Source organism: Trinickia sp. Z7, assembly GCF_056498045.1.
This window is the reverse complement of the sequence record NZ_JAUEQW010000006.1, coordinates 114,322-171,992: the sequence shown is the minus strand read 5'-3', so window position 1 is coordinate 171,992 and position 57,671 is coordinate 114,322. Positions and strand designations below refer to the sequence as shown.

General features: G+C 63.7%; 49 protein-coding genes, 2 tRNA genes and 1 pseudogene (2 of these 52 only partly in view). 20 read left to right on the top strand and 32 right to left on the bottom strand.

Going from position 1 to position 57,671, the window contains the following annotated elements:
• From QQS38_RS13195 to QQS38_RS13175, 5 genes are all read right to left on the bottom strand, one after another.
• On the bottom strand, nucleotides 1-591 hold the beginning of the coding sequence (locus tag QQS38_RS13195) for a RelA/SpoT family protein (protein WP_479645820.1). It extends 1,644 nt beyond the left edge of the window; only the first 591 of its 2,235 coding nucleotides appear in the window; it begins with the start codon at nucleotides 589-591; the stop codon falls past the left edge of the window.
• A 65-nt stretch (nucleotides 592-656) separates the two neighbouring features.
• On the bottom strand, nucleotides 657-1,010 hold the full coding sequence (locus tag QQS38_RS13190; RefSeq protein ID WP_479645819.1) for a RidA family protein: 354 nt from the start codon (nucleotides 1,008-1,010) through the stop codon (nucleotides 657-659).
• Between the two features lie 69 nt (nucleotides 1,011-1,079).
• Nucleotides 1,080-1,970, bottom strand: coding sequence for an alpha/beta fold hydrolase (locus QQS38_RS13185; protein ID WP_479645818.1), 891 nt, complete (start codon nucleotides 1,968-1,970; stop codon nucleotides 1,080-1,082).
• A 77-nt stretch (nucleotides 1,971-2,047) separates the two neighbouring features.
• Complete coding sequence (locus QQS38_RS13180; RefSeq protein WP_479645817.1) at nucleotides 2,048-2,689, bottom strand: CoA transferase subunit B; 642 nt, start codon at nucleotides 2,687-2,689, stop codon at nucleotides 2,048-2,050.
• A gap of 1 nt (nucleotide 2,690) precedes the next feature.
• The gene (locus QQS38_RS13175) at nucleotides 2,691-3,395 is read right to left on the bottom strand and encodes a CoA transferase subunit A (RefSeq protein WP_479645816.1); all 705 of its coding nucleotides are present in this window, start codon (nucleotides 3,393-3,395) and stop codon (nucleotides 2,691-2,693) included.
• 227 nt (nucleotides 3,396-3,622) lie between these two features.
• Here QQS38_RS13175 and QQS38_RS13170 point away from each other — a divergent pair, with 227 nt between their 5' ends.
• Nucleotides 3,623-4,168, top strand: a complete 546-nt coding sequence (locus QQS38_RS13170; protein ID WP_479645815.1) for a LuxR C-terminal-related transcriptional regulator — start codon at nucleotides 3,623-3,625, stop codon at nucleotides 4,166-4,168.
• Nucleotides 4,169-4,227: 59 nt separating this feature from the next.
• Here the strand turns inward: QQS38_RS13170 and QQS38_RS13165 are convergent, their stop codons facing one another.
• Nucleotides 4,228-4,632: an acyl-CoA thioesterase gene (locus QQS38_RS13165; protein WP_479645972.1), complete on the bottom strand. Its 405-nt coding sequence runs from the start codon at nucleotides 4,630-4,632 to the stop codon at nucleotides 4,228-4,230.
• A gap of 105 nt (nucleotides 4,633-4,737) precedes the next feature.
• The gene (locus tag QQS38_RS13160; protein ID WP_479645814.1) at nucleotides 4,738-5,517 is read right to left on the bottom strand and encodes an SDR family oxidoreductase; all 780 of its coding nucleotides are present in this window, start codon (nucleotides 5,515-5,517) and stop codon (nucleotides 4,738-4,740) included.
• 205 nt (nucleotides 5,518-5,722) lie between these two features.
• Here QQS38_RS13160 and QQS38_RS13155 point away from each other — a divergent pair, with 205 nt between their 5' ends.
• Nucleotides 5,723-7,396, top strand: a complete 1,674-nt coding sequence (locus QQS38_RS13155; protein WP_479645813.1) for an electron transfer flavoprotein-ubiquinone oxidoreductase — start codon at nucleotides 5,723-5,725, stop codon at nucleotides 7,394-7,396.
• Nucleotides 7,397-7,675: 279 nt separating this feature from the next.
• On the opposite strand, the gene aroC is transcribed toward QQS38_RS13155, so the two are convergent.
• From aroC to QQS38_RS13140, 3 genes are all read right to left on the bottom strand, one after another.
• Nucleotides 7,676-8,776, bottom strand: coding sequence for a chorismate synthase (gene aroC / locus QQS38_RS13150; protein WP_479645812.1), 1,101 nt, complete (start codon nucleotides 8,774-8,776; stop codon nucleotides 7,676-7,678).
• A 113-nt stretch (nucleotides 8,777-8,889) separates the two neighbouring features.
• Entirely contained in the window at nucleotides 8,890-10,827 is a 1,938-nt protein-coding gene (locus QQS38_RS13145; RefSeq protein ID WP_479645811.1) for an MFS transporter, read from the bottom strand.
• Nucleotides 10,828-10,850: 23 nt separating this feature from the next.
• The gene (locus tag QQS38_RS13140) at nucleotides 10,851-11,309 is read right to left on the bottom strand and encodes a CBS domain-containing protein (RefSeq protein ID WP_479645810.1); all 459 of its coding nucleotides are present in this window, start codon (nucleotides 11,307-11,309) and stop codon (nucleotides 10,851-10,853) included.
• Between the two features lie 181 nt (nucleotides 11,310-11,490).
• Here QQS38_RS13140 and QQS38_RS13135 point away from each other — a divergent pair, with 181 nt between their 5' ends.
• From QQS38_RS13135 to QQS38_RS13125, 3 genes are all read left to right on the top strand, one after another.
• Nucleotides 11,491-12,810 (top strand): O-acetylhomoserine aminocarboxypropyltransferase, encoded by a 1,320-nt coding sequence (locus QQS38_RS13135; RefSeq protein ID WP_479645971.1) that lies wholly within the window; start codon nucleotides 11,491-11,493, stop codon nucleotides 12,808-12,810.
• Nucleotides 12,807-13,643: an alpha/beta fold hydrolase gene (locus QQS38_RS13130; RefSeq protein WP_479645809.1), complete on the top strand. Its 837-nt coding sequence runs from the start codon at nucleotides 12,807-12,809 to the stop codon at nucleotides 13,641-13,643. The genes QQS38_RS13135 and QQS38_RS13130 overlap by 4 nt, the downstream gene beginning before the upstream one ends.
• 184 nt (nucleotides 13,644-13,827) lie before the next feature.
• On the top strand, nucleotides 13,828-14,148 hold the full coding sequence (locus tag QQS38_RS13125; protein WP_479645808.1) for an Mpo1-like protein: 321 nt from the start codon (nucleotides 13,828-13,830) through the stop codon (nucleotides 14,146-14,148).
• Nucleotides 14,149-14,270: 122 nt separating this feature from the next.
• Here the strand turns inward: QQS38_RS13125 and QQS38_RS13120 are convergent, their stop codons facing one another.
• Nucleotides 14,271-15,572 (bottom strand): YihY family inner membrane protein, encoded by a 1,302-nt coding sequence (locus QQS38_RS13120; RefSeq protein WP_479645807.1) that lies wholly within the window; start codon nucleotides 15,570-15,572, stop codon nucleotides 14,271-14,273.
• An 88-nt stretch (nucleotides 15,573-15,660) separates the two neighbouring features.
• On the opposite strand from QQS38_RS13120, the gene wrbA reads away from it, so the two are divergent.
• From wrbA to QQS38_RS13095, 5 genes and pseudogenes are all read left to right on the top strand, one after another.
• Complete coding sequence (gene wrbA / locus QQS38_RS13115) at nucleotides 15,661-16,263, top strand: NAD(P)H:quinone oxidoreductase (protein WP_479645806.1); 603 nt, start codon at nucleotides 15,661-15,663, stop codon at nucleotides 16,261-16,263.
• Nucleotides 16,260-16,685: a DUF2069 domain-containing protein gene (locus QQS38_RS13110; RefSeq protein ID WP_479645805.1), complete on the top strand. Its 426-nt coding sequence runs from the start codon at nucleotides 16,260-16,262 to the stop codon at nucleotides 16,683-16,685. Before wrbA ends, QQS38_RS13110 begins: the two co-directional genes overlap by 4 nt.
• 108 nt (nucleotides 16,686-16,793) lie before the next feature.
• On the top strand, nucleotides 16,794-18,230 hold the full coding sequence (locus QQS38_RS13105; RefSeq protein ID WP_479645804.1) for an FAD-binding oxidoreductase: 1,437 nt from the start codon (nucleotides 16,794-16,796) through the stop codon (nucleotides 18,228-18,230).
• A gap of 88 nt (nucleotides 18,231-18,318) precedes the next feature.
• Nucleotides 18,319-19,167, top strand: coding sequence for a metallophosphoesterase (locus QQS38_RS13100; RefSeq protein WP_479645803.1), 849 nt, complete (start codon nucleotides 18,319-18,321; stop codon nucleotides 19,165-19,167).
• A gap of 1,402 nt (nucleotides 19,168-20,569) precedes the next feature.
• Nucleotides 20,570-20,845: pseudogene (locus QQS38_RS13095) on the top strand (lysozyme inhibitor LprI family protein); the annotation flags it as partial.
• Nucleotides 20,846-21,252: 407 nt separating this feature from the next.
• Here the strand turns inward: QQS38_RS13095 and QQS38_RS13090 are convergent.
• Nucleotides 21,253-21,329, bottom strand: a tRNA-Pro gene (locus tag QQS38_RS13090).
• 170 nt (nucleotides 21,330-21,499) lie between these two features.
• Between QQS38_RS13090 and QQS38_RS13085 the strand changes: the two genes are divergently transcribed.
• Nucleotides 21,500-21,958: a SixA phosphatase family protein gene (locus QQS38_RS13085; protein ID WP_479645802.1), complete on the top strand. Its 459-nt coding sequence runs from the start codon at nucleotides 21,500-21,502 to the stop codon at nucleotides 21,956-21,958.
• Between the two features lie 137 nt (nucleotides 21,959-22,095).
• The gene (locus QQS38_RS13080; protein WP_479645801.1) at nucleotides 22,096-22,899 is read left to right on the top strand and encodes a GNAT family N-acetyltransferase; all 804 of its coding nucleotides are present in this window, start codon (nucleotides 22,096-22,098) and stop codon (nucleotides 22,897-22,899) included.
• 130 nt (nucleotides 22,900-23,029) lie between these two features.
• On the opposite strand, the gene ppx is transcribed toward QQS38_RS13080, so the two are convergent.
• Nucleotides 23,030-24,541, bottom strand: a complete 1,512-nt coding sequence (gene ppx, locus QQS38_RS13075) for an exopolyphosphatase (RefSeq protein WP_479645800.1) — start codon at nucleotides 24,539-24,541, stop codon at nucleotides 23,030-23,032.
• A gap of 344 nt (nucleotides 24,542-24,885) precedes the next feature.
• Here ppx and ppk1 point away from each other — a divergent pair, with 344 nt between their 5' ends.
• Nucleotides 24,886-26,949, top strand: a complete 2,064-nt coding sequence (ppk1, locus tag QQS38_RS13070; RefSeq protein WP_479645970.1) for a polyphosphate kinase 1 — start codon at nucleotides 24,886-24,888, stop codon at nucleotides 26,947-26,949.
• An 81-nt stretch (nucleotides 26,950-27,030) separates the two neighbouring features.
• Here the strand turns inward: ppk1 and phoR are convergent, their stop codons facing one another.
• From phoR to QQS38_RS13015, 11 genes are all read right to left on the bottom strand, one after another.
• On the bottom strand, nucleotides 27,031-28,350 hold the full coding sequence (gene phoR, locus QQS38_RS13065; RefSeq protein WP_479645799.1) for a phosphate regulon sensor histidine kinase PhoR: 1,320 nt from the start codon (nucleotides 28,348-28,350) through the stop codon (nucleotides 27,031-27,033).
• A 69-nt stretch (nucleotides 28,351-28,419) separates the two neighbouring features.
• On the bottom strand, nucleotides 28,420-29,121 hold the full coding sequence (gene phoB, locus QQS38_RS13060) for a phosphate regulon transcriptional regulator PhoB (RefSeq protein ID WP_440541944.1): 702 nt from the start codon (nucleotides 29,119-29,121) through the stop codon (nucleotides 28,420-28,422).
• Nucleotides 29,122-29,133: 12 nt separating this feature from the next.
• On the bottom strand, nucleotides 29,134-29,838 hold the full coding sequence (gene phoU / locus QQS38_RS13055; protein ID WP_479645798.1) for a phosphate signaling complex protein PhoU: 705 nt from the start codon (nucleotides 29,836-29,838) through the stop codon (nucleotides 29,134-29,136).
• Nucleotides 29,839-29,848: 10 nt separating this feature from the next.
• Complete coding sequence (gene pstB / locus QQS38_RS13050) at nucleotides 29,849-30,697, bottom strand: phosphate ABC transporter ATP-binding protein PstB (protein WP_479645797.1); 849 nt, start codon at nucleotides 30,695-30,697, stop codon at nucleotides 29,849-29,851.
• A gap of 16 nt (nucleotides 30,698-30,713) precedes the next feature.
• A complete protein-coding gene (pstA, locus tag QQS38_RS13045; protein ID WP_479645796.1) occupies nucleotides 30,714-31,610 on the bottom strand; it encodes a phosphate ABC transporter permease PstA in 897 nt (298 codons plus the stop codon).
• The gene (gene pstC / locus QQS38_RS13040) at nucleotides 31,607-32,572 is read right to left on the bottom strand and encodes a phosphate ABC transporter permease PstC (protein WP_479645969.1); all 966 of its coding nucleotides are present in this window, start codon (nucleotides 32,570-32,572) and stop codon (nucleotides 31,607-31,609) included. Before pstC ends, pstA begins: the two co-directional genes overlap by 4 nt.
• A gap of 171 nt (nucleotides 32,573-32,743) precedes the next feature.
• Nucleotides 32,744-33,775: a phosphate ABC transporter substrate-binding protein PstS gene (gene pstS, locus QQS38_RS13035; RefSeq protein ID WP_479645795.1), complete on the bottom strand. Its 1,032-nt coding sequence runs from the start codon at nucleotides 33,773-33,775 to the stop codon at nucleotides 32,744-32,746.
• 248 nt (nucleotides 33,776-34,023) lie between these two features.
• Complete coding sequence (glmM, locus tag QQS38_RS13030) at nucleotides 34,024-35,382, bottom strand: phosphoglucosamine mutase (RefSeq protein ID WP_479645794.1); 1,359 nt, start codon at nucleotides 35,380-35,382, stop codon at nucleotides 34,024-34,026.
• A 51-nt stretch (nucleotides 35,383-35,433) separates the two neighbouring features.
• Nucleotides 35,434-36,408, bottom strand: coding sequence for a dihydropteroate synthase (gene folP / locus QQS38_RS13025; RefSeq protein WP_479645793.1), 975 nt, complete (start codon nucleotides 36,406-36,408; stop codon nucleotides 35,434-35,436).
• 166 nt (nucleotides 36,409-36,574) lie between these two features.
• Nucleotides 36,575-38,464, bottom strand: a complete 1,890-nt coding sequence (gene ftsH / locus QQS38_RS13020) for an ATP-dependent zinc metalloprotease FtsH (protein WP_479645792.1) — start codon at nucleotides 38,462-38,464, stop codon at nucleotides 36,575-36,577.
• 180 nt (nucleotides 38,465-38,644) lie between these two features.
• Nucleotides 38,645-39,295 (bottom strand): RlmE family RNA methyltransferase, encoded by a 651-nt coding sequence (locus QQS38_RS13015; protein WP_479645791.1) that lies wholly within the window; start codon nucleotides 39,293-39,295, stop codon nucleotides 38,645-38,647.
• 160 nt (nucleotides 39,296-39,455) lie between these two features.
• Between QQS38_RS13015 and QQS38_RS13010 the strand changes: the two genes are divergently transcribed.
• Nucleotides 39,456-40,082, top strand: a complete 627-nt coding sequence (locus tag QQS38_RS13010; protein ID WP_479645790.1) for a YhbY family RNA-binding protein — start codon at nucleotides 39,456-39,458, stop codon at nucleotides 40,080-40,082.
• Nucleotides 40,083-40,133: 51 nt separating this feature from the next.
• Here QQS38_RS13010 and QQS38_RS13005 read toward each other — a convergent pair whose 3' ends face one another.
• The 6 genes from QQS38_RS13005 to gloB all read right to left on the bottom strand — a co-directional run bounded on the left by QQS38_RS13005 (nucleotide 40,134) and on the right by gloB (nucleotide 49,192).
• A complete protein-coding gene (locus QQS38_RS13005; protein ID WP_479645789.1) occupies nucleotides 40,134-40,643 on the bottom strand; it encodes a DUF4149 domain-containing protein in 510 nt (169 codons plus the stop codon).
• 19 nt (nucleotides 40,644-40,662) lie between these two features.
• Nucleotides 40,663-41,139: a transcription elongation factor GreA gene (gene greA / locus QQS38_RS13000; RefSeq protein WP_325340158.1), complete on the bottom strand. Its 477-nt coding sequence runs from the start codon at nucleotides 41,137-41,139 to the stop codon at nucleotides 40,663-40,665.
• Between the two features lie 155 nt (nucleotides 41,140-41,294).
• On the bottom strand, nucleotides 41,295-44,549 hold the full coding sequence (gene carB, locus QQS38_RS12995; RefSeq protein WP_479645788.1) for a carbamoyl-phosphate synthase large subunit: 3,255 nt from the start codon (nucleotides 44,547-44,549) through the stop codon (nucleotides 41,295-41,297).
• A 79-nt stretch (nucleotides 44,550-44,628) separates the two neighbouring features.
• Nucleotides 44,629-45,777: a glutamine-hydrolyzing carbamoyl-phosphate synthase small subunit gene (gene carA / locus QQS38_RS12990; protein ID WP_479645787.1), complete on the bottom strand. Its 1,149-nt coding sequence runs from the start codon at nucleotides 45,775-45,777 to the stop codon at nucleotides 44,629-44,631.
• 610 nt (nucleotides 45,778-46,387) lie between these two features.
• Nucleotides 46,388-48,052 (bottom strand): transglycosylase SLT domain-containing protein, encoded by a 1,665-nt coding sequence (locus QQS38_RS12985; protein WP_479645786.1) that lies wholly within the window; start codon nucleotides 48,050-48,052, stop codon nucleotides 46,388-46,390.
• Nucleotides 48,053-48,394: 342 nt separating this feature from the next.
• Nucleotides 48,395-49,192, bottom strand: a complete 798-nt coding sequence (gloB, locus tag QQS38_RS12980) for a hydroxyacylglutathione hydrolase (RefSeq protein ID WP_479645785.1) — start codon at nucleotides 49,190-49,192, stop codon at nucleotides 48,395-48,397.
• A gap of 19 nt (nucleotides 49,193-49,211) precedes the next feature.
• On the opposite strand from gloB, the gene QQS38_RS12975 reads away from it, so the two are divergent.
• The 4 genes from QQS38_RS12975 (at nucleotide 49,212) to QQS38_RS12960 (ending at nucleotide 51,473) form a co-directional block, all read left to right on the top strand.
• A complete protein-coding gene (locus QQS38_RS12975) occupies nucleotides 49,212-50,057 on the top strand; it encodes a class I SAM-dependent methyltransferase (RefSeq protein ID WP_479645784.1) in 846 nt (281 codons plus the stop codon).
• A 1-nt stretch (nucleotide 50,058) separates the two neighbouring features.
• On the top strand, nucleotides 50,059-50,505 hold the full coding sequence (gene rnhA / locus QQS38_RS12970; RefSeq protein ID WP_479645783.1) for a ribonuclease HI: 447 nt from the start codon (nucleotides 50,059-50,061) through the stop codon (nucleotides 50,503-50,505).
• 89 nt (nucleotides 50,506-50,594) lie between these two features.
• Nucleotides 50,595-51,350, top strand: coding sequence for a DNA polymerase III subunit epsilon (gene dnaQ, locus QQS38_RS12965; RefSeq protein WP_479645782.1), 756 nt, complete (start codon nucleotides 50,595-50,597; stop codon nucleotides 51,348-51,350).
• A 48-nt stretch (nucleotides 51,351-51,398) separates the two neighbouring features.
• Nucleotides 51,399-51,473, top strand: a tRNA-Val gene (locus tag QQS38_RS12960).
• A gap of 168 nt (nucleotides 51,474-51,641) precedes the next feature.
• On the opposite strand, the gene QQS38_RS12955 is transcribed toward QQS38_RS12960, so the two are convergent.
• Entirely contained in the window at nucleotides 51,642-52,532 is an 891-nt protein-coding gene (locus QQS38_RS12955) for a manganese catalase family protein (protein WP_479645781.1), read from the bottom strand.
• A gap of 167 nt (nucleotides 52,533-52,699) precedes the next feature.
• On the opposite strand from QQS38_RS12955, the gene QQS38_RS12950 reads away from it, so the two are divergent.
• Together QQS38_RS12950 and QQS38_RS12945 are read left to right on the top strand one after the other, a co-directional pair.
• Complete coding sequence (locus tag QQS38_RS12950) at nucleotides 52,700-53,587, top strand: PadR family transcriptional regulator (protein WP_479645780.1); 888 nt, start codon at nucleotides 52,700-52,702, stop codon at nucleotides 53,585-53,587.
• Between the two features lie 132 nt (nucleotides 53,588-53,719).
• The gene (locus QQS38_RS12945) at nucleotides 53,720-54,991 is read left to right on the top strand and encodes an MFS transporter (RefSeq protein ID WP_479645779.1); all 1,272 of its coding nucleotides are present in this window, start codon (nucleotides 53,720-53,722) and stop codon (nucleotides 54,989-54,991) included.
• Between the two features lie 94 nt (nucleotides 54,992-55,085).
• On the opposite strand, the gene uvrA is transcribed toward QQS38_RS12945, so the two are convergent.
• On the bottom strand, nucleotides 55,086-57,671 hold the end of the coding sequence (uvrA, locus tag QQS38_RS12940) for an excinuclease ABC subunit UvrA (RefSeq protein WP_479645778.1). Its footprint extends 3,315 nt past the window's final position; the window shows 2,586 of its 5,901 coding nt (coding positions 3,316-5,901); its start codon lies beyond the right edge, outside the window; the stop codon is at nucleotides 55,086-55,088.

Sequence of the window (57,671 nt, the reverse complement as noted above, 5' to 3'; positions counted from 1 at the left end):
AAACGCCAGATCCTCGAGTTCCCACTTCAGTTGCCAGATCCCGAGGCGATTGGCGAGCGGCGCGTAGATCTCGAGCGTCTCGCGGGCGACGTCGAGCCCGGGCGAACTTTTCGCGGCCGCGTAAAAGCGCAGCGTCTGTAAGCGTGAGGCGAGCCGAATCAATACGACGCGAATGTCTTGCGCGAAGGCGAGCAGCATCTTGCGCAACGCTTCGATTTGCGCGCGCCGCGCGGCTTGGGCGTCGCGGCCGCCCTCGAGCGAAACGCTTTGCGCCGCGCGCAAGCTGACCGTGCCGAGCCGCAACAGCTTGCGCACGTCGCCCACGAGTTGCGCCGCTTCTTCGCCGAAACGTTCGGCAATGACCCGCTCGGGATCCGCCAGATGCGGCGTGAGCGCGAACAGCGCCGCCGCCAGCACCGCAGGCGGGTCGACGTTGAGCTTGGCGACGATGGCGGCCGTGCCTGCCGCATGATCGGCCAGCCGCTCTCCCGACGAGAGCAACACATCGCCCGCGTGCTCGCGCACGAAGGCGAGCGCGTCTTCGTAGGACGGCGACGGCGACGCACCGCTCGCGACCGTGTCGGCGCTCATCGTTGGACTTTGATTCTGAACAGCCACTGCGCACCGCTCATGCTAGTTGCACCGATGCCGTCCGCTCAGCTGCGTTGCGCCGCGACGACGACGATTTCGACGAGGCATTCGGGATTGGCCAGCTTCGCCTCCACAGTCGCTCGAGGCGGCGTTGCGTCCGGCGCGACCCAATCGTCCCACACGGCATTCATGCCGCCGAAAAAGGTCATGTCCGACAGGTAGATCTGCACCGACAGCAGATGCGATTTGTCGCTATTGGCTTCCGCCAGCAGCCGATCGATGTGGCCGAGCACCTCGCGCGTCTGACCCGTAATGTCCTGGTTCGTGTCTTCGGCGATCTGCCCGGCGAGATACACCGTGCCATTGTGGATGGCGATTTCGGAGAGGCGCTTGCCGACGTGATGACGAATGACTGCCATGTCGAGGTTCCTGTTCTAGAGGGTGGGCGAGCCTGCGCAATGCCGCTTTCGCGACAGCGCAAAACGCTATTATGACTCGCCGACGAAGAACTGCCTCGCCACGGCGATCTGCTCCGGATCCAAGAATGCCGGCGCATGGCCCACGTCGGGGATTTCCACTGATGTAACCGAGGGCCCACGTTCCCTCATGCGCGCTACCGTCTCGCGCGAGAGCAGGTCGGACTCGGCCCCGCGCACGACCAAAACCGGCCCCGCGATCTGTTCGAACAGGCGCCACAGCGCCGCTTCGCCCGCGGCCGCCGCTTCGGGCGTCGCCGCCCGAAACGGCACGGCGACCGCCGGGTCGTAGCGAAACGCCCACGCCCCGTCCTCACACTGGCGAAAGAGCGGCGCATTGATCTCGTGCCACTCGTCGGCCGTCAGCGGGCCGAAGCTCGCCGCCAATGCCGCGGCATGGGCGACGGCTTCCTCCCTTGTCGCGAAGCGCGGGTTCTGCCCGACGTAGGCGCCGATCCGTGTCAGCGCTTCGGGCTCGATGTGCGGGCCGATGTCGTTGACGAGCAGCTTGCGCACGGGCGAGCCAGGCAACCCGGCCAGGGTCATGCCGATCAGCCCGCCCATCGACGTGCCGAACCAATCGACGTTTTCGACATCGAGCCGCGCGATCAGCGTGACCATATCGGCGACGTATTGCGGCACGACATAGCGGCTCGGGTCGGTCAGCCAATCGGAAAGGCCGCGGCCGACGACATCGGGACAAACGACACGGTAGGCATCGCTCAGCGCGGCAGCAACCCGGTCGAAGTCGCGCCCGCTTCGCGTGAGCCCATGCACGCAGACGAGCACTCGCGGATTTTCGCGATCACCCCACTCCGTATAGGCGATCCGGTGCAAGCCGGTGGAGCTCGCGCACTGGACGTAGCGTTGCTCGGGAACAGCGCCATTGCGCATCGGGCTCATTTATCGTCGTCCTTGACTCGGGGCGGCGCGGCGGCCGCCCCGATGGGTCGGTCATGCGCCGCGTTCGGCGCGCGCCATCACTGCAATGCGCTCGTATCGAGCGGCGCCCCGGTCTTGGCCTTGATTTCATCGACGCTCACGCCCGGCGCGAGCTCGACGAGCGCAAGTCCCGCATCGGTCACGTCGATCACACCCAGGTCGGTGATGATCCGGTCGACGACGCCCACGCCCGTCAACGGCAACGCGCAGCTTTCGAGAATCTTGTGCTGATCGCCCTTGGCCACGTGCTCCATCAAAACGACTACGCGCTTGACGCCGGCGACGAGGTCCATCGCCCCGCCCATGCCCTTGATCATCTTGCCGGGAATCATCCAATTGGCGAGATCGCCGTTCTTGCTGACCTGCATCGCCCCGAGGATCGCCAGGTTGATGTGGCCGCCGCGGATCATGGCGAACGAATCGGCCGACGAGAAAATCGACGAGCCGGGCAGCGTCGTGATCGTCTGCTTGCCGGCGTTGATCAGATCGGCGTCGAGCTCGTCTTCGGTCGGCGACGGGCCGATGCCGAGCAAGCCATTTTCCGATTGCAGCCACACATCGATGCCGGGCGGCACGTAATTGGCGACGAGCGTGGGCAATCCGATGCCCAAATTCACGTAGAAGCCGTCTTGCAGCTCTTTGGCCGCGCGCGCAGCCATCTCTTCACGGGTCCAAGCCATGTCAGTCTCCTTTCGCGCGCACGACGCGTTGTTCGATGCGTTTTTCAGGATGCGCATTGAGTACGATGCGCTGCACGAAGATGCCCGGCGTGTGAATCGCATCCGGGTCGAGTTCGCCCACCTCGACGATCTCTTCGACTTCGGCCACCGTGATGCGCCCCGCCATCGCGCACATCGGGTTGAAGTTGCGGGCGGTGCGGCGATAGATGAGATTGCCGGACTTGTCGGCCTTCCAGGCTTTCACGAGTGCGATGTCCGCCGTCAGCGAGCGTTCGAGCACGTAATGGTTATCGCCGAACTGTCGCGTTTCCTTGCCTTCGGCAATGACGGTGCCGAACCCGGTGGCGGTGAAGAAGGCAGGGATGCCCGCGCCGCCCGCCCGCAGCTTTTCGGCCAGCGTGCCTTGCGGCGTGAATTCGAGCTCGAGTTCGCCGGCCAGAAACTGGCGCTCGAACTCCTTGTTCTCGCCGACGTACGACGAGATCATCTTCTTGATTTGGCGTGTTTCGAGCAGCAGGCCCAGGCCGAAGCCGTCGACGCCCGCGTTGTTGCTGATGCAGGTGATGCCCTTCACGGCCGTGTCGCGCAGCGCGGCGATCAGCGCCTCGGGAATGCCGCACAGGCCGAAGCCGCCGACGGCGAACGTCTGACCGTCCTTGACGATGCCTTCGAGCGCGGCGGCCGCGCTTGGATAGACTTTATTCATCTGAGTGTCCCTTCCATGATGGAAATCCGTGATCGGATGGCGGCTAGCCCCAACGCTGAGTCGATGCTTATTCTAGTCGTCGAGCGCGCGTCCGTACGGGTGAAAGACGCGCTTGCCGCGCTTCGTTTAATGGGCCAAAGGGTACGATGGGCGGCGCTTGCGGCACAATACGCAAAAATACATAAGCGAAAGCCCCCGTGCGAAACCGTGCCGGCCTGCCGCGAATCATGCCCAAAATCGATTACCAGACCGCCTTCCATCTCGCGCCGATCGGCCTCGTGCTCTCGCGCGATCGCGCCATCGAGGATTGCAACGATGCGGTTGCCGCCATCTTTCGTTGCGATCGCTCGGCGCTCATCGGCCGCTCGTTCGAAGTCCTGTATCCGTCGTCGGACGAGTTCGAGCGAATCGGCGAGCGCATCGGTCCGATCATGACGGCGCAAGGGAGCTACGCCGACGATCGGATCATGAAACGTGCCGACGGCGAACTCTTCTGGTGCCATGTCACGGGCCGGGCGCTCGAGCGCCATGCGCCGCTCGCCGCCGGTGTCTGGACCTTCGAGGATTTGAGTGCGACGCGCCGCGTGGCCGTCGAGCTGACGCCGCGCGAACGCGAAGTGGCGGCGCAACTGGCCACAGGCAAAACGAGCAAGCAGATAGGCCGCGCACTGGACATCAGCTCGCGCACGGTCGACATTTACCGCGCTCGGCTCATGCGCAAGTACGGCAGCGGCAACGCGACCGAACTCATGCAGCGGCTGCTCGGCCAATGAGCCCGCCGCCGGCTCGCCGAGCGCAGCGCCGCGGTGCACGTGAATCCTCGCTGTGCGCCTTAGCGCGCGCGTTCAAGCCGGGGATGCTCGAGCAGAGCACGTAAGCTTTCGGGCAACGGCACCGAGCGACCTGCCGCGTAGTCGATCCAGACGCAGCGGGCGGCGCCGCGCGCATAGAGCGTGCCGGGATCGTCGGCGCGCCGCAATTCGAACCCCGTATCGAAGCTGCTGCGCCCTGGCTTGGCGACCGACATCACCCCGATCACCTCGCCGGGATAGTGCAGCTGCCGCAGAAATTCCATCGACGCGTTGACGATCACGGGCCCCTGCCCTTGCTCGGCCCCGCCGGCGAGGCCCACCGCCTCGAACCAGCTGATCCGCACCTGCTCCATGTAGCGAAAGTACACCGTGTTGTTCACGTGCCCGAACGCATCCATGTCGCCCCACCGAATCGGCATCGACATTTCAAACACGGGCTCGTATCCGTTGCTCGCCGCCGCTGTCACATCCATCACTTCCGCCACTTTCGCTTGCACCTCTTTCGAAACGTTTGAATTTGCACCGCGCAGTCAAGCGAGCGCGAAACCGTCGTCGGCCGCTATCACGGCGCCATTGATGTACTGCGATTCGTCGGCCGCCAGCAACAGCAACAAGCCGTCGAGGTCCTCCGGCTGCCCGACGCGGCGGCGCGGCAACATCGACAGCAGCTTCTGCCCCGACTCGGTGGACCAATGCGCATGATTGATCTCGGTGTCGATGTAGCCCGGCGCGATGGCGTTCACGTTGATGCCGTGGCGGCCCCACTCGAGCGCCATGGCGCGCGTCATGTGAACGACAGCGGCCTTGCTCATCGAATACAGGCCGATCTGCGGCAAAACGCGCAGCCCCGCCACCGACGCGATGTTGATGATGCGGTAGGCGGGCTTCTGCGCCGCGCCGCCCGAGCGCATCATCATCCGCTTGGCTACCTCCTGCGCCACGAAAAACGCCCCGCGCGTGTTCGTATCGAACACGTATTCGTAGTCGGCTGGCGTGACTTCGGCGAGTTTTTGCGTCGTCGACACGCCGGAATTGTTCACCAGGATGTCGATCGTGCCGGCCTCGGTCTCGGCATGCGCGACAGCCGACTTGATGCTCTGGTAGTCGGTGACGTCCAGCGACACCACGTGCGCAGCACCGCCCGACGCCTCGATCTCGGCGCGCAATTCCTTCAACCGTTCCACGCGCCGGCTTGCCAGCACGACCTTCGCCCCCGCCTGCGACAGCACCAGCGCGAAGCGCTTGCCGAGTCCGCTTGACGCGCCGGTAATCAGCGCGACCTTTCCCTCAAGGTTGATCGAACGGCCCATACTCATTCCTTTAGTCGATTAACTTGCGCAAAACACGATCGAACGCCGGACATACAGCGGCAAAACGGCCGACACGAGCAGAGTCGCCACTCTATCATGTGAATAGAACGATCGTGCTAATCTCAGCGCATGCGGTTGCAGCGTCCCTATCGTTCGCTGACAATACGAACCCGAAAAAAAGCATTCTAATGGCTAAGGAGCCTCAATGACCCCCGAAAGTCTGATCGAGCAGTATGGCCCCCGCGAGTCGATGGAATACGACGTCGTGATCGTCGGCGGCGGTCCCGCCGGTCTGTCCGCCGCTATCCGGCTCAAGCAGCTCGCACAGGACAAGGGTGTCGAGCTGGGCGTGTGTGTGCTCGAGAAGGGTTCGGAGGTGGGCGCGCATATCTTGTCGGGCGCCGTGATGGATCCACGCGCCATTGGCGAGCTGATCCCCGATTGGAAGGAAAAAGGCGCGCCCTTGAACGTGGAGGTGACCGAAGACCGGTTCCTCTTCCTCACCGAAAAAGGCGCGGTCAAGACCCCGAACTGGGCGCTGCCCGAGAATTTCAAGAACCACGGCAACTATGTGATCAGCCTGGCCAACGTCACGCGCTGGCTCGGCCAACAGGCCGAAGCGCTCGGCGTGGAGATTTTTCCGGGCTTCGCCGCGGCCGAAGTGCTTTACAACGAGGACGGCTCGGTCAACGGCGTCGCCACGGGCAACATGGGCATCGGCAAAGACGGCGAGCCCACCGAGAACTTCCAGCTCGGCATGGAGCTGCACGCAAAGTACACGCTCTTTTGCGAGGGTGCGCGCGGGCATCTGGGCCGCCGGCTCAACGACAAATTCAAGCTCGACCAGGGCGCGGACCCGCAGGTCTACGGCATTGGCATCAAAGAGCTGTGGGAAATCGATCCGGCCAAACATCAGCCGGGGCTCGTGATCCACACGGCCGGCTGGCCGCTCGATTCGCAAACCTACGGCGGCTCGTTCCTCTATCACATCGACAACAACCAGGTGATGGTCGGGTTCGTGGTGGGGCTGGGTTATTCGAACCCGTATCTGTCGCCGTTCGAGGAATTTCAGCGCTACAAGACGCACCCGGAAATCCGCAAAATGCTCGAAGGCGGCAAGCGCATTTCGTACGGCGCCCGTGCGATTACCGCCGGGGGCCTGACCTCGCTGCCCAAGCTCGTGTTCCCTGGCGGTGCGCTCGTAGGCGACGACGCGGGCTTCCTGAACGCATCGCGCATCAAGGGCAGCCACGCCGCCATCAAGAGCGGCATGCTCGCGGCGCAGGCCGCATTCGATGCAGTCCAGGCCGGCCGCCAAGGCGACGAACTGACGGCCTACCCCGAGTCCTTCAAGCAATCGTGGCTGCATACGGAGCTGTATCGGGCACGCAACTTCAAGCAGTGGATGAGCAAGGGCTTGTATCTGGGCACGCTCATGGTGGGCATCGAGCAAAAGCTCCTAGGCGGGAACGTGCCGTGGACGCTGCATCATCAGCATCGCGATCACGAGATGCTCAAACCCGCATCGCAATGCACGCCGATCGCCTACCCGAAGCCCGACGGCAAGCTCACGTTCGATCGGCTGTCCTCGGTATTTCTTTCGAATACGAATCATGAGGAAAACCAGCCTGCCCATTTGACGCTGAAAGACGCGTCGGTGCCGGTCGACGTCAATCTACGCACTTACGCGGGTCCCGAAGGGCGCTATTGCCCCGCGGCCGTGTACGAGTTCGTCAAGAACGACGACGGCAGCGATCGCCTCGTCATCAACGCGCAAAACTGCGTGCATTGCAAGACCTGCGACATCAAGGACCCGACGCAGAACATCGTCTGGGTCACCCCCGAAGGCGGCGGCGGGCCGAACTACGCGAACATGTAAGTGCGGCGAGCCGCCCGCCTCGCGAGCCAGGCCGCTGCGCGCTAACGCGTGGTCGGGCTCTCCACGCGGGGTGCGCCGAAGGTTTGGAAGGGGAGTTGCTTCGGCGCGCTTCGATCGTCTTTCGCACGCGTTAGCGGCTCTGTGCCGCTGCGCAGGTTCAACGGCCCCGAGACCGGCCACCCGTCGCAGCCGCCACAGGCTGTGGGTTCGATCGGCGCAGTTCGGTGACGCATTCGAACGTGCCGAGCGGTGCGGTTGCAGCCGCCACGCGCGACGACTTCAGTCCGCCCGGGCCGCGATCTTCGGCGTTGCGACGTGGACGTCGCCGCATTGCGCGCGATGACGCAGTGCGTGGTCGATCAAGACGAGCGCGAGCATCGCTTCCGCGATCGGCGTTGCACGAATGCCGACGCAGGGGTCGTGGCGTCCGAACGTCTCGACCATGACAGGGTTGCCATGCTTGTCGATCGACCTGCGCGGCGTGCGGATACTCGAGGTGGGCTTGATCGCGATCGAAACCGTGATGTCCTGCCCTGTCGATATGCCCCCGAGCACACCGCCCGCGTGGTTTCCGATGAAGCCGCCCGGCGTCAGCTCGTCGCCGTGGACCGACCCGCGTTGAGCCACGCTCGCGAACCCGGCGCCGATCTCGACACCCTTGACCGCGTTGATCCCCATCATTGCATGAGCGATGTCTGCGTCGAGCCGATCGAACAACGGCTCGCCCCAACCTACCGGGACGCCGCTCGCTACGACGGCGATACGGGCGCCAATGGAATCGCCGTCCTTGCGTAGCGCATCCATATAAGCTTCGAGTTGGGGCACGATCTGCGCATTCGGTGCGAAAAAGGGGTTTTGCCGAACCTCGGACCAATCGACAAATGGAATGTCGATTTCGCCAAGCGCGCTCATATAGCCACGCACTTGCACACCGAACTTCTCGCTCAACCATTTTTTCGCCACGGCGCCTGCGGCGACGGTCGGCGCCGTCAACCGCGCCGACGAACGCCCGCCGCCGCGAAAGTCGCGCACGCCGTACTTGTGCCAGTACGTGTAATCGGCATGGCCCGGACGAAACGTTTCGGCGATGTTGCCGTAATCCTTGCTGCGTTGATCCGTATTGCGAATCAAAAGCGCGATGGGCGCGCCCGTAGTCGTGCCCTCGAACACGCCCGATAGGATTTCGACTTTGTCTTCTTCTTGCCGCTGTGTGACGTGGCGCGAGGTGCCGGGCTTGCGGCGATCGAGTTCGCCTTGGATGTCGGACTCGACGAGCGCCATGCCCGGCGGGCAGCCGTCGATCACGCAGCCGATCGCCGGCCCGTGCGATTCGCCGAACGTCGTGACGGTGAACAGCGTGCCGATAGTGTTGCCGGACATGAGCGTTGCCTCAGAGAAAAATGAATGAGCAAGGCGCTATTATGCCCTGCCACGACGGGCATACGCTCTGGGCCAGGCGAGCGCGGCGCGCGCCTTAGCGCTCGTTAGCGCGCCTAGCGGCGTGCGCCGCGCAAGTCGGCGACGATGCGCTGCAGCGTCTCGGGCGTCGCCGCTTCAGGGGGCAACGGCTCCCCCACGGCCAGCGTGAGACGACTCATCATGCCCTTTTTGATCGGGCGTGGCCAACGCGCGTCGGCATGGCGCGAGAACACGCTGCCCCACAGCCCGCGCAACGCCACGGGGATGACCGGCACCGGTGTGCGCGCGACGATCCGTGTGACGCCCTGTCGGAAGGGATTGATTTCGCCGTCGCGGGTGATCTTGCCTTCAGGGAAAATGCACACGAGCTCGCCTTCGGCCAACGCCGCCGCGCACGCATCGTAGGCGCGCTCCAGCATAGCGGCGTCCTCGTGCGCCGGCGCGATCGGAATCGCCTTCGCATGGCGAAACAGCCAGCCGGCGAGCGGCCTGCCGAAAATACGGTAATCCATCACGAACCGAATCGGCCTCGGGCTCTCGGCCATGATCACGACGGCATCGACGTAGCTGACGTGATTGCACACGAGCACCGCGGCGCCCGCCTCGGGGAGCCGCTCCGCATGCACGAGACGAATCCGGTAGAAGGTATGGACGAGCAGCCAGGCGATGAAGCGCAGCAAAAATTCGGGCACGAGCGAATAGATATAAGCCGCGACCGCAATATTGAGCAAAGCCGTGACCGCAAACAAACCTGGAATGCTGACGCCCGCGGCAGTGAGCGCAATCGCCATGAGCGCCGAGACGATCATGAAGAACGCATTGAGGATATTGTTCGCGGCGATGATGCGCGCCCGGTGCGTCGCCTGGCTGCGGCTTTGGATCAGCGCGTAGAGCGGCACGCTATAGAAGCCGCCGAACATCGCGAGCAGGAATAGATCGGCGAGAATGCGCCAGTGGCGGGCATGCGCCAGAAACTCGCCGACGCCGATCAGCCGCCCCGGCACGGGCAAGCCACGACTCGCCCAATACAGATCGAGCGCGAATACGCTAATTCCGATCGAACCGAGCGGCACGAGGCCGATCTCCACCCGCCGCTTCGATAGGCGCTCGCACAGCAGCGAGCCCGTCCCGATACCGACCGAGAACGTGGCGAGCAGCACCGTGACGACGTCCGGATTGGCAGACAGCACATCCTTGGCGTAACTGAAGAACGACGTGAGGAAAGTCGCGCCGACGAACCAGAGCCACGAGATGCCGAGCAAGCTCAGGAATACGGTGCGGTTTTCACGAGCGAGGGCTAGGTTCCGCCACGTCTCGGTAATGGGATTCCAATTGATCCGCAATTGCGGCTGGGGAGCGGGCGAGACCGGCACCCAACTCGACGCCGAGCGCCCTATCAGCGCAACGACGAGACAAGCGGCCGCCAGCAGCCACGCGCCCAGGCCGGGAGCCGCCGCCGCGGCGCCGCCGACGATCGTGCCGATCAGTATGGCGACGAACGTGCCCATTTCGACGAGCCCGTTGCCGCCGACGAGTTCGCGATCGTCCAGATGCTGCGGCAAATAAGCGTATTTGACCGGGCCGAAGACCGTGGAATGCACCCCCATCAGGAAAGTGCAGAGGTAAAGCAGCGGCGCGTGATGCGTGACGAAACCGGCGCCGCCGATCAACATCACGGCGATCTCGAACGTCTTGACCCAGCGCGTGAGCTGCGCTTTGTCGTACTTATCGGCGATTTGCCCCGCCGTAGCCGAGAACAGAACGAACGGCAGAATGAATATGGCTGAAATCAGGAACGCCGCGGTCTTGGCGTCGACGCCCGAGAAACGCGCCGTTTGAAACGTGACGAGGGAGCTGAACCCGACCTTGAAAACGTTATCGTTCAGTGCGCCGAGAAACTGCGTCCAAAAGAACGGCGCAAATCGCCGCTCGCCGAACAACGTGAACTGAGAATGGGTTGCGCGCGGAGCGCGGCGCGGCAACGGAGCGGCGGGCAGCGGTTGATCGCTCATGCGTCAAAAAGACCGAACCCGGGTCAGCGCGTGTCGCGCGCCTGACCGTCTTCGGGCCAATCGCGGATGTACGCCTTGAGCATGCGGTTCTCGAAGCTTTGCTCTTCTACGACGGCCTTGGCGACGTCATAGAACGAGATAACGCCCATTAGAGTGCGATTTTCCATGACGGGCAGATACCGGACGTGGTGCTCGAGCATCATGCGGCGCACTTCGTTGACATCCGTTTCTGGGGTGCAGGTGATCGGGTGATCGTCCATCACCTTACGGATCGTGGCCGTGCCGACGCTGCCGTTGTTCTGCTTGAGCGTCAGGATGATTTCGCGAAACGTCAGCATGCCGACGAGATCGCCGAATTCCATGATGACGAGCGAGCCGATGTCGTGCTCGGCCATCGTGCTGACCGCCTGGCTCAGCGGCGTATCGGGCGTAACCGTATAAAGCGTGTTGCCCTTGACCTTCAAGATGTCGCTGACTCTCATGGCGCTCTCCCGACAAAGCTTCAATGGATCGGTCGATCCTAGCGGAAAGGCCCGCAAAAGGAAAGCGAGGCGCAAGGTCCTACGACGGATGGAACCCTGCGCGAGAGGGGGCCGGCCACCAGCAAGCCGGTGTACGATGGCCGCCACCGCAACCTTTGCCGGGCGCCGCCCGGCCGACGCCATGTCCGCCAACCGCTTCGACACGCTAGCCGTGCATGCCGGCGCGGCCCCCGACCCCGCGACGGGGGCGCGCGCCACGCCCATCTATCAAAGCACCGCCTTCGTCTTTCGCGATGCCGACCATGCCGCCGCCCTGTTCAACATGGAGCGCGCCGGTCACGTCTACTCGCGCATCTCGAATCCGACCGTCGCGGTATTCGAGGAGCGCGTCGCGGCGCTCGAGAACGGCGTCGGCGCGATCGGCGCCGCCAGCGGCCAGGCCGCGCTGCATCTGGCCATCGCCACGCTGATGGGCGCCGGCTCCCATATCGTGGCATCGAGCGCGCTATATGGGGGCTCGCATAACCTGCTGCATTACACGCTGCGCCGCTTCGGCATCGAGACGACGTTCGTCAAACCGGGCGATCTCGACGCCTGGCGGGCCGCCGTTCGCCCCAACACCCGCTTGCTGCTGGGCGAAACGCTCGGCAATCCGAACCTGAACGTGCTCGATATCGCTGCGCTCGCCGAGATCGCGCACGCGCACGCGATCCCGCTGCTCGTCGATTCGACCTTCACCACTCCGTACCTTCTCAAGCCATTCGAGCACGGCGCCGATCTCGTCTATCACTCGGCTACTAAGTTCTTGGGCGGTCACGGCACCACCGTCGGCGGCGTGCTGGTCGACGCCGGCACGTTCGATTTCGCTGCGTCGGGGCGCTTTCCCGAATTCACCGAGCCTTACGACGGCTTCCATGGCATGGTGTTCGCCGAAGAAAGCACGGTGGCGCCTTTCCTGCTGCGCGCACGACGGGAAGGCCTGCGCGATTTCGGCGCATGCCTGCATCCGCAAGCCGCGTGGCAGTTGCTGCAAGGCATCGAGACCCTGCCGTTGCGGATGGAGCGACACGTCGCCAACACGCGCAAAATCGTGCAATTTCTCGCGGCCCAGCCGGCGGTGGAATCGGTCGCGTACCCCGAGTTGGAATCGCATCCCGATTACGCACTGTCCAAGCGCCTGCTGCCGCGCGGCGCCGGCGCGGTCGTCAGCTTCGACCTACGGGGCGACCGTGCCGCAGGGCGCCGCTTCATCGAAGCCTTGACGCTGTTCTCGCATCTGGCCAATGTCGGCGATGCGCGCTCGCTCGTCATTCACCCCGCTTCCACCACCCATTTCCGCATGGACGCCGCCGCGCTCGCTGCCGCCGGCATCGCCGAAGGCACGATCCGCCTGTCGATCGGCCTGGAGGATCCCGACGATCTGATCGACGATCTCAAGCGCGCGCTGAAAGCCGCCGGCAAAGCCACGGCCGGCGCGTCTGGGAAAAAGGAGACGACATGATCGTGACCGTCCAAGGCAAGTCCGCCTACGCCTACACCGGCGGCAAGGGCTTCGACGCGGCGCTGCCCACGGCCGTGTTCGTCCACGGCGCGCAGCACGACCATAGCGTGTGGGCGCTGCAAAGCCGCTATTTTGCGCACCACGGCTTCAATGTGCTTGCCGTCGATCTACCCGGACACTGCCGCAGCGAGGGCCTGGCGAAAACCACGATCGAGGCGCTGGCCGATTGGCTGGCCGACCTGCTCGACGCCGCCGGCGCCCCCGCCGCGCTCGTCGTCGGCCATAGCATGGGCTCGCTCGTCGCGCTCGATTTCGCCGGCCGTCACCCGGCGCGCGCGCTCGGCGCCGCACTCGTGGCGACGGCCGTTCCCATGGCCGTTTCCGATGCGCTGCTCGATGCGGCGCTCAATCGCGAGCCGGAAGCGATCGAACTCGTGAATCGCTGGTCGCACTCGAGCATCGCCGCCAAACCGTCCTGCCCCGGCCCCGGCTTTTGGCTCCACGGCGTGAACCAGCGCCTCATGGAACGCGTTTCGGCGCGCGGCGAGGCGCACCTGTTTCATACGGACTTCGCGGCTTGCAACGCCTACGCGCAGGGGCTCGAGCGCGCCGCGCAAGTGCGCTGCCCGGTGCGCCTCGTGCTGGGCGCAAAGGACATGATGACGCCGCCTCGGGCCGCGCGCTCGCTCGTGCAAGCGCTCCAGGCCGGCGGTGCGCCGGTGGATGTCGTCACGCTCGAAGCCGGACATGCGCTCATGGCCGAGCAGCCCGATGCCACGCTGGATGCGCTCTTCGCCTTCGCGCGTACCGTTGCCGCGACGCAACCGGCTTGACGCGCAGCGCGCGCTGCGGCTCGACCGATAGGCCGTAAGGCCGGGTTGCGCCTTCGCGGCGATCGCCGGACAATGGGTTTTGTCAGTCCAGGGCGGCGCGCGGCCGTGGCATGCTCTCGCGCCCCGCGTAGCGGCGCCCGCCTTGGCGCGCACACTCGTGCGCAACCGCGAACGGGAGGATGCGATGGCTCACAGCGCTCATACGGCTCATTTCGGCAGCTTCGCCGAGTTTTATCCGTTTTATCTCGGCGAGCACCGCAACCCGATTTGTCGTCGCCTGCATTTCGTCGGCTCGCTCGGGGTGATCGGCTGCTTGGCGATGGCGGTCGCGACGATGGCCTGGCTTTGGCTGCCCGCAGCCGTCGTTTGTGGATACGGGTTCGCTTGGGTGGGCCATTTCTTCTTCGAGAAGAACCGTCCCGCCACGTTCCGCCACCCGCTCTACAGCCTCATGGGCGACTGGGTGATGTTCAAGGACATTTGCATCGGCAAAATCGCGCTCTAGCCTTGTAGCGCTCGCGGCCGCTTCAGGTGCGACCCGGAGTGCTTAGCGCCCCGGTCGCATGCCGCAGCCGCCGGAATGTGCAGCGATTGTCGTTACAACGCAACGCGGCGGTCGCCTCGCCGCTACGCGGGTTGTTGCGGCCACGGCGCGCGCAGCGTATTGCCGCTGCCGTCCGGCGCGCCTCGCACACGACGGGCCGCCACGAGCACGGCCAATGTCAAATCGAGCTTCGGGTTGTGCAGCGCATCGAGCAGCAACGCGGCGTCCACTCGCGTGAAATCCAGCCGCAGTTGGTATTCGAGCTCGCGCCGGTCCACTACGAACATGTCGAACAACCGGCCCACCGTCACTTGCGCGGGATTGGCGATCAGCACGTAACGCGGCGCGGCCTCCCCGGCAAGCGGCGTCACCCAGCCGCGACGGTCGAGCTTGTTCACCAGCCGTGTCACGGTGTCGATATCGCAGCGAAGCATGCGCGCGAGCTCGATCGGCGTAAGGCCCGGTTTGCCCGCATCGCGCATCTCGTCCAAGCGCACCAGCAACTCGAGCGCATCGAGCAAGTCGCTGCCCGGGTAATGCCGCCGGTGAAACTGGCCCAAGCGGATCGCGGGCAGCGCGGATACGATCGTCGCGCCGGCAAGCGTGATGAACCAGCACAGATAGACCCACAACAAGAACAGCGGGACGAGCGCGAACGCGCCGTAAACAGCCGTATACGTCGGCATCCTGCGCACGTAATAACCGAAGCCCCGCTTGGCGAGCTCGAATGCAATGGCCGCCGCCAGCCCGCCCACCACGGCGTCGCGCCATGCAACCGAGCAATTGGGCAGGTACACGTAAAGCAGAGCGAATGCCAACGCGGTCAACGGCAACGATGCGCCGGTCAGCGCCCATTCGATCAGCGGAGGCACGTGCCCGTTGGCGAGCACGCTCGATTGAGTAAAAAGATACGAAGAAATCGATAGGCTCACGCCGATCAGGAGCGGGCCGAGCGTGATGATCGCCCAATAGACGAGCACACGCTGCGCAAACGGACGCGGTTTGGCGACGCGCCATATGACGTTCAGCGCGGATTCGACCGTCATCATCGTCATGACGGAGGTGACGAACAGCACGATCATCCCGGCCGTCGTCAGCCCCTTGGCCTTGGAAGCGAACTGATTCAGATACTTGAAGATTTGGTTGTTGATCTGATCGGGCATCAGGTGCTGCGCGAGGAATGTCTGCAGCGACATCTGAAACGTCGCGAAGATCGGAAAGGCCGTGAATAGCGCGAACGCGACCGTCGCGAGCGGAACGATCGCGAGCATCGTCGTAAACGTCAAGCTGCCGGCCACCTGAGCGATGCGGTCTTCGCCGATGCGCTTCATCGCAAAACGCGCGAGACGTTGAAGGGTCTGCAGTTCGGAGCTGAACGTGCGCAAGTCGAGGTTCTCCTTTTCGTTCGATCGCCGCACGCAGCGGCGCGGCGGCGTACACGCCCCTATAATAAGCCGCTCACGACCCATGCTCATGAAAGACATTCTCGTACTCTATTACAGCCGGCACGGGGCGACCCGCGATCTGGCATTGGCGCTCGCGCAAGGCGTGGACAGCGTCGCCGGCATGCAGGCGCGCGTGCGAACCGTGCCGGCCGTCTCGGCGGTGAGCGAAGCCACCGCGCCCGCGATTCCGTCCGACGGCCCGCCCTACGCCGAGCTGCGCGATCTCGAAGAATGCGCGGGGCTGGCCCTCGGCTCGCCCACGCGCTTCGGCAACATGGCGGCCTCGCTGAAGTACTTCCTGGACGGCACGACGCCGCAATGGATGAGCGGGGCCCTCTCGGGCAAGCCTGCCTGCGTATTCACCTCGACGAGCAGCCTGCACGGCGGGCAGGAATCGACACTGCTCTCGATGATGCTGCCGCTGCTGCACCACGGCATGTTGATGGTGGGCATCCCTTACACCGAAAGCACGCTCGCGACCACGCAAACAGGCGGCACGCCTTACGGCGCCTCGCACGTATCCGGCGCCGGCGCGCGCGAATCGACGTTGTCGGCCGACGAAAAGACGCTCGCGATTGCGCTTGGCGCCCGGCTCGCGCGCGCGGCCTCGCTGTTGGCGGGCCGGCCATGACGGCCGGCCGAGCCGGCGCGCCTGCCGCCGCCCGCGTCGTCCCGCGCAACGGTTGCGCGCTGGGCGCGGCGCTCGCCCTCGCGGCCCTGATCGTGCTGGCCGTGGCCTGGGAACGGTGGCTCGCTCCGCTGCGCCCGGGCGGATCGGCACTCGTGCTCAAGGCGCTGCCGCTCGTGTGCGCGTTGCCCGGTGTATGGCGGCATAAGCTTTACACATTGCAATGGGCGTCGATGCTCGTGCTGCTGTATCTGGCCGAAGGCGTGGTGCGCGGCATGACCGATGCCGGTTTATCCGCGCGGCTCGGTTGGGCCGAAGTCGTCCTCGCGGCGCTCTTTATCGGCTGCGCGCTTGCTTATCTGGCGCCCTTCAAGCGCGCAGCGCGCGCGGCACGCCGCGATGCGAGCGCGCCCGAGTCGACTTAGGGGCGCACGCCGCCTCGCACCCAACTTGACGCGCGCCCTCGCGCGCGGCGATTGCACGCCCTCGGTTTCCCGGCTATCGCGCATCTTGCGCAGGAAGGACGAACCATCATGACCGACACTCGTTCAGCGGCGCGCGACACATTCGTCGCCGCATGCCGCGCCGCAATCGGCGCGGCCAACGTTCTAACCGAGCCGCACGACACTGCGCCGTTCCTCACCGATTGGCGCCACCGCTACACGGGCGCCGCTTGCGCCGTGCTCCGCCCCGGCACGACGCAAGAAGTCGCCGCTATCGTCCGGCTCGCCAACGAGCACCGGGTGCCGCTGGTGCCCCAAGGGGGCAACACCGGCCTCGCGGGCGGCGCAACGCCCGATGACACGGGAGCGCAGGCGATCGTGAGCCTCGCCCGCTTGAACCGGGTTCGCGCACTCGATTCGCACAACAACACGATCACCGTGGAAGCGGGCGTCGTGCTGGCGCAAGTGCAGGAGCATGCGCGCGCGGCGGCACGCCTGTTCCCGCTGAGCCTGGCTGCCGAGGGCAGTTGCACGATCGGCGGCAACCTCTCGACGAACGCCGGCGGCACCGGCGTGCTGCGCTACGGCAACACCCGCGAGCTATGCCTCGGTCTGGAAGTCGTCACCGCGCAAGGCGAGATTTGGGACGGGCTGCGCGGCCTGCGCAAAGACAATACCGGTTACGATTTGCGCGATCTGTACATCGGCGCGGAGGGCACGCTCGGCATCATCACGGCCGCCGTCATGAAGCTGCATCCGCTGCCCGCCGCGCGCGTCACGGCGCTTGCAGCCCTCGCCTCGCCGCAGAGCGCGCTCGAGTTCCTAGCGCTCGCCCAGCGTCGTGCCGGTCCGCTGCTGACCGGATTCGAGTTGATGTCGGATTTTTGCTTGCGGCTGGTCGGAAAGCATTTTCCTCAGATGCGCTATCCCTTCGGCGAAACGCACGCGCAAATCGTCCTTCTCGAGCTATCGGACAACGAAAGCGAGGAACATGCTCGGTCTCTGTTCGAACAAATGATGGAACAAGCCCTCGAGTCGGGACTCGTCGAAGACGCTGTCGTCGCAGAAAACCTCGCGCAATCGAAAGCCTTTTGGGATTTGCGCGAGCACATCCCGCTCGCGCAGGCCCAAGAAGGCTTGAACATCAAACACGACATTGCAGTGCCGATCTCGAGCGTGGGCGCGTTCGTCGAGCAAACGGATGCGGCCATCGCACGGGAAGTGCCAGGCGCGCGCATGGTCACGTTCGGCCACCTGGGCGACGGCAACCTGCACTACAACGTGCAGGCCCCCGAAGGGGGCGATCCGAAGGCGTTTCTCGCGCGGCATCAAGCGCAATTGAATCGGATCGTCTATGAGAGCGTGCATCGGCACGCAGGCACGTTCAGCGCCGAGCACGGGGTAGGCCAACTGAAAGTGCCCGAGCTGTCGCATTACAAATCCCGCGTCGAGGTAGGCATCATGCGGGCGATCAAAGCGGCGCTGGACCCGCTCGGCCTGATGAACCCAGGCAAAGTGCTAGGCTAAGCATCGTCCCCGCCGCGCCACGCTCATCGATACCGCGGGCGGCGGTGGTTCAACCATCATCGAATCGATCGAGCAAAGAGGCGTTCCCGTGAAAATTCGCGTGTTGTCCGATCTGCATCTCGAGTGCGACGAGCCCGAGGTCGTCCCGCATACGGAGGCCGATCTCATCGTTCTTGCCGGGGACATCCACAATCACGCCGAGGGTATCCGCTGGGCGGCGCAAACCTTCGGCGGCCAAACGCCGGTCGTCTACGTGCCCGGCAACCACGAGTATTACGACGGCGAGTTCGGCGCGCTGGAAGTGGCGATGCGCGACGCCGCGGCGGGCGTCGATCAAGTGCATTACCTGAACAACGCGGCTTTGATCGATCCGGGCGGTCGCTGGCGCGTGCTCGGCACGACGCTGTGGACCGACTTCGCGCTGTTCGGCGCGAGCGAGGACGCCATCGCCGCGTCGATCGCCGCGGCGGAAAAAGTCATGCTCGATTTCCGCGGCCCGATACAGGTGACGTGGCCCTCGAGCGCGGCGGTTTCGGGCGTAGAGGGGAAAACTGCGCAAGCCGGCGCGGGGCCGCGGCTGTTCGCGCCGGCCGACACGCTGGTTCTGCACCGCCACGCGCGCGAGTGGCTGGCGAAGGAACTGCGCAAGCCGTTCGGTGGCCAGACCATCGTCGTCACGCATCATGCGCCGCATCGCGCGAGCCTCGCCGAACGCTTCGCTCAAGATCTTGCTTCGGCCGGCTTCATCAGCCACCTGCCCGAGCTGCTCGGGCCGTCCGTCGCGCTATGGATTCATGGGCATACCCATACCCCGTTCGATTACGTGGTCAATGGGACACGCATCGTATGCAACCCGCGTGGCTATATCGATCGACGCCGCAATCGGCTCGAGAATCCGCAGTTCGCCTGGGACAAGATCGTCGAGATCGACGCTTAGGGGCTGCCGCAACGAGCCCGCGGCGAAAACCGCCGGGTAGCGAAGAAACGAGGCGCTCAAGAGCATGGCCCTGCTGCCCCTGCGTCCACGGCAAGATCGAGGTGCGCGCTAACTGGAATGCGCACTTCGTTTGCCGTTCCCTTTCTCGGCGAAGACGCAATATGAAGCTCGCCTTCGACGAGATAAGCACGCTCGCGCAAGCCGGCAAACCCGAACGAGCCCATCTTGCACAACGTGGGCGTACCGTACGGGGACCTCAGGACTAATAACGCTATCGTCGAGTCCGTGGATCCCGCGGCTCCTCGAAACCACTAACAGGAGTCCCGGATTTTCAACGTTCGTGATACCCATCTGCTGAGCAATGCTTACCTTGGAATTGCGACCATCGAGTCTGTATAAAAACACCGTACAAAATTTAATCCGGGATACACTAGGTTGCCGTCAAGCTTGGCACAAAAACATCGACCAGACCTTTGCCTCGGGGAAAATCATGAAGAAGGTGACAATCGCCGCATTTTGCGCCGCGATCCTGACGTTGTCCGCGTGTGAAAAGGCTACGGATCAGCCTCGAACCGATGCGGCAAACGCAACACCTGCACCCAATAGTGCACCGACGACGCCAGTCCCAGCGCCGGCACCGGTACAGCCCCCGCACAATTATCAGATGGTCGATCAAGGAACATATGGCTATGAGCCGGCACTGAGCGAAGACGACATCAGGAAAGGCATAGCGACGAAGCCGCTCATTATGGTTCGCTACGAAGGCAATAGGAACGGCACATACATCATTCTGATTTTGGGAGTCGATCAGAATAATTCCAGCGTTGTGAACCGCGTCAGTTGCCAGCTTCCTTGCCAATACGCGAAGTCCGAGATGTTATTGGACGCCTCTGTGATCAGTACGGAGACGTTGCCTGTGAGACGCGATTCGATAATGGGCGCGATGCTGGAGGATGCGGTCTCCGGTCAACTTGCTCCATACGGCCAACGGCAGCATGACAGCCATATTGAGATGCAGCCCCAACCCGCAGTCTCGTCTCCGCTGTCGGCTGCCTCGTCCTCTGTCCAAATGTGGGTTGGCGCCCACGATACGAACCTACGGTCCTGCCCGGGCGTCGGATGTACACCGATGATCGTGATCCCGAAAGGCTCCGGCGTGAGCGTCGATATGTCTTCGGCCCAAACGGTGCCGCAATCCACCGATTCGTGGGTTCGCGCGACCTACTCAGGACCCTATTGCTCGCCCGAATCGATCGATCCGCAGTTGGGCTGCGTCGCTCCCGTACAATCGAGCAATCCTGTGAGTGGATGGCTGAATTTCTCGCTGCTATCGCAATCGCCTCGGCCTGCTTCCAATGCCACCCCGGCCGTGTCGGCCTCGGATCAATCGGCGACGACATATCAAACCAGCTTCGATTGTGCAAAGGCCACTTCTGTTCCCGATTATCTGATTTGTCATGATCCTGACCTTGCCATGTCCGATCGCGAGTTGGCCACGATTTATCAGCAAGCAAAGGCGGCGGTGACCGACAAGGCGGCCTTTACCGACCGCACGCGGAAGCAATGGAACTATCGCGAGAAGAACTGCAGGGACAAATCGTGTTTGGCAGCGTGGTACGCTGACCAGAAAATCGTATTAACCAAGATCGCGCAAACCGGTGATGTCAACGCACAATAGGGCTTACCGGTATGGGGCAATCGAAGGATCACGACACGGCGATCGCAAATGGGCTGCACACCCCAATAGCTGCAGACTCGCCGAATGGGCGTCTGCTAGGTCGAGCGATCGGTCCATCTTCCGCACTACGCCCGAACGCTCCCTTACACACGCGAATGCGTGCCCACCTGTATCAAACGCCAACTCCGAGAGGTCGAGCATCGCTACGTCCTCCGAGGCAACATAGGTCACCTGGAACATGGTGGGCTCGAGAAGCACGGGGCCGAGAACGCCACCTCCTGCGCGGCCTCGACAATCATGTCCAGTCTTATTGTTGAATTTCACACCCGCCGACGCATGGGCTATATGGCGGTCGCAAAGCAAGCCCGGCTGTAGCGACCGGGCCATGTGCTTGAGACTAAAACGATTGGTCGGAGCGATAGGATTCGAACCTACGACCCTCTGATCCCAAATCAGATGCGCTACCAGGCTGCGCTACGCTCCGACGAATCCGAGATTCTAGCTGCCTTGTCCTCGATCGGTCAATCTCGGCGCGAAGAACCTTTCAGCGCGGTTCGGTTCGCGCGGCTAACATTCACTCTGTAGCATCTCGCGGTTTTTGCATCCAATGACCGATGGCGTGCTCGCGCGCCCCTAGCGAAAGGAGGCAACGACATGGATTTGATTCTTTGGCGTCATGCGGAAGCGGAAGACACCGCGCCCAGCGACGCGGCCCGGCAACTCACTCCGCGCGGGCGCAAGCAAGCGCAAGCCGTCGCCAAATGGATCAGGCAACGGCTCAGCCCCGACGCCGTGATTCTGGCGAGCCCCACCGCTCGCACCGTCCAAACCGTAGAAGCGTTGACAGACCAATACCGCAGCGTGGATCGGCTCGCCCCCGGCGCCGAGCCGGAGGCGGTACTGGAAGCAGCCGGCTGGCCGGACGGCCTAGCTTCAATGGTCGTCATCGTCGGGCATCAACCCACCCTAGGCCTCGTCGCCTCGCATCTGGTAGCCGCGCAACGCGCCGAATGGACGATCAAGAAAGGCGGCCTGTGGTGGCTCGCGAATCGCGAGCGCAATGGCTCCGGACGGGTCGTGGTGCGGGCGGTCATTTCTCCCGATCTGCTTTAAACCCGATGAATCGCGCGTGTCCGCCGCGCGACATGTCATCGCAGCGACACGCGTTTGCCATGCAAACGTCATCGCCCGTTACTACATTGGCGAAGACCTAGCATGCCTTTCATCTTCATTAGGAACCAGGAACCCCTATGCGAGATCTGCCGACGCCGACCCTGCCCTTCGCTTCGATCCCGCTCGATTCGCGCCGTCGCCTGCCGCGAGAAAAAGAAACCGTCACGCAGGAACACCGTCTGCAAGTGGCCTGGGCGCGCACCGATGAAGAACTGCGGGAGGCGCAACGCCTGCGCTACCGCGTGTTCGCCGAAGAAATGGGCGCGAGCGTCTCGGGCCCGTCCGGGCTCGACGTCGACGCGTTCGACGCCTATTGCGATCATTTGCTCGTGCGCGACCTCGATACCCTGCAGGTGGTCGGCACTTACCGCGTCCTGCCGCCCCATCAAGCCGCCCGCGTCGGCCGCTTGTACGCCGAGGGCGAATTCGATCTCTCGCGCCTGGCGCATCTGCGCGCGAAGATGGTCGAGGTGGGACGCTCCTGCGTGCATGCCGACTATCGCAGCGGTTCGGTCATCATGTCGCTGTGGGGCGGGCTCGGCACCTACATGATGCAAAACGGCTACGAGACGATGCTCGGTTGCGCGAGCGTGCCGATGGCCGACGGCGGCCATTTTGCAGCGAATCTGTACGAGTCGTTGCGCGAGCAGGCGCTGACGAGTCCTGAATACCGCGCGTTCGCGCATACGCCACTGCCGGTCGAGGAACTGCGCACCGGCGTGCGCGTCGCGCCGCCGCCGCTCGTCAAAGGGTATCTGCGCCTCGGCGCGAAGATCTGCGGCGCACCGGCATGGGACCCTGACTTCAACTGCGCCGATTTCCTCACGCTGTTCCGTTTGACCGACATCAACGCCCGCTACGCGCGTCACTTCCTCGCCTGAAGCAGCGCATCGGCGCACCCTCGGCGCGCATTATCGGCCATGGAGAAAAAGCGGCCCACGCTCGGCACGGAGCGTGGGCCGCTTCTTTCATCGCAATATCGGCGATAGCGCTTCGTTCCGATGCACCCGCTCATTCGTCCGTGTACACGACGCGATAGCGAATCCCAACCTTCTCCCATTCGGCCGCTTCTTGCGTCAGGCTGTAATCGGTCAGCGGATTGCCCACGACCCATTCGTTCGGCAAGCGCACTTCGTAGCCGCCGTGCGACCTGGCCACGCGAATGCCGGGCAGGCCTGCATCGGTGCGCCGGCGGCACAGCAGCGCCGCGAGCCGCAAGCAAAACAGCAATGGCCACTCGACTTCGCGGGTTTGGGACAATTTCCCGAGCTTGCCCGCATGCCCGAGCACGAGCGCAGCGAGCCGCGCTTGATCGGTGCGCGAGAAGCCGGGCATATCGGCATTGCTCGCGATATAGGCGGAATGCTTGTGATACGAGCTATGCGAGATCGATAAGCCGATCTCGTGCAACGCGGCCGCCCAGCCGAGAAAAACGCGCCCTTCTTCCAGCTCTTCCCCATTCGCCGCGCCGAGCTGATCGTAAAAACCGACCGCCAGTTCGCCGATGCGCTCGGCCTGTGCGCGATCCACACCGTAACGGCGCATGAACCCCGCGACGGTGACCGCCCGCATGTCCTCGTGCTGCGTGCGCCCCAGCAGGTCGTATAGCACGCCGAGCCGCAATGCGCCGTCGGTCGTGTCGACGTATTCGATGCCGAGTTCCTCGAACACCGCCAGCATGATCGACAAGCCGCCCGCGAGCACCGGCACGCGATCGGGCTTGAGCGCGACGAGCTTGAGCCGATTGACGTTTTCGGCTTTGATGAGCGCGCGCTTGAGCCGCTCGAGGCCGCCGCGCGAGATGCCGTGCGTCACGCCGGCATCGTTGAAGCCGTTGGCTTCGACGAGTTCGGCCAGCGCCCGGGCCGTGCCCGAGGACCCGATCGCCTGATCCCATCCGGCTTGCTTGTACTCGCGCGAGATGATCTGAATTTCGCGCTTGGCCGCGAGTTCGGCCTGCCGCATCGTGTAATCGTCGACGTTGCCCGCGGGAAAGAACGCGCGGCTGTGGCTGACGCAGCCGATGTAAAGACTCTCCATCACGAGCGGCGTGTAGTGCTGGCCGATGATGAACTCGGTCGAACCGCCGCCGATGTCGACGACGAGCCGCTTGCCCGAAATCGCCGGCACCGAATGCGCGGCGCCGGCGTAGATCAGCCGCGCCTCTTCGCGCCCCGCGATGACTTCGATCGGAAAGCCCAGTGCGTTTTGCGCTTCGACGAGAAACTCGCTTGCATTCTTGGCGACGCGCAACGTATTGGTCGCCACGGCGCGCACGTGGTCGGGATGAAAATCGCGCAGCCGTTCGCCGAAGCGCTTGAGCGCATCCCAAGCGCGCACTTGCGAAGCGCGATCGAGCATTTTGTCGGTCGAGAGCCCCGCGGCTAGCCGCACGGCTTCGCGCAGCGCATCGACCTGATAGATCTGCGCGCCGGCAGTCGTTTCCTCGACGCGGCCGACGATGAGCCGGAAGCTATTCGAGCCGAGGTCTACGGACGCAAGAAGGTGCGGGGTATTGGGCATTAGGAAAGCAAGCTCCCGTGCGCGCGTGCGACCCGCCGGGACCTATCGCCCGGGCGAGCGCCGCGCTGTTCAAAAACGTCATTGTAAGCACATAGTATTTCGCCACGGTGCATTGCATCAACGTGGCATCGCCCATGCGACATCTTGGTCGCCTGCGTATCGCCCGAACGACGCCCATTCGCAATCGAACTAGGCGCCGAACTCACGGGATTGCCAAATTCGCGCCGAATCTCCGTAGAATGCCTAAAAAGTGACAGTATGACTTTTCATCGCGATGACACCGAACTATGAGAATGTCCGAGCGTCCGTTCATTTCTTCATCCGACCCTTCTCATTTGCTGCCGATGTCGCTGCGTTACCCACTGCTGAACCGTGAGCTTGGCATTCTCGGCTTCAACGAGCGCGTACTCGCGCAAGCCACCGATCCGTCCGTGCCGCTTCTCGAGCGCTTGCGCTTCATCTGCATCACGAGCAGCAACCTCGACGAATTCTTCGAAGTGCGCATGGCGGGACTGCAGGAGCAGATGCGCGACAACCCGGGTTCGTTGGCGCCGGACGGCATGTCGCTGCAGCATGTCTACGATCTGGTCGTCGAGCGAGCCCACAAGCTCGTGCACCGACAGTACACGATGCTGCACGAGACGGTGCTCCCGGCCCTCGAACAAGAAGGCATTTACTTTCACGGCGCCGAGGCATGGACCGAAGCTCAGACGGAATGGGCGCGCCGCTACTTCGTCGACGAATTGCTGCCCGTGCTGACCCCGATCGGCCTCGATCCGGCGCATCCGTTCCCGCGCGTGCTCAACAAAAGCTTGAATTTCGTGGTCGAGCTCGAAGGCAAGGACGCATTCGGCCGCCAGGCGGTGATGGGTATCGTGCAAGCGCCGCGCGCGCTGCCGCGCCTCGTGCACATGCCGCAGGAGCTCTCGGGTTTCGCCTACGGCTTCGTGCTGCTCAGCTCGTTCATGCAGCGGTTCGTCCACGAGCTGTTTCCCAATCTCACGATTCGAAGCTGCAATCAATTTCGGATCACGCGCAACAGCGAGTTATTCGTCGATGAAGACGAAATCACGAACTTGCGGGTCGCGCTCCAAGGCGAGTTGCCCGCACGCCACCTGGGCAACGCCGTGCGCCTCGAAGTCTCGGCCGATACGCCGCCCCACCTCGTGCGCCGGCTGCTCGACGAAAGCGGCTTGAGCGAAAAAGACTGCTATCGCGTGGATGGCTCGGTCAATCTCGTGCGTCTCATGCAGTTGCCGGACCTCGTCGATCGGCCCGACCTCAAGTTCGTGCCGCACGTGCCCGCGACGCCGCCAGCCCTCGCGAACGCCACCAGCCTGTTCGATACGCTCGATCAGGGTGACGTGTTGCTGCATCATCCCTACGAGAGCTTTCAGCCCGTGTTGGAATTGCTGCTGCAGGCGGCGCAGGACCCGAACGTCGTGGCGATCAAGCAGACGATCTACCGCACCGGCACCGATTCGCCGCTGATGGACGCACTCATGCAAGCGGCGCGCAACGGCAAGGAAGTCACGGTGGTCGTCGAATTGCTGGCGCGCTTCGACGAAGAAACCAACATCAATTGGGCCTCGCAGCTCGAAGCCGTGGGCGCCCACGTCGTCTACGGCGTCGTGGGCCACAAGTGCCACGCAAAGATGATGCTGATCGTGCGACGCACGACGAACAACGGCAAGTCGACGCTCAAGCGCTATGCGCACTTGGGCACCGGCAACTATCATCCGCGCACCGCGCGCCTATACACCGACTTCGGCTTGATGACGGCCGATCAGCGCATCTGCGAAGACGTTCACCACGTGTTCCAGCAGTTGACGGGCATCGGCGGCGAATTGCGGCTGCACGAGCTTTGGCAATCGCCCTTCACGCTGCATCCCAAGCTCGTCGAAGCGATCCGTGCGGAAGCGGAGAACGCGCGCGCAGGCAGGAAGGCGCGCATCGTCGCGAAGATGAATGCCCTGCTCGAGCCGACGGTCATCGCCGAGTTGTACGAGGCGTCGCAAGCGGGCGTGAAGATCGATTTGATCGTGCGCGGCGTCTGCTCGCTGCAGCCGGGGGTCGAAGGGCTATCGGAGAACATCACCGTGCGCTCGATCGTAGGGCGCTTCCTCGAGCACCACCGCATTTTCTATTTCTTCGCCGATGGGCAGGAGCGCGTCTATCTGTCGAGCGCGGACTGGATGGATCGCAACTTCTTCCGCCGCGTCGAGGTCGCCTTCCCCATCAACGATCGGCGCTTGAAACGGCGAGTCATCGCCGAGGGGCTGTCGGCGCTGCTCGGCGACAACCAATCGGCCTGGGTGATGCAAAGCGATGGCCACTACCGGCGCAGCCGCCCCGGCAAAACCTCGCGCAACGCCCAAGCAGGCTTGCTCGCGAAATTCGGCTGCTAGCGGAGCACGCTAGGGACCGGCGGCCGCGGCGGCGGCAGGGCTCGCTGCGCGCCCGATCCGCACCTGCGCAGCTGCGCGCGGCTAGACGCCTGCATGCGCGGGCTGACGGCGCAACGAGCGCTGCGCCGGAAAACGCACGCTGAACGTACTGCCCTTGCCCTCTTCGCTCTTGACCTCGAGCGTCGCGTCGTGCCGTTGCAGCACGTGCTTGACGATGGCGAGGCCGAGCCCGGTGCCGCCCGTATCGCGTGAGCGGCTGCGATCGACGCGGTAAAAGCGCTCCGTCAACCGCGGGATGTCGGCCGATGGAATCCCGAAGCCCGTATCGGTCACCGAGAACGAGGCTTCGTTGCCGACCAGCTTCCAGGCGACATCGATCGAGCCGCCATCGGGCGTATAGCGAATGGCGTTCGTCACGAGATTGCCGAGCGCGCTCAAGATCTCCGTTTGGACACCCGTCACGGTCAGCGTGTCATCGGCTGCGAACGAGATGCGATGGCGCCCGCCCGAGAGCGTCGCGGCATCCTCGCGCACATGCGAAATCACGGCGCGCATATCGATCGGGCGATCGCTCGGCGGCTTGGCATCACCTTCGAGCTTGGCGAGCACCAGTAAGTCGTCGACGATATTGCGCATGCGCGAGGCCTGCTGATCCATCAACTCCAAGTAGCGTTCTCGATCGGCCGGTTCGAGCGGAATCTCGCGCAACGTCTCTAGAAAACCCGACAGCACCGTGAGCGGCGTCTTCAGTTCGTGCGAGACGTTCGCGACGAAGTCGCGCCGCATGGCATCGGTGCGCTCCAGTTCGGTGATGTCGGCCGACAGCACGAGCTTGCGATTTTCGCCGTAGGGGAACACTTGCACGGAAAGGACGTTCTGCCGCTTGTCCCCCATTCCGCGCATGACGAGCATCTCGTCGTACTGATGCGAGTTCAGATAGCGCACGAAGTCGGGATGCCGCACGAGATGCGTGATGTGCTGGCGCAGGTCGCGCTTGGCGTCCAAGCCGAAATGCTGTTCGGCGATCTCGTTGCACCACTCGATCTGGTCGTGATCGTCGAGCATGGCCACGCCGTTGGGCGACGCCTGGATCGCCTGGATGAAGCGCGAATGCTGCTGCTCGACTTGCCGCACTTGAGCGTGCCAGCGCTTGGCGAGCTTATGCAGCCGGTAGTAGATTTCGCCCCACACCCCGGGTGCGCTCGGCACTTCACCGTAGACCGGCGCATCGAGCAAGCGCCACAAACGCTCGGTGTGATAGGTGGAAAAGAGAATTTGCGCGACGAGCGCGACGGCGGCGAAGATCAACGCTGCACGCACGCTTGCGACGGCCGCGATGGCCGCGCATACGAGCGCAAGCAGCAGCAGCGATACGATCGAGCGCGCCCAAATAATATTCATGAGGTCATGGGTGAATCGAATCAAAAGCGCACCGCGGTTTCCCCGCGCGGCGCGCCCGGCGCACCGGCGCTACGCGCTCTTGGCGAGACGATAGCCGCTGCCGCGCACCGTTTCGATCATAGCATCGCAACCGGCTGGCTTTAGCGCGGCGCGAAGCCGCTTGATATGGACATCGACCGTGCGCTCCTCGACGAACACGTGATCGCCCCAGACCTGGTCGAGCAGTTGCGTGCGGCTATGCACCCGCTCGGGGTGAGTCATGAAAAAGTGCAACAGACGAAACTCGGTGGGACCCAGATCCAGCTTGATTTCGCTACCCGATGCATGTGCCGCGACCCGATGCGTGGCCGGATCGAGCTTGAGCCCATTGATGGCCACGACGTCCTCGGTCAATTGCGGCGCGCGACGGCGCAGCACGGCCTTGATGCGGGCCATCAGCTCCTTCGGCGAAAACGGCTTCGTGACGTAATCGTCGGCGCCGATCTCGAGGCCCAGCACCTTGTCTTGTTCATCGCCGCGCGCCGTCAGCATGATGATCGGGATGTGCTTCGTGCGCTCGTTGTTGCGCAGATCGCGCGCGAACGCGATACCCGACTTGCCGGGCAACATCCAGTCCAGCAAGACGAGATCGGGCAGCACGTCGCTGATCAGCGCCTGGGCCTGCTCCGCGTTATAAGCGCGGATCGGGCAATGGCCCGCATGCTGCAGGTTGACCGAAATCAGTTCGGAAATGGCGGGCTCATCTTCGATGATGAGAATGCTGCTCGGCATCGTCACCTCTGGTTAACTAAGCGCTTCGCGTTCGAGGGCGTCGCGCGATTTGTGCCGTACGTCCGTCCCCTTCACGATATAGATGATGAACTCGGCGATGTTCTTCGCGTGGTCGCCGATACGCTCGATCGCCTTCGCGATGGTCAAGAATTCGAGCCCCGCCGAAATCGTGCGCGGGTCTTCCATCATGTAGGTGACCAGCTTGCGCACGAAAGCGCGGAATTCCTCGTCGATGGCCTTGTCGTCGCGCACGATTTGCGCGGCCGCCACCGTGTCCAGGCGTGCGAACGCATCGAGCGCACGACGCAGGATCGACACGGCCATCTCGCCCGAGACTTTGATCTCGGCGATGTTCACCGTGCGCGAGGCGCCGTCTTCCGTCAAACGTTTGACGCGCTTGGCGATCTTTTCCGCCTCGTCGCCCGCGCGCTCGAGGTTGGTGATGGTTTTCGAGATCGCGAGCAACAAGCGCAGATCGCGCGCGGCCGGCTGCCGGCGCGCGATCACATTGCTGCACTCTTCGTCGATCACGACTTCCATCGTGTTGACCGTTTCTTCGGCCGCGATCACCTGATCGGCGATGCTCTCGTCGAACTCGTTGAGCGCCTGCATGGCGCGCGTGATCTGCGCTTCGACGAGGCCGCCCATTTCGAGCACCTTCGACGAAACGAGATTCAGATCCGCATCGAACTGGCTCGACAAATGTTTATCCGTCATGGTTGTCTCCTTAGCCGAAGCGGCCGGTGATGTAATCCTCGGTTTCCTTGCGGACCGGCTTGATGAAGATCTTTTCGGTATCGCCGAACTCGATCAATTCGCCAAGATACATGTATCCCGTGTAGTCGGAGCAACGCGCCGCCTGCTGCATATTGTGCGTGACGATGACGACCGTGTAATCGCTCTTGAGCTCGGCAATGAGTTCCTCCACGCGCCCCGTGGAGATCGGGTCGAGCGCCGAGCACGGTTCGTCGAGCAATAGCACTTCCGGGCGAATGGCGATGCCGCGCGCAATACAGAGGCGCTGCTGCTGACCGCCCGACAAACCGTAGCCGCTTTGACCGAGCTTATCCTTGACCTCGCTCCAGAGCGCCGCCTTCGTCAAAGCCCACTCGACGCGGTCGTCCATTTCCGAGCGCGAGAGCGATTCGAACATCTTCACGCCGAACGCGATGTTGTCGTAGATCGACATCGGAAACGGCGTCGGCTTTTGGAACACCATGCCCACGCGCGCGCGCAGCAACGAGATGTCGCGATCGGTCGCGAGCAGGTTCTCGCCATCCATCATGATCGCGCCTTCGGCCCGCTGCTCGGGGTACAGCGCGAACATCTTGTTGAACGTGCGCAAGAGCGTGGACTTGCCGCAACCGGAGGGGCCGATGAACGCGGTTACCTTGCCTTCGGGAATGGCAAGATTGATGTTCTTCAGCGCATGGTATTTGCCGTAGAAGAAGTTCAAATTCTTCACTTCGATCTTCGGCGCGACGGGCGCAAGCGGCAGCTCGCCGGTGGCCGGCTCGTGGCCGGCGGGCGACGCGGGACGCTCGATGTGGGACAGGTGACTCTCAGCCATGTTCATAAGGCGCTCCGTCGCTTTATTTCTTGCCGAACATCGTACGCGCAAGGATATTCAGTCCAAGCACGCCGAGCGTAATCAGGAATACACCGGCCCACGCGAGCGATTGCCACTGCGGGAACGGACTCATTGCAAACTTGAAGATCGTCACGGGCAGATTCGCGAGCGGCTGATTCATGTCGACCGAGAAGAACTGGTTCGACAATGCCGTGAACAACAGCGGCGCCGTTTCGCCCGCGATACGCGCCACGCCGAGCAGCACGCCCGTCATGACGCCGGCCATCGACGCCTTCAGCGTGATCGAGAGCACCATTTTCCACTTCGGCACGCCGAGCGCAAACGCCGCCTCGCGCAGCGCATTGGGCACCAGGTTCAACATGTTCTCGGTCGTGCGGATCACGATCGGAATCTGCAGCAGCGCGAGCGAAATCATGCCGGCCCAGCCCGAGAAATGCCCCATCTTCGCCACTACGATCGCGTAGACGAACAAACCGACGACGATCGAGGGCGCCGACAACAGAATGTCGTTGATGAAGCGCGTCGTGGCGGCAAGCCAGCCCTTGCCGCCGTACTCGGCCAAGTAGACGCCGGCGAGCACACCGATGGGCGTGCCGACCACCGTTGCCGCGCCCACGAGCATCAGCGTGCCCACGATCGCATTGGCGAGCCCCCCGCCGTCCGTGTTCGGCGGCGGCGTCGATTGCGTGAACAATGCGAGCGACAAGCCGCCGACACCGAGACTCAGGGTCGTATAAAGAATCCAAACGAGCCACAGCAGCCCGAACGCCATGGCCGCCATCGACATTGCCAGCGCGATGGCGTTGACCGTGCGGCGGCGGCGCTGCAAGCGCCCGCGCGTCGCGGCGAATACCTCAGGGCTCGCCGCACCCGGGATTTGCATGGACGGTCCGCTCATTTCGTGCCCTCCGCTTTCTGCAGACGCAGCAGCATCAGCTTGGAGATCGCAAGCACGACGAACGTGATGACGAACAAGATCAAGCCAAGCTCCATCAACGCCGATGTATGCAAGCCCGGGCCAGCCTCCGCGAATTCGTTCGCGAGGGCCGAGGTGATGCTGTTGCCCGGCGAGAATAGCGAAACGTTGCCGAGCAGATTCGTATTACCGATCACGAACGTGACCGCCATCGTTTCGCCCAGCGCGCGGCCGAGGCCCAACATGACGCCGCCGATCACCCCGCTCTTGGTGAACGGCAGGACGATCTTCCACATCACTTCCCAGGTCGTGCAGCCGATCCCATAGGCCGATTCCTTCAGCAGCACGGGCGTGACCTCGAACACGTCACGCATGACCGAGGCAATGTACGGGATGATCATGATCGCGAGAATGACGCCCGCGCACAGAATACCGATGCCGATCGGCGGCCCCTTGAACAGCGCGCCGATGATCGGCAACGGGCCGAGGGCCGCACCGAGCGGCGCTTCGAAGTAGGTGGCGAAGATCGGCGAAAACACGAGCAAGCCCCACATACCGTAGACGATCGACGGAATCGCGGCGAGCAATTCGATGGCGATGCCGAGCGGGCGGCGCAGCCAGACCGGCGACAACTCCGTGAGAAAGAGCGCGATGCCGAAGCTGACGGGCACCGCGATGATGAGCGCAATGATGGATGTGGCGATCGTGCCGTAGACGGGCACGAGCGCGCCGTAGACGTCGCTGGGCGGATCCCAGTCCGACGTCCAAAGAAAGCGCATGCCGAACTTTTCGATGGTCGGCAACGATTCGATGATCAGCGACACGATGATGCCGCCCAGCAGCACCAGTGTGACGATCGCGGCCAAGCGCGCGAGATTGCCGAAGATGAAATCGCCGAACTGGCTCGGAGCGCGCTGAGCGTGCTCGGCTGGCGCGGTCGACATGAAGCGAGTATCGGACATGTGAACCCGTGTGCTGATGCCGCAGCCCCGATGGCGCGGCCGGTAGCCGTGCCCGGCAAAGCGCCTTCGCCTTGCCGGGCCTTTCCTGCATTGCAGCATACTGCTTGCTGCTCGATACGTCCTACGTACTATTTATCGTGACGTCTCGCCCGCTTACTCGGCGATTGCCTTGCCCGAGGCGTCCTTCACGTTGGCCTTCCATTGCTTCTCGATTTCAGCCGTGACCGACTGCGGCAGGGGGATGTAGTCGAGCGACGTCACGGCATCGTTGCCGTTCTTGAAGCCCCAGCTGAAGAACTTCAACGCTTCCGCGCCTTGGGTCGGCTTATCTTGCGTCTTGTGCAGCAACACGAAGGTCGCGCCGACGATCGGCCATGCTTGCGCGCCCGGCTCGTTCGTCAGGATCTGATAGAACGACTTGTTCCATTCTGCGCCCTTCGCGGCGGCGGCAAACGTAGCCGTATCCGGCGTCACGACCTTGCCGTCGTGATTCTGCATCTTCGTGTAGACCATGTGGTTTTGCTTCACGTAGGCCCACTCGACGTAGCCGATCGCGCCCGGCAGACGCTGGATGAACGCGGCGACGCCGTCGTTACCCTTGCCGCCCGTGCCCGTCGGCCAGTTGACCGTCGTGCCTTCGCCGATCTTCGACTTCCATTCCGGGCTGACCTTCGACAGGTAATCGGTCCAAATGAACGTCGTGCCCGAGCCATCGGCGCGGCGCACCACGGCGATCGCCGTATCCGGCAGCTTGACGCCCGGGTTCAGCTTGGCGATGGCCGGATCGTTCCACTTCGTGATCTTGTTCAGATAGATGTCGGCGAGCACTTCACCCGAGAGCGTCAGTTCGCCAGCCTTGATGCCCGGCAGGTTGATCGCCGGCACGACGCCGCCGACTACCGTGGGGAATTGGAACAGGCCCTGCTTTTCGAGTTCATCGTCCTTGAGCGGCATGTCGGAACCGGCGAAATCGACGGTCTTCGCCTCGATTTGCTTGATACCGCCCGACGAACCGATGCCTTGATAGTTCACCTTGCCGCCGCCGCTCTTCACATAGGAATCGGCCCACTTCGTGTACAGCGGTGCGGCAAAGGTGCTGCCCGCGCCGGTGATGTCGGCGGCTTGCGCGGAAACGGCGAAAAGCACGCCGGCGAGGCCAGCGAACGCGGTCTGCATCAATTTCATGGAAATAACCCCCAGTGGTGTGGTCGTGGAATCTCGACACCGCGAAGATTAGGACGAAACTGTGACAGTACTGTGACGATCGATGAAAGTCACATGACAATAACCTTTCTGCGTGAAAGGAAAACTCTGCATTTAGCGACAAATAGCAGAAATTAGCGAAACATAGGGACGAAGCACGCTGTGCCCCGGTGAAAGCATAGGAGAAAAATGCCGCTCGAGCCGAGTCGAGCGGCAATTATTTCGCGGTGTTACGCGGTCGCCTGTTCGACGGCGCGCGCGATGTCTTGAGCGTGACGAACGGCCGCCTCGCGCTGGCTTGCTTCGACCATGACGCGAAGCACGGGTTCGGTGCCCGAGGCGCGGATCAGCACGCGGCCGCTGCCATCGAGCGCACGCTCGGCGCTCGCCACGGCTTGCTGGATCGCGTCGCTATGCTTCCAATCGGCGCCCGGGCGCATCCTAACGTTGATGAGTTGCTGCGGGAACAGCGTGACGCCTTCGAGCAGTTCGCTGAGCGTGCGCCCGCTGCGTTTGACCGCGGCCAGCACGAGCAGCGCCGAGACGATGCCATCCCCCGTCGAATGGCGGTCGAGCGACAAAATATGCCCCGAGCCTTCTGCGCCGAGCTGCCAGCCGCGCTCGTGCAGTTGCTCGAGCACGTATCGATCGCCGACGGCCGCGCGCACGAAGGGCACCCCTTCGCGCTCGAGGGCGACTTCGATGGCCATATTCGTCATCAGCGTCCCGACCGCGCCCGGCACTCGGCCCTCGGTGGCCATGCGGTCCTTGACGAGCACGTAGAGCAATTCGTCGCCGTTGTAGAGCCGCCCCGCGGCGTCGACGACCTGCAGACGGTCGGCGTCGCCGTCGAGCGCGATGCCTAGGTCGGCGCGATTGGCCCGCACCGCTCGAATCAGCGCATCGGGCGCCGTCGCGCCTACGCCATCGTTGATGTTGAAGCCGTTGGGCGCCACGCCGATCGGCACGACATCGGCGCCGAGCTCATGGAATACATGCGGAGCGATGTCGTAAGCGGCGCCGTGCGCGCAATCGACGACGAGCTTGAGCCCGTGCAAATCGAACGCCGCAGGAAACGTGCTTTTACAAAATTCGATATAGCGGCCCGCCGCGTCGTCGAGCCGCCGCGCCTTGCCGAGCTGCTCGGAGCTAGCGCAGACGAGCGGCTGCTCGAGTTGCTCCTCGATGCGCAGCTCGACTTCATCGGGCAGCTTGTTGCCGTCCGCGCTGAAAAACTTGATGCCGTTGTCGTAGTACGGATTGTGCGACGCGCTGATCACGACGCCCGCGGCCAGCCGCAACGCCCGCGTGAGATAAGCCACGCCCGGCGTGGGCATCGGCCCCGCCAGCATCACGTCGACGCCGGCCGCCGAAAAGCCCGATTCGAGCGCCGCTTCGAGCATGTAGCCCGAGACGCGCGTGTCCTTGCCGATCAACACCGTCGGCCGCGACGCGGCCTTGGCCCACCGGTCCGCTTGTGCGAGCACCTTGCCGGCCGCATAGCCGAGCCGCAACACGAAATCGGGGGTGATCGGCGCCTCGCCCACTTTTCCCCGAACGCCGTCTGTGCCGAAATAACGCCGTGCCATCGTCGAATCCCCTGCTCTCGAATGATTGGTTGAATAAATGAAATATCGTTGTCAGTCGTCAGCCGGCAGTGGGCGCGCGGCGAGTTCCGCTTCGCGAACGGCGGCCCAGACCTTGAGCGCGTCGACCGTTTGGGCGACATCGTGCACACGCACGATGGCCGCGCCGCGCTCCGCCGCGCAAACCGCCGCGGCGATACTCGCTGCGACGCGCTCGGCCGGCGTTTGGCGTCCCGTCACCGCGCCGAGCATCGATTTGCGCGACATGCCGGCGAGGATCGGGAACGGCGCCGCACCGGCGTCAGGCTGCGGGGCCGTCTCCGGCAAGCGCGCCAGCAACGCGTAATTGTGCTCGCGCGTAGCTTTACCGAAGCCGAAGCCAGGATCGACGCTGATCCGCCCGCGTGCGATGCCCGCCTGGGTCAGCGCATCGACGCGCGCCGCTAGAAACGCGCGCACCTCGCCGACGACATCCGCATAACCGATCTGACCGCGCTGCATGGTCTGCGGCTCTCCAAGCATATGCATGACGCACAGCCCGCAGTTCGTGTCGCGCACCGCATCGATCGCACCGGGCCGGCGAAAGCCCCAAATGTCGTTGATGAGATCGGCGCCTGCGCCGAGCGCCGCGCGCATCACCTCGGGCTTGTACGTATCGATCGACAACGGCACGCCCGTTCCCACGAGCGCCTCGACGATCGGCACGACGCGCTCGAGTTCCTCTTCTAGGGGCACGGGCGGCGCGCCGGGCCGCGTCGATTCGCCGCCGATATCGATCATGTCGGCGCCTTCGGCCAACATCCGCTCGGCTTGGCGCAGAGCTTCGTCGCGAAGCAGGAAGCGCCCGCCATCGGAAAAGGAATCGGGCGTGACGTTGAGAATGCCCATCACAAGGGGCCGCTCGAACGTGAGCGTAAAGCGCCCGCAGATGAGCGGCTCAGGCGTCGGAGGAAGGCAATGGCGGGATATCGACACGAGACGGCGAAAACGAATGAAGAAGAAACGAAGACGATGCTGGGACACGTGCATTCGCGCCCGCCCGTCCACCCACAACACCCGGCGGCGCATCGGTGCGCAGAGGATGCCGGGCGTGCGACCTGCGACGAAACGACTGCACCTGTGCGGCAAACATCTTGGCATTAAAAAACGGGCCGGTGCTGTCCGGCACCGACCCGTTGTCTCTAGCCGCCTAGCGTCACGCCGGCGCGGTCGCGCTGCCCGGCCGCACTTCGGCGCCCGGCGGCGTCCCGCCGCCCGACGAAGCATCGGTCGACGGCGCGTTCTTGGGCGAGCGCGGGGGGCGGCCGGCCATGATGTCGTTGATTTGATCGGCGTCGATCGTCTCCCACTCCATCAGCGCCGCCGTCATGGCCTCGACCTTGTCGCGGTTCTCGTCGAGCAAGCGCCGCGCGAGGTTGTATTGCTCGTCGAGCAAGCGGCGGATTTCAGCGTCTACCTTCTGCTGCGTCGCTTCCGAAATCGTGCGAGTGAAGCCGCGTCCGAACGGCGACGCATCGTTCTCGTCGTCGACATACACCATCGGGCCGAGCGCATCGGTCATGCCGAAACGAGCGACCATTGCGCGCGCCGTCTGCGTTGCCTTGTTGAAATCGTCCGAGGCGCCGGTGCTGACGAGGCTCAAGAACAACTCCTCAGCCACACGACCGCCGAACAAAATGGCGAGCCGATCGAGCAGATACTCCTTCGAATACGTCTCGTTATCGTGTTCGGGCAACTGCCAAGTCACACCGAGGGCGCGACCGCGCGGAATGATCGTGACCTTGTGGACCGGATCGGCCTTCGGCAACAGTTTGGCCACTACCGCGTGACCGGCCTCGTGATAGGCCGTGGCGCGTTTTGCGTCTTCGCGGATCACGGCCGACTTGCGCTCCGGCCCCATGAAAATCTTGTCCTTCGCATCTTCGAAATCCTGCATTTCGACGATACGTTTGCCGCGCCGCGCGGCAAACAGCGCCGCTTCGTTGACGAGGTTGGCCAGATCCGCACCGGAAAAGCCCGGCGTGCCGCGCGCGATAACCGATGCATCGACGTCGTTGGAAATCGGCACCTTGCGCAGATGCACCTTGAGGATTTGCTCGCGGCCGCGAATGTCGGGCAGCCCCACGTAGACTTGGCGGTCGAAGCGGCCGGGACGCAGCAACGCTTTGTCGAGCACGTCGGAGCGGTTCGTCGCCGCGATCACGATGACGCCGGAATTGGCCTCGAACCCGTCCATCTCGACGAGCATCTGGTTGAGCGTTTGCTCGCGCTCGTCGTTGCCGCCGCCCATGCCGGCGCCGCGATGGCGACCGACCGCATCGATTTCGTCGATGAACACGATGCAAGGCGCGTGCTTCTTCGCCTGCTCGAACATGTCGCGCACCCGCGCCGCGCCCACGCCGACGAACATTTCCACGAAATCGGAACCCGAAATGCTGAAGAACGGGACTTTCGCCTCGCCGGCGATGGCGCGCGCGAGCAGCGTCTTACCGGTGCCGGGCGGCCCGACGAGCAACACCCCGCGTGGAATGCGGCCGCCGAGCTTTTGAAACTTTTGCGGATCGCGCAGGAAATCGACGAGTTCGGAGACTTCCTCCTTCGCTTCGTCGCAGCCGGCGACATCGGTGAAATTGATCGCGTTGTTGTTCTCGTCGATGAGCCGCGCGCGCGATTTGCCGAACGAGAAGGCGCCGCCTTTGCCGCCTCCCTGCATCTGCCTCATCATGTAGAACCAGAACCCGATGATCAGGATCGTCGGCCCCAGATAGTAGAGCGCGGAGACGAGCGCATTGGGTTCCTCGTCAGCCTTGCCGCTCACTTGAACGCCGTACTTCATCAGATCGCCGACCATCCAAATGTCGCCCGGCGACACGATCTGATACTTTTGACCGTCTGCGGGAGTGACCGTCAGATTACGTCCCTGGACGATGACGCTCTTGACCTTGCCGGCCTTGGCGTCGTCCATGAACTGTGAGTACGAGACGCCTTCCTGGACGCGGGGCTTGTCGAACTGCTTGAACACCGTAAACAGCACCAGTGCGATGACCAGCCACACTGCTGCCTTCGAAAACATATTGTTGTTCAAAGCCCACTCCTTCCTCATAGACGGGCGCCTACATTTACCTTGCGGCGCCACCAAAGCATTCTAATCCAGTCGGCTAGCCCCTGCCATAACGTTTCGCTACCGCGAAAATAGCGTTTTTCGGCATGCCGACGGGGCTTTCGCCACCCGCGGCGAGGGATTTGCGCCGCGTTCCCGGAGCGATTACCCGGGTCGCTTGAGCATCTTGCCCAAAATGAACGTTTCAGCCGATTTATCGCGCGACGCTTTGGGCTTGCGCGCGGCGACCGTTTTGAACTGGCGCTTGAACTTCTCCACGATCTGGCTGTAGCCGCTGCCGTGAAAGCATTTCACCAGCAACGCGCCCTCCGGCTTCAAATGCGCCTGCGAAAATTCGAGTGCGAGATCGCAAATATGTTCGATCCGCGCAGCGTCGGCGACGGCCACGCCAGACAGATTGGGCGCCATATCCGAAATTACAAGGTCCACCCGGCGCTCGCCCACGACTTCTTCCAACTGGGCGAGCACACTCTCTTCCCGGAAGTCGCCCTGGATGAATTGCACGTCGGCGATGGGTTCCATCGGAAGAATGTCGAGCGCGATGATCGTGCCGTCGATGCCGCCGCCGGTGCGCGCGCCTTGCGCGAGCTTGTTGCGCGCGTACTGGCTCCAACTGCCGGGCGCCGAGCCGAGATCGACGATGACGTGCCCCGGACGGATGAGCTTGTCCTGTTCGTCGATTTCCTTGAGCTTGTACGCGGCCCGCGCGCGATACCCTTCGCGCTGGGCGAGCTTTACGTAAGGGTCATTGATGTGATCGTGCAGCCACGATTGATTGAAGCGGTTTTTTGCCATCGAAAGGTGATCTATTACTGCGTCAAACCGCTCTTTTAGCGGATAATACGCGTTTTGCCGGCGCGCCGTCCGGTCCCGCCAGCCCTCGGTTCGGCCAGCCGGATCGTCCACGCATCCTATGCGCGGCCGTCCCTATTTTAGTCGAGTCGTTCATCGCCCTATGCCTGCCCTCAAAGTCTCTCCCGCCCAACGCGCCGATTTGCGCTCCCAAGCCCATGCGCTGAAACCGGTCGTGCTGATCGGAGCCGAAGGGCTGACCCCCGCCGTGCTCGACGAAATCAAAGTTCACCTCGACGCGCACGAGCTCATCAAGATCCGGGTGTTCGGCGACGAACGGGACGCGCGCGTCGCAATCTACGATCAAATTTGCGATACGTTGAGCGCTGCGCCCATCCAGCATATCGGCAAGCTGCTCGTCGTTTGGAAGCCGCAGCGCGCGCCGGCGGCCAAAACGGCGCCACGCGCGGCAAACCGCACGAAGGACGCCGTCGCGGGCCGCGCCAACGCCACGCCCGAGGGCCGCGCCAGAGTCACGGGCGCGGGCAGGGGCCGAGCCAAAACCACCGCCCTGCCTACCGCGCGCGAAGCAGCGGACGACACGCGCAAACGAGGCGCCGCGCCGCGCATCGTCAAAGTGGTGAAAGTGTCGCAATCGAACACCGTGCGCAAACCCAAGCCTGAGAAGGTGCTCGTGCGCGGCAACGAGCGCGTCACGGCCGGCGGAACCGTCAAGCGCGCGAAAAAGCGCCAAACGAGCGCGAAGCGCCAGCATCAGAGCGTGAAGTGAGCGTAACGAGTGTCGCACACCGCGGCGCAGGCCGCTGGCGGCGCCGACGGTTCATCCCGAATGAGCCGTGAGCCTACCGGGCTGCACCTCGCCTTCGGGCAGCCCCGCCGGCAACATCCACACCAATGCCACGCCGAGCAAGGTTTCGATCAGATAAAACACGCTCGCAATGCCATGCAGCAGGCCGAACCGCGCCGCGTAACGTGAGTGCTCGATATCGAAGCCCGTTTCGCGCGCGGCGGTGCGCAGCGCGTCCATGAACGGCTGCAGGCCGAAATACCCGATCAACACGCACAACAGCATACCGGCCACGAGCCAGCGCACGCGGCGATAGCCGAGCGCGCCGCGACGCACCAGGACGTTGCCGAGCGCCAGCGACAATACGCCGCACGTGACGCCCACGAACGCTTCGATCCGAAAGAGCCGCGCGGCGACGTCGCCTGCCGTCGCACGCCCGAGCATTACAAAGAGCGTAGGCGCGACGACGTAGCCGATCGTCAACGCGCTGCCAACCCAAATAAGGACCAGCAGCCGAAACACGCGATGGGGAGCGGAGGACACGAGAGACGAGCGCCTGCGTTCAGACGTAACGAACGGAGATGATTTCGTATTCGCGCACGCCGCTCGGAGCTTGCACGGCAGCCACGTCGCCTTCGAATTTGCCGATGAGGGCGCGTGCGATCGGCGAGCTCACCGAGATGAGACCGTGATCGATATCGGCTTCGTCGTCGCCGACGATTTGATAGGTGACCTTATCGCCCGAATCGAGATCTTCGAGATCCACCGTCGCGGCAAACACGACGCGGCCTTCGGCATCGAGCGCGGCGGGATCGATCACTTGCGCAGCGGCGAGTTTCGATTCGATTTCGGCGATGCGTCCTTCGATGAAGCCTTGCTTTTCCTTCGCGGCGTCATATTCGGCGTTTTCGGACAAATCGCCCTGCGCGCGCGCTTCTGCAATCGAATTGATGACGGATGGCCGCTCGATCGATTTCAAACGCTGCAGCTCGTCTCGAAGTTGATCGGCGCCCCGCCTCGTCAAGGGAATCGTGCTCATAGACAGATCAGTAAACAAAAATACGGCATTCAAAAAAGCACCGCGGTTAAGTGCATCCCACCGGATAGGACAACCTCGGCGGGACGCCGCTTAACCGCGGCATGTGGGGTGTGATGCGACCCCAGCTTCGATAGAGGAATCGAACAATCGAAGGGTTAGTTTAGGCGAGCGTGTAGTCCTTGTAAATCATAGACTTCCAAGTTCTTCAGGTAACGCAGCCCTTCGACGGCGGCGCGCGCGCCCGACATCGTCGTGTAGTAGGTGACTTTGTTCGCCTGCGCGCTCATGCGAATCGAGCGCGAATCGGCGATCGCGGCGCGCGTTTCGTCCACGGTCGTGAACACGAGCGCGATCTCGCCGTTCTTGATCATGTCGACGATGTGCGGGCGGCCGTCCTTCACTTTATTGACGACCTTGACCGGCACGCCGGCGGCCGCGATCGCAGCCGCCGTGCCCTTCGTCGCGACGAGCGGATAGCCGAGCTCGTGCAACATCGCCGCCACTTCCACAGCCTTTTGCTTGTCGGCGTCCATCACCGTCAGCAGCACCGTGCCCGATTCGGGCAGACGCGAGCCCGCTGCGAGCTGAGATTTGAACAGCGCTTCGCCGAAAGTCTGACCGACGCCCATCACCTCGCCCGTCGAGCGCATCTCGGGCCCGAGCACCGGATCGACGGCCGGAAACTTGACGAACGGGAACACGGCTTCCTTGACGCTGAAGTACGGCGGCTCGACTTCCTTGGTCACCTTTTGATGCGCGAGCGTCTGCCCCACCATCGCGCGTGCGGCGATCTTGGCGAGCGGCAAGCCGGTCGCCTTCGATACATAGGGAACCGTGCGCGATGCGCGCGGGTTCACTTCGAGCACGTAGATGATGTCGTCCACCTTGCCGCTCGCGTCGCGCACCTGCTGAATGGCAAATTGCACGTTCATGAGGCCGACGACATTGAGCGCCTTGGCCATGGCCGCGGTCTGGCGCTTGAGCTCGGCCACCGTCGCCTTCGACAGGGAATACGGCGGCAACGAACAGGCGGAATCGCCCGAATGGACGCCCGCTTGCTCGATGTGCTCCATCACCCCGCCGATGAACACCGCGGAGCCGTCGGAGATGCAATCGACATCGCACTCGATCGCATCGTTCAGGAAGCGATCGAGCAACACCGGCGAATCGTTCGACACCTTCACGGCCTCGCGCATATAACGCTCGAGATCGCGCGGCTCGTGCACGATTTCCATTGCGCGGCCGCCCAGAACGTACGAGGGGCGCACGACGAGCGGGTAGCCGATTTCGTCGGCCAGCGCGAGCGCTTCGCCCTCGGCGCGCGCCGTGCGATTCGGCGGCTGACGCAAGCCGAGTTCTTGCAAGAGCTTCTGGAAGCGCTCGCGGTCCTCGGCTGCGTCGATCATGTCGGGCGACGTACCGATGATCGGCACACCGTTCGCCTCTAGATCGAGCGCAAGCTTCAAAGGCGTCTGCCCGCCGTACTGCACGATCACGCCGAGCGGTTTTTCCTTGTCGACGATTTCGAGCACGTCTTCGAGCGTCAGCGGCTCGAAGTAGAGCCGATCGGAAGTGTCGTAGTCGGTCGACACCGTTTCGGGGTTGCAGTTGACCATGATCGTCTCATAGCCGTCTTCGCGCATGGCGAGCGCCGCATGCACACAGCAATAGTCGAACTCGATGCCCTGCCCGATCCGGTTCGGACCGCCGCCGAGCACCATGATCTTCTTGTTCGACGTAGGCTGCGCCTCGCATTCTTCCTCGTAGGTCGAATACATGTACGCCGTCTTCGTGGCGAATTCGGCAGCGCAGGTATCGACGCGCTTATAGACCGGGCGCACGTTCAGTTCGATACGGCGGCGGCGCACGTCGGCGGCATTCGCCTTCAGCAGCTTGGCCAAGCGCCGATCGGAAAAACCGCTGCGCTTCAGATACAGCAATTCGTCCTTCGACAGGCTCTCGAGCGAGCGTCCCGCCAGCGCCTTCTCGTTGTTCACGATCTCTTCGATTTGCGCGAGGAACCACGGATCGATCGCCGTTTCCTCGAACACTTCCTGAAGCGTCATGCCAAGACGGAACGCATCGCCGACGTACCAGATGCGCTCGGGGCCGGGATCGCCGATCTCGCGCACGACTTCGTCGCGATCGGTCGTCTTTTCGTCGAGGCCATCCACGCCCACTTCGAGGCCGCGCAGCGCCTTTTGGAACGACTCCTGAAACGTGCGGCCGATGGCCATCACTTCGCCTACCGACTTCATCTGCGTCGTCAGGCGCGAATCGGCTTCGCGGAACTTCTCGAATGCGAAGCGCGGGATTTTCGTCACGACGTAGTCGATCGTCGGCTCGAACGACGCCGGCGTCTGGCCGCCCGTGATCTCGTTCTTGAGTTCGTCGAGCGTATAGCCGACGGCGAGCTTGGCCGCCACCTTCGCGATCGGGAAGCCCGTCGCCTTGGACGCCAGCGCCGACGAACGCGAGACGCGCGGATTCATCTCGATGACGATGACGCGGCCGTCCTTCGGATTGATCGCGAACTGCACGTTCGAGCCGCCCGTATCGACGCCGATCTCGCGCAATACGGCGAGCGAGGCGTTACGCAGCAGTTGGTATTCTTTGTCGGTCAGCGTTTGCGCCGGAGCGACCGTGATCGAATCGCCCGTATGGATGCCCATCGGGTCCAAGTTTTCGATCGAGCAAACGATGATGCAGTTGTCGGCGCGATCGCGCACGACTTCCATCTCGTATTCCTTCCAGCCGAGCAGCGACTCTTCGATGAGCAACTCGCGCGTGGGCGACAGATCGAGCCCGCGGCGGCAGATTTCCTCGAATTCCTGACGGTTGTACGCGATGCCGCCGCCCGAGCCGCCGAGCGTGAACGACGGACGGATCACGACGGGATAGCCCGGGCCGCCCGTGAGCGCCGTGATCTCCGCATGAACCTTGAGCGCCTCTTCCATCGAATGCGCGGTGCCGGATTTTGCCGAGCCGAGCCCGATCTTGGTCATCGCGTCTTTGAACTTTTGGCGATCCTCGGCCTTGTCGATCGCCTCGGGCGAGGCGCCGATCAGCTCGACGCCGTACTTGGCCAGCACCCCGTGATGATGCAGATCGAGCGCGCAGTTCAGCGCCGTTTGCCCACCCATGGTCGGTAAGATGGCGTCGGGGCGCTCCTTCTCGATGATGCGCTCCACGACTTCCCACGTGATCGGCTCGATGTAGGTGACGTCGGCCGTGTTCGGGTCCGTCATGATCGTCGCCGGATTGCTGTTCACGAGGATGACCTTGTAGCCCTCTTCGCGCAGCGCCTTGCAAGCCTGCGCGCCCGAGTAGTCGAACTCGCACGCCTGGCCGATGATGATCGGCCCCGCGCCGATGATGAGAATGCTCTTGATGTCTGTCCGCTTGGGCATAACGCTCTCGCTAATGTCTTTTCGTCTTTCCGATGTATTCGATGGGCGGCGGCGCGACCGTGCGCGCCGCGACGCGGATTCAAGCGGCGGCGCTGCCGCGCTTGGCGTCCATCAACGCCGTGAAGCGGTCGAACAGGTAACCGATGTCGTGCGGCCCCGGCGACGCTTCGGGATGGCCCTGGAAGCAGAAGGCCGGCTTGTCGGTCAACTCGAAGCCTTGCAACGTGCCGTCGAACAGCGAGATGTGCGTGACGCGCGCATTCGCGGGCAACGTGGCCGCATCGACCGCGAAGCCGTGGTTCTGCGACGTGATCACGACGCGACCGTCGGCCAGATCCTTGACCGGATGGTTCGCGCCATGGTGGCCCGTCTTCATCTTGACCGTCTTGCCGCCGACGGCAAGCCCCATGATTTGCTGGCCGAGACAGATGCCGAAGGTCGGAACGCCGCGCTCGATGAATTCCTTGGTGGCCGCGATCGCGTAATCGCACGGTTCGGGGTCGCCCGGACCGTTCGAGAGGAACACGCCATCGGGATTGAGCGCCAGCGCGTCGGCCGCGCTCGCTTGCGCGGGCAGCACCATGACGTGGCAGCCGCGTTCGGCCAGCATGCGCAGAATGTTGTATTTCACGCCGTAATCGAAAGCGACGACGCGATACTTGGGCGCGCGCTGCGAACCGAAGCCCGAACCCAGGCGCCACTCCGTTTGCGTCCACTCGTAAGGCTTGGCGGTGCTGACGACTTTCGCCAAGTCCATACCGGCCAAGCCGGGGAACGAGCGCGCGAGCTCGACGGCCTTCGCCTCGTCCGTGCTCCCCGCGAGAATGCAGCCGTTTTGCGCGCCCTTATCGCGCAAGATGCACGTCAAGCGGCGCGTATCGATACCGGCGATCGCAACGATGCCCTCTGCCTGGAGATATTGCCCCAGCGTGCGCTCCATGCGGAAGTTCGAAGCGCGCGCGGGCAAGTCGCGCACGATCAAGCCGGCGGCATGGACCTTCGTCGATTCGACGTCTTCGGCATTCACGCCGACGTTGCCGATGTGCGGGTAAGTCAGCGTGACGATCTGGCGGGCGTAGCTCGGATCGGTCAGGATCTCTTGGTAACCGGTGATCGCGGTATTGAACACGACTTCGCCGATGGTATGCCCGGCCGCGCCGATGGCATAGCCGCGAAAGATCGTGCCGTCGGCGAGTGCGAGCAGAGCGGGAGGGAAAGACGGCAACACGGGAAGCTCCTTCAGGAACACCGCGCGCCGACCTGTTTATCCGGCCATGCGAACTGTCGCGGCGTTCCTCGCACACGCAATCGACGAGCGATTGGCGGCGGCGCGGCGCAAGCTCGCGGCGGCAGCGTAGGACGGTCGGTGCTCGAGGCCAATTCCGCAAACGGAAAGAAGACTCGGCGGCACGGCTCGCAACGACTGCGCGCGGCGGATGAACGGGATGAGTGAGGTAGGCGCTAGGGTGCGGGTTGGATAGTGCAAACTTTCAAATTATAGCTTGAAATGACCCTTCCCTTCAATCCGAAGTGATTCCGCCCCGCGCCGTGCATCCGCGGGCCGGCACGCCAAGCCGACGGCTACGATGCTACACCCACCGGTCAATGCCGCAAATCCGGGTGCGGGCCCGAGCGCGGGCCGGCGCGGCGGCACCCCCGCCCGGCAACCCCTATGGCGCACCACGCCTCACCCGCGATCGAGCAGCGAGCCGCGTTGCATCGTGCGCGCGAACAAAAACGCCGTCACTCGGTGACGGCGTTCGGAACGACGAGAGGTGAATCGGAGCGTCAACCGCGCGCTGCCCCCGCAGCGCACAGCTCACCTCGCGACAAGCCGCTTAGTTCTGCTTGGTGCTGCGCGTCCCGGCCGCGAGCTTTTCGCGGCTAGCCGCGACCTTGGCCGTCTTGACGGCCGGCTTCGACGATCCGGCGGTTGCCTTGGCCGGCTTCCCTTCGTGGGCGGTAGCGGCAGCCTTGACCACGGCCGTACGGCCATGGCGTTTGCCGCGCTTATCGGCGCGCGACTTCGGCGCTACGTCGGTCGAGCTCGCGTCGATCTTTTGTGCGCGGGCGCCTTCGGGAATCGTCGTTGCGATTCGTTGCGGACCGGGCTCGGCTGGGACGGCCCGACCGACCGGAACGTGCAGGACGATCACCTGCCCCGGCATCGCAACGGTACGGTGCGTCTTGTTCCATGCATTCAGTTGCCCGATCGAAACGCCGTAGCGCCCGGCGAGCGCCGCCATGGTCTGCTTGCGGCGCACGCGGATCAACATCTTGCGCGTGTCGGGCACATCGGGTTCCATCGCCAATACGGCGCTTTCGGCCACGTCGGCGCTGATGTCCTCGTCGTCATCGTCGCCGCGCGGGACGACCAGTGTCGAACCGGGCTTCAGACGCATGCCCGCGGGAATCTTGTTGACCGCCATCAGCGTTTGCGCATCCACGCCGATTTTCTCGGCGAGCGCCTGCGGCCGCGTGCGTTCGGTCACCGTATAGGTGGTCCATGACGACAATTGACCGTCGTAGCCTTTCAAGCTGCGCTCGAACGCACTCGCGTTATCGAAGGGCAGCAGGATCTGCGGTTGCGTGGCGCCGAGAATCACCGGTTTCTTGAACGATGGGTTGAGCGCGCGGAATTCGTCCGTCGTCATGTTCGCGAGCTTCGCGGCGACGTCGACGTCGATATCGTGCGAAGTCGTGACCGTCACGAAGTACGGGTGATTGGGGATCGACGGCAGCGTCAACCCGAACGTTTGCGGGTTCGCGACGATGTTCTTGACGGCCTGCAGCTTCGGCACGTAATTGCGCGTCTCGTTCGGCATGCGCAGGCTCTCGTAATCGGTCGGCAAGCCCGCCGCCTGATTGCGCGCGATAGCGCGCTGCACGTTGCCCTCGCCCCAGTTGTAGGCGGCGAGCGCGAGATACCAATCGCCGAACATATCGTGCAAGCGCGATAGGTAGTCGAGTGCGGCGCCCGTCGAAGCGAGCACGTCGCGGCGCTCGTCCTGCCACATGTTCTGCTTGAGGTTGTACGTGCGCCCGGTGCCGGGAACGAATTGCCACATGCCCGCGGCTTTCGCGACGGAAAGCGCCTGCGGATTGTAGGCCGACTCGATGAAAGGCAGCAGTGCGAGCTCGGTCGGCATGTGCCGCGCTTCGAGTTCTTCGACGATGTAATACAGGTACTTTTCCGAGCGCTCGGTCATGCGCTGAACGTAATCGGGCCGCTGCGCATACCAATTGGCCTGCATGCCGACGAGATCGTTGTTCAGATCGGGAATTTGGAAACCGCGGCGGATACGCGCCCAAAGATCGGTGTCGGCGCTGGTGAGTTGGTCGACCGAGCTTTTGTCGACGTCGATGGTCTGCTTGGCGGCGGTGATGCGGACGGTATCGTTGACGGCGTTCGGCTTGGAAGCGTCGGAAGTGGGGGCCATCGGTCCCTGACTTGCACATGCGGCAAGCATGAGAACCAGTAGCGCGCTGAAGATGAATCGCATGAACGTCTCTGCTTCCAAAGCTGGAAATTGCAGGCGATAGTACGAAAGCGAACGGCCCGCGTCAACTGGAATAAGGGGGAAAAAACCTGTCAAATCCAAGACTTGCCGCGTTTTCTCCATCTTTCAGGCGAAAATTGCGCCGCCTGCAACGCAGGGCAAAGCCCCGTTCTAGCCCGCATAGCCTCACGAAAACACCGGCTGGCCGCGTTTTTTCGCTCGAAAGGACGTCGTTTGGCCTGTTCCCGAGCGAGATCGCCTCAGCGACGAACCAGCATGAGTCTCCCATCTAAATAAAAAACACTTCGGACAAAATAAATGACCCGATGCCGCGCCTCGTGCCGTCTAACGAAAGCGGTTTTTCCATTCGCGCATCAATGCGAAGGCGGTCAAGCGATCGGCCGCCGGTTCATGCAACTGCTCGGCCAGCGCCCGTTGCACTGCAGGATCGTCCGTGCGCAGGAACGGATTGACCGCGCGTTCGTGTGCGATCGTCGTGGGCAGCGTGGGGACGCTGCGCGCGCGCAGCGCCTGAGCTCGATCGCTCCACGCCCGCAACCGTTCGTTGCCGGGATCGCAGGCGAGCGCGAAACGGATATTGGACAGCGTATATTCGTGGGCGCAGTGCACCTGCGTCTCGCCCGGGAGGGCCGCCAGCGCATCGAGCGAGGCGAGCATCTGCGCGGGCGTGCCTTCGAACAAGCGCCCGCAGCCGCACGCGAACAAGGTGTCGCCGCAGAACACGTGCGGCGTTGCGCCGGGCTGCCCCTGCCCCGCCTGGAAATAAGCGATGTGGCCGCGCGTATGACCCGGCACCTCGATCACCTCCAACTCGAGATGCGGCGAGGACAGAACGACGCGGTCGCCGCCGGCTAAAGGGTGGGTCACGACGGCAATCCCTTCGGCGGCGGGGCCGTAGACGGGTATAGGGGTATCGCCTATGAGGTCGGCCACCCCGCCGACGTGGTCGGCATGGTGGTGCGTGAGTAAAATAGCGCTCAGCCGCCAGCCCCGCTCGGCGAGTTGCGCCCTGACGGGGGCCGCTTCACCCGGGTCGACGGCGACCGCATCGCGCCCGTCCGATACGAGCCAGATGTAGTTGTCCGCAAACGCCGGCACCGGCACGTATTCGAGCGTATTCATAGGCGACGCACTCATCACGATGTCTGATCGAACGATTATAGACTGGCCCACTTGGACCGAATCGCCGGCCGGCCGCTACGTGCTGGATTGGGAACAGGCCCAGCTCGACGGCGTCGTGTCCGACGTATTCGGCTACCACGCCTTGCAATTGGGGCTGCCGCAGCTCGATGCGCTGCGCGAGAACCGCATGCCTTGCCGCGCGCTGGTGCTCGACGCCGCCAGCGGCGCGAGCGCGCCGTATACCTACCCGCCATCCTCGCGGCAGCCGGCTTCGCCCCTGCCCCCGGCTCCGGCCGGGCTCGCACCGCGGCACACGCCGGCAGGCCGCTCCACGCTTTGGTGCGACTTGCTCGACCTGCCGTTCGAAGCCCAGAGCGTCGATCTGCTCGTGATGCCGCACACGCTCGAGTTCACGCGCGACCCTCATCGTCTGTTGCGCGAGGCCGAGCGCGTGCTGGTGCCCGAAGGGCAACTCGTGATCCTCGGCTTCAATTCGCTGAGTTTGTGGGGCGCTCGTCAGGCCTTCGGCAAGATGACGGGGCGTCCGTTCGTGCCCGCGGCGCATGACCTCATCGCCTTCACGCGAATCAAGGACTGGATCAAGTTGCTCGGCTTCGAGCTTGAACGCGGGCGCTTCGGCTGCTATCGTCCGCCCCTCGCCCGCGAAAACTGGCTCGAGCGCTTCGCTTTCATGGAAGCGGCCGGCGATCGCTGGTGGCCGATCTTCGGCGCGGCTTACATGGTGACGGCGGTCAAGCGCGTGCGCGGCATGCGGCTCGTTGGCCAGATCAAGGCGAAAAAGCCGGTGCTCGCACCGGGTCTTGCGCCGGCCGCGACGCACCAAACCCCTAACCCGAGACTATGACGTGACGCCCGAGTTCATCGAAATCTTTACCGACGGCGCCTGCAAGGGCAATCCAGGCCCCGGCGGATGGGGCGCGCTGCTTCGCTACGGCGCCCAGGAAAAAGAGCTGTTCGGCGGCGAGGCGAATACGACCAACAACCGCATGGAACTCATGGCGGTCATCGCCGCGCTCGAGGCGCTCAAGCGCCCTTGCACCGCGATCGTTCACACGGACTCGCAGTACGTGCAAAAAGGCATCAGCGAGTGGATCCACGGCTGGAAGAAAAAGAATTGGATGACGGCCGCAAAGACGCCCGTCAAAAACGCCGATTTATGGCGGCGCTTGGACGAACTCGCGGCCCTGCATCAGATCGAATGGCGCTGGGTGAAGGGTCATGCGGGCCACCCCGAAAACGAGCGCGCCGACGCGCTCGCGAACCGCGGCGTCAGCGCGCTGGCCGAAAGCTGAAAGACGAATTGCGGCGTTCGCCTTCGGCGCGGCCCGATGGCGAACGCTAGCCGTACCGTTTGCATCGCTCATACACGAGACAGAACTCCATGCGTCAAATCGTTCTCGATACCGAAACCACAGGTCTTAACGCACGAACCGGCGACCGCATCATCGAAATCGGCGGCGTCGAGCTCGTGAACCGACGGCTCACGGGCAACAACCTGCACTTTTACATCAACCCCGAACGCGATAGCGATCCCGGCGCGCTGGCCGTACACGGACTGACGACGGAATTCTTGAGCGACAAGCCCAAGTTCGCCGAAATCGTCGATGAACTGCGCGACTTCATGCGCGGCGCCGAGTTGATCATTCACAACGCGCCGTTCGATCTGGGTTTCTTAGAAGCCGAATTCGCGCAGCTGCGTCTGCCCCCGTTCAGCGAACACTATGCGAGCGTGATCGACACGCTGGTGCAGGCGAAGGCCATGTTCCCCGGCAAGCGCAATTCGCTCGACGCATTGTGCGACCGCTTCGGCATCAGCAACGCGCATCGAACGCTGCATGGCGCGCTGCTCGACTCCGAATTGCTCGCCGAGGTGTATCTGGCGATGACCCGCGGGCAGGAAAGCCTCGTCATCGACATGCTTGGAGAGGCACAGGCGCAAAGCACGCAGGCATCGGCACGCAAGGCGGTATCGCTCGAAGGGCTCGCGCTGCCCGTGCTCGCTGCCGACGCAAGCGAGCTTCAGGCGCATGAAGCGGTGCTGAACGATCTGGACAAAGCCATTAAAGGCACGAGCGTGTGGCGACGCGAGCCCACGTCGGAAACGGCGGCGGACGCCTCGACCGCGCAAGCTGCATAAAAATTGCTTTACGAACCGCCGGGCGTCTGACATAATTCGAGGCTCTTCGGGTGGTTAGCTCAGCGGTAGAGCACTGCCTTCACACGGCAGGGGTCACTGGTTCGATCCCAGTACTACCCACCAGATTCATGGGTACGTAGAACCCGAAGAACAAAGGCCCTCTGGCGTTAGCCGAGGGCCTTTTTCATTTGCCGTTCCAACAGGTCTCGCGGCGCGGTCGGTGCGGGTCTAAAGGCACAGGCCCACAGAGCAACCCGCTGCATTCGCGGCTGCCGCCGGCGCTAGCGCGATTTACTCCACCAGCCCATCCGCCCCGGGTTGCGTTTGCCCGAGCTCGGCCCCCGTCTCTGGGTCGTGCATGCGCTCCGATTTGAAGCGCCGCTTCATCTCGTCCAACGTGGCCCGCTCTTTCTCAGTCAGCTGCACCGTGGCCGATCCGTCGCCGCCGTCGACCGGAATCGGCGGGTCCTCCACGAGCTTCAAACCGCGCCCTTCGTTCCAGGGTCCCCGCTCCGGCGGCGCACCGTGAGACATCTTGAAATAGGCATCCGCGTATTCGGGCGTCGGGGCGAGCTTGCCCGGCGGGAAGTTCGCCGTGATCGCGTATAGCGCCTTCTCGAACGACTTTTGGTGCGACACCTCGCGCGTCATCAAAAAGCCCAATGCCTCCCGCACGCCAGGGTCGTCCGATACGTTGATGAGCCGCTCGTAAATGATCTTCGCGCGCGCCTCCGCAGCAATGTTCGAACGCAAGTCGGCCGTCGGTTCGCCGATCGTATCGATGTAAGCGGCGCTCCACGGCACGCCCGCCGAGTTCGTCAGCGGCGCGCCCGCGCCATAGAGCACCTGCGTCACGTGGCTATCGTTGCCCGCGCCGTTCAGCTTCCGGTAAAGCTCGGCCTGGGCGTCCACAGCCTCCGCCAATTCACCCTTCGCACCCCGGTTCAGCATCGCCACGATCGACCCGATGATCTCCAAATGACTGAGTTCCTCGGTGGCGATGTCGAACAGCATGTCCTTGCGGCCCGGGTCCTCTTCGGTAATCGCCTGCGTGAAATAGCGCATCGCCGCAGCCAACTCGCCTTGCGGCCCGCCGAATTGCTCGAGCAGCAGGTTCGCCAAGCCCGGATCGGTGCTGCCGACGCGAACCGTGTATTGCAACCGCTTGTTGTGCACAAACATGAGACCCCCTCGTTGATGGTGATGAACGTCATGCCGTCCGCCTACGCTCGCAACGGCCATTCCCGCTCTCCCTCTCCGGTCCCGAAACAGGAGCGTCGCAATGCTTGACATTGTATCTTTCGATATATATCTTAAGATACACGTTCACTCCCATCGAGGAGGCAGTCATGCGTCACCGTTTTCATGAATTCCATCGCGATCACGATTTCTCCGCGCTCGGCCGGGACCACGATCATGGCCAGGGTCATCCTCACGCGCATTCGCATTCGTACTCCCGCGAGGCGGGTCCAGACTATGGCCATTGGTACGGCCATCACGGCCACGACGCCAATCACCATGACTTCGTTCACCGTCATGAGCGCCACCGGCGCGGGCGCCACGGCGAAGGGTCGTTCCTGCACGAGCTTTGGCATGCGATCGGACGTCACCGGCACCGGCACGGCGGCGGCGCGCCGCTTTGGGGCGGCCGTGGCGACCGCGGCTTCGGCGACGACGACAACTTCACGCGGGGACGGAAATTCAGCGGCGAAGACTTGCAATTGATGTTGCTCGCGCTGATCGAAGAAGCGCCGCGTCATGGTTATGAGCTCATCAAAGCGCTCGAAACGCGATCCAACGGCTTTTATGCGCCTAGCCCCGGGATGGTCTATCCTGCGCTGACTTACCTCGAAGAACTCGGCTTCGTCACGGTGCAGCAAGAAGGCAATCGCAAACGCTACGAGATTGCGGAAGCAGGCCGGGCCCATCTTGCCGCCAATCGGGACCAGGTCGACATGATGCTCGCCAAGCTCAGCTACGTTGCCCATAGGATGGAATCGATGCGGCGAGCCTATGCGGCGCAAGACGACGACGAGGGCGGCGCATTGGGCCAAGATGCACGCGGCTGGCATCCCAAGCTGCATCGAGCGCGCTATGCGCTCAAGCTCGCGCTGTTGCGGCGCATCGATGCGGACGAGACGGAACAGCAGCGCATCGCCGAAATTTTGTTGCGCGCCGCCGCCGAGATCGAAAGCAAGCCGACCGCGGGCCCCGCGCCGCAAAGCGAGACCGTGTAAGCGGTTGCGGCTCGCACGCGCCGCCACGCGCATGTTGCAAGCGGGCGGCGTCTGCATCGGTTGCCGCTTCCTTGCCATGCTTGCGCTACTCACACGGGTACGTCTACTGCTGCAATAAGGATTCGAATAACTATGTATGCAATGACCCTAGCGCGCGAGCGGCGGCTGATCTGGCTGCTCGCGCTAGTGCAGTTCACGCTCATCATGGATTTCATGGTGATGATGCCGCTCGGCCCGCAGATCATGGGCGCGTTTCAGATCTCGCCGTCGAAGTTCGCGGCAGCGGTCTCGGCCTATTCGTGGTGTTCGGGGCTGTCGGCGCTGCTCGCGGCCACCTACATCGATCGGTTCGATCGGCGCAAGCTGCTGCTCGCGGCGTATCTGTCGTTCGCCCTGTCCAACGTCCTGTGCGCCTGCGCCACGAGCTATCCGCTGTTGCTCGCAAGCCGCGCGTTCGCTGGCATCACGGGCGGCGTGCTCGGCGCGAGCGTCATGGCGATCGTCGCGGATGTCGTGCCCGTCGCGCGACGCGGCACCGCCACCGGCATCATCATGACCGGCTTCTCGATGGCGGCCATCGCCGGCGTGCCGGCCGGCGTGCTGCTCGGCGCGTATTTCCATTGGTCCGCACCGTTTTGGCTGCTTGCGGCGCTCACGGCCATGATTGCGCTCGCCACTTCGCGCATCGTGCCCGCACTCGCCGAACACCGGGCCGCGCGCGCTCCGTCGCTCGCGCAAACGCTGCCCGCGCTCGTCGATCTATTGACCTCCCTGCGCCACCTCCGAGCCTTCGCGCTGACGTTTTCGATCATGCTCGCGCATATGCTCGTGATCCCGTTCATCTCGCCGATGCTCGTGGCCAATCACAGCGTCCGGCCCGATCAAATTTCATGGCTCTATATGGCGGGCGGGGCGGCGACGTTGTTCACGTCGCGTGCGATCGGCAGACTGGCCGACCGCATCGGGCACCGTCTGGTGTTTCGCCTGTTCGGGGTGCTCGCGCTAGGGCCGGTGCTCGTCGTCACGCACCTGCCCAATGTACCGTTCTGGATCATGATCCCGGGCTTCGCGCTCTTCATGATCATTTCGTCCGGACGCATCGTGCCCATGCAAGCGATCCTCTCCACCGTGCCCGACGCACCGCACCGCGGCGCGTTCCTCAGCGCCAACGGCGCGGTGCAGTCGCTAGGCACGGGCTGCGGGGCGTGGCTGGGCGGGCTGATGCTGTCGACCGACACGGCCGGGCATATCGTGGGCTACGGCTTGAACGGATGGGTATCGGTCGCGCTGGCGTCGCTTGCCTTGGTCTGGGTGGGCAGCGTTCGCAGCGCCGGCGCGCAGGACACGAAAACGGAAGCGTCGGCATCGCAAGGCGCCGCGCCCGAACTGGCGGGCGAAGCGTAACGACCCAGCGCGCGAGCCGACGCCTTTTCAGGAGGCGTCGGCTTGCACCCGATCATCGCTTGTGTCGCCTCAGCGTACGAATACGCCGCCGCGCTTACGCGCGACGCCGGCCGCCTTCGGCCTGCACCTCGTTCGGCGCTTGCGCACCGCGGGCGAGCACCGGAATCAGCGCTTGCCCCGTGTGGCTTTCCGGTACGCGCGCAAGCGTCTCGGGATCGGCCGCCGCGACGATCGCGCCGCCGCCCGCCCCGCCTTCGGGGCCGAGATCGATGATCCAATCGGCTTCGGCAATCACATCGAGATCGTGCTCGATGACGATCACGCTGTGCTCCGCATCCACGAGCCGGTGCAGCACGCGAATCAGCCGCGCGACGTCGGCCATGTGCAAGCCGACCGTCGGTTCGTCGAGCACATACAGCGTATGCGGCGCTTTTTGCCCGCGCCGGGTCACGTCATCGCGAACCTTCGCCAATTCCGTCACGAGCTTGATCCGCTGCGCCTCGCCGCCCGAGAGCGTAGGCGAAGGCTGACCCAGCGTCAGGTAGCCCAGGCCAACGTCCTTCATCAACTGCAGCGGATGCGCGATGTTCGGTAGTGGCGAGAAGAAGTCCACGGCCTCGTCGATCTCCATCGTCAGCACGTCGCCGATGTTCTTGCCGCGCCAAGTCACTGCGAGCGTCTCCGAGTTGAAGCGCTGCCCATGGCAGACATCGCATGGCACTTTCACGTCGGGCAAGAAGCTCATCCCGATCGTGCGCACGCCCTGCCCTTCGCACGCCGGGCAGCGGCCGTCGCCCGTGTTGAACGAAAAGCGCGACGCGGCATAGCCGCGCGCCCGTGCTTCGAGCGTTTCGGCGAACAGCTTGCGGATCGTGTCCCACACGCCGATATAGGTGGCAGGGCACGAGCGCGGCGTCTTGCCGATCGGCGTCTGGTCGACTTCCAGCACGCGGTCGATCGCCTCGAAACCCGTCACCGACGTGCAGCCTTGCCACCGATGCGTGACCTGCAGCGGCGCACGAGTCGTGCTCGCGCTGCCCGTCGTGCGGCGGCTGGGCTGGGCGCGCGGCGAGCCCTGACTGTCCTGCGAGGCGCGCCGCGCGCGCCGAGTCGCCGGCGACGACAATACCGAACGACCCACCGCATCGAGCAGGTTCGTCATCAGCACGTCGCGGGCGAGCGTGGATTTGCCCGATCCCGACACGCCCGTCACCGCGACGAGGCGCGCGAGCGGAATGCGCGCGGTGACGTTGCGCAAGTTGTGCAGCGAAGCGCCATGCACCGTCAACCATCGCTCGGGCACCGCAGCCTTGGCGTCGGCCCGCACGGCTCTGCGCGGCTGCAGCGGGTGAACGATCGGGCGCGCGAGGAACTGCCCCGTCAGCGAATCGGCATGCGCCGCGAGATCCTTTACGCCGCCCTCGGCGACGAGCCGGCCGCCACGCTTGCCCGCCCCTGGCCCGATGTCGATGATGTGATCGGCCCGCCGGATCGTATCTTCGTCGTGCTCGACGACGACGAGCGTGTTGCCTTTTTCGCCGAGCTGATGCAGTGCGTCGAGCAAGATCCGGTTGTCTCGCGGGTGCAGGCCGATCGTCGGTTCATCGAGCACGTAGCACACGCCCTGCAGGTTGCTGCCTAGCTGCGCAGCGAGCCGGATGCGCTGCGCCTCGCCGCCCGATAAGCTGGGCGCTGCGCGGTCCAGACTCAAGTAGCCGAGCCCCACTTCTTCGAGGAACCGCAAGCGGCTCGCGATTTCGCTCACGACGTCGCGCGCGATCTGCGCATCGCGGCCGCCTAGCTCGATCGTCTCGATCCATCGGCGCGTATCCGCCACGGTCCAGCGTCCAATGTCGACGATAGCGCGGCCGTCGAACTGCACCGCACGCGCCGTTTCGTTCAAGCGCGTGCCGCCGCAATCGGGGCACGGAGTGTCATCGACGCCTTCGATCTCCTGCTCCTCCGAAGGCAATGTCTGCTCGCGACCGCGGCCGTCGTCGGCGCCCAATACGGTGTCGTCGTAAGCGGCGCGCTGCTCGCGCGTCAAGGCGAGCCCCGTGCCGACGCAACTCGGACACCAGCCGTGCTTGCTGTTGTACGAGAACATGCGCGGGTCAAGCTCGGGGTAGCTCGTCGCGCAGACCGGGCAGGCCCGCTTGACCGACAGCACCTCGATCTCGCCGATGCCCGCCGCCGAGCGCTTGGCGGCCAGCGCATCGGCCAGTCCATCGAGCGGCGCGAGCAAATGCACCACGCCTTTGCCGAGTTCGAGCGCCGCATCGAGCGCGCGCCGCAGTTCGCCTTCGTTATCAGCGGAAACGACGAGATCGGCGACCGGCAGCTCGATCGTGTGTTCACGAAAGCGTTCGAGCTTCGGCCATGGATCGACACTGAGGAACTCGCCGTCCACGCGCAGGTGCGTATGTCCGCGCGCCTTCGCCCATTTGGCCAAATCGGTATAGACGCCCTTGCGGTTGACGACGAGCGGCGCGAAAAAGCCCACGTGCTCGCCCGCGTAGTTGCGCAGCAAGTGCGCCGCGATCGATTCGGCGCTCTGCGGCATCACGGGCGTGCCGTCGTGAATGCAGTGCTGGATGCCGAGCTTGACGTACAGCAGCCGCAGGAAATGCCAGACTTCGGAAGTGGTGGCGACTGTGCTCTTGCGCCCCCCGCGCGAAAG

Coding starts and splice junctions, on each gene's coding strand:
- QQS38_RS13110 (WP_479645805.1), top strand. CDS start 16,260: ATGACGGCCGGCCGAGCCGGCGCGCCTGCCGCCGCCCGCGTCGTCCCG.
- dnaQ (WP_479645782.1), top strand. CDS start 50,595: ATGCGTCAAATCGTTCTCGATACCGAAACCACAGGTCTTAACGCACGA.
- QQS38_RS13125 (WP_479645808.1), top strand. CDS start 13,828: ATGGCTCACAGCGCTCATACGGCTCATTTCGGCAGCTTCGCCGAGTTT.
- wrbA (WP_479645806.1), top strand. CDS start 15,661: ATGAAAGACATTCTCGTACTCTATTACAGCCGGCACGGGGCGACCCGC.
- QQS38_RS13145 (WP_479645811.1), bottom strand. CDS start 10,827: ATGAGCGATCAACCGCTGCCCGCCGCTCCGTTGCCGCGCCGCGCTCCG.
- QQS38_RS12955 (WP_479645781.1), bottom strand. CDS start 52,532: ATGTTTGTGCACAACAAGCGGTTGCAATACACGGTTCGCGTCGGCAGC.
- gloB (WP_479645785.1), bottom strand. CDS start 49,192: ATGAATACGCTCGAATACGTGCCGGTGCCGGCGTTTGCGGACAACTAC.
- QQS38_RS13155 (WP_479645813.1), top strand. CDS start 5,723: ATGACCCCCGAAAGTCTGATCGAGCAGTATGGCCCCCGCGAGTCGATG.
- ppx (WP_479645800.1), bottom strand. CDS start 24,541: ATGCCCAATACCCCGCACCTTCTTGCGTCCGTAGACCTCGGCTCGAAT.
- QQS38_RS13015 (WP_479645791.1), bottom strand. CDS start 39,295: ATGGCAAAAAACCGCTTCAATCAATCGTGGCTGCACGATCACATCAAT.
- QQS38_RS12985 (WP_479645786.1), bottom strand. CDS start 48,052: ATGCGATTCATCTTCAGCGCGCTACTGGTTCTCATGCTTGCCGCATGT.
- QQS38_RS13190 (WP_479645819.1), bottom strand. CDS start 1,010: ATGGCAGTCATTCGTCATCACGTCGGCAAGCGCCTCTCCGAAATCGCC.
- folP (WP_479645793.1), bottom strand. CDS start 36,408: ATGCACGTGTCCCAGCATCGTCTTCGTTTCTTCTTCATTCGTTTTCGC.
- phoR (WP_479645799.1), bottom strand. CDS start 28,350: ATGAATATTATTTGGGCGCGCTCGATCGTATCGCTGCTGCTGCTTGCG.
- QQS38_RS13140 (WP_479645810.1), bottom strand. CDS start 11,309: ATGAGAGTCAGCGACATCTTGAAGGTCAAGGGCAACACGCTTTATACG.
- QQS38_RS13160 (WP_479645814.1), bottom strand. CDS start 5,517: ATGGGCCGTTCGATCAACCTTGAGGGAAAGGTCGCGCTGATTACCGGC.
- QQS38_RS12975 (WP_479645784.1), top strand. CDS start 49,212: ATGTCTGATCGAACGATTATAGACTGGCCCACTTGGACCGAATCGCCG.
- phoU (WP_479645798.1), bottom strand. CDS start 29,838: ATGACGGATAAACATTTGTCGAGCCAGTTCGATGCGGATCTGAATCTC.
- QQS38_RS13135 (WP_479645971.1), top strand. CDS start 11,491: ATGTCCGCCAACCGCTTCGACACGCTAGCCGTGCATGCCGGCGCGGCC.
- QQS38_RS13165 (WP_479645972.1), bottom strand. CDS start 4,632: ATGTCGATGCCGATTCGGTGGGGCGACATGGATGCGTTCGGGCACGTG.
- QQS38_RS13170 (WP_479645815.1), top strand. CDS start 3,623: ATGCCCAAAATCGATTACCAGACCGCCTTCCATCTCGCGCCGATCGGC.
- carB (WP_479645788.1), bottom strand. CDS start 44,549: ATGCCCAAGCGGACAGACATCAAGAGCATTCTCATCATCGGCGCGGGG.
- pstC (WP_479645969.1), bottom strand. CDS start 32,572: ATGTCGACCGCGCCAGCCGAGCACGCTCAGCGCGCTCCGAGCCAGTTC.
- pstB (WP_479645797.1), bottom strand. CDS start 30,697: ATGAACATGGCTGAGAGTCACCTGTCCCACATCGAGCGTCCCGCGTCG.
- pstS (WP_479645795.1), bottom strand. CDS start 33,775: ATGAAATTGATGCAGACCGCGTTCGCTGGCCTCGCCGGCGTGCTTTTC.
- greA (WP_325340158.1), bottom strand. CDS start 41,139: ATGAGCACGATTCCCTTGACGAGGCGGGGCGCCGATCAACTTCGAGAC.
- phoB (WP_440541944.1), bottom strand. CDS start 29,121: ATGCCGAGCAGCATTCTCATCATCGAAGATGAGCCCGCCATTTCCGAA.
- QQS38_RS13175 (WP_479645816.1), bottom strand. CDS start 3,395: ATGAATAAAGTCTATCCAAGCGCGGCCGCCGCGCTCGAAGGCATCGTC.
- QQS38_RS12945 (WP_479645779.1), top strand. CDS start 53,720: ATGTATGCAATGACCCTAGCGCGCGAGCGGCGGCTGATCTGGCTGCTC.
- QQS38_RS13180 (WP_479645817.1), bottom strand. CDS start 2,689: ATGGCTTGGACCCGTGAAGAGATGGCTGCGCGCGCGGCCAAAGAGCTG.
- glmM (WP_479645794.1), bottom strand. CDS start 35,382: ATGGCACGGCGTTATTTCGGCACAGACGGCGTTCGGGGAAAAGTGGGC.
- QQS38_RS13085 (WP_479645802.1), top strand. CDS start 21,500: ATGGATTTGATTCTTTGGCGTCATGCGGAAGCGGAAGACACCGCGCCC.
- pstA (WP_479645796.1), bottom strand. CDS start 31,610: ATGAGCGGACCGTCCATGCAAATCCCGGGTGCGGCGAGCCCTGAGGTA.
- QQS38_RS12950 (WP_479645780.1), top strand. CDS start 52,700: ATGCGTCACCGTTTTCATGAATTCCATCGCGATCACGATTTCTCCGCG.
- QQS38_RS13185 (WP_479645818.1), bottom strand. CDS start 1,970: ATGAGCCCGATGCGCAATGGCGCTGTTCCCGAGCAACGCTACGTCCAG.
- QQS38_RS13080 (WP_479645801.1), top strand. CDS start 22,096: ATGCGAGATCTGCCGACGCCGACCCTGCCCTTCGCTTCGATCCCGCTC.
- QQS38_RS13010 (WP_479645790.1), top strand. CDS start 39,456: ATGCCTGCCCTCAAAGTCTCTCCCGCCCAACGCGCCGATTTGCGCTCC.
- QQS38_RS13130 (WP_479645809.1), top strand. CDS start 12,807: ATGATCGTGACCGTCCAAGGCAAGTCCGCCTACGCCTACACCGGCGGC.
- ppk1 (WP_479645970.1), top strand. CDS start 24,886: ATGTCGCTGCGTTACCCACTGCTGAACCGTGAGCTTGGCATTCTCGGC.
- aroC (WP_479645812.1), bottom strand. CDS start 8,776: ATGTCCGGCAACACTATCGGCACGCTGTTCACCGTCACGACGTTCGGC.
- QQS38_RS13105 (WP_479645804.1), top strand. CDS start 16,794: ATGACCGACACTCGTTCAGCGGCGCGCGACACATTCGTCGCCGCATGC.